At 34.0% G+C, this 57671-nt stretch carries 58 protein-coding genes and 3 tRNA genes (1 of these 61 only partly in view); 30 read left to right on the top strand and 31 right to left on the bottom strand.

The annotated features are described in order from the left end of the window. Positions 1-229 precede the first annotated feature (229 nt). The 3 genes from ACW9XA_RS02075 to ACW9XA_RS02065 all read left to right on the top strand — a co-directional run bounded on the left by ACW9XA_RS02075 (position 230) and on the right by ACW9XA_RS02065 (position 2189). Positions 230-301: transfer RNA gene (locus ACW9XA_RS02075), tRNA-His, on the top strand. Positions 302-383: 82 nt separating this feature from the next. Further along, entirely contained in the window at positions 384-1076 is a 693-nt protein-coding gene (locus ACW9XA_RS02070; protein ID WP_457762766.1) for a hypothetical protein, read from the top strand. A 207-nt stretch (positions 1077-1283) separates the two neighbouring features. Further along, complete coding sequence (locus ACW9XA_RS02065) at positions 1284-2189, top strand: TIGR00341 family protein (RefSeq protein WP_457762765.1); 906 nt, start codon at positions 1284-1286, stop codon at positions 2187-2189. 34 nt (positions 2190-2223) lie between these two features. On the opposite strand, the gene ACW9XA_RS02060 is transcribed toward ACW9XA_RS02065, so the two are convergent. Continuing rightward, positions 2224-3411, bottom strand: coding sequence for a cupredoxin domain-containing protein (locus tag ACW9XA_RS02060; protein WP_457762863.1), 1188 nt, complete (start codon positions 3409-3411; stop codon positions 2224-2226). Positions 3412-3567: 156 nt separating this feature from the next. Here ACW9XA_RS02060 and ACW9XA_RS02055 point away from each other — a divergent pair, with 156 nt between their 5' ends. Then, a complete protein-coding gene (locus ACW9XA_RS02055; protein ID WP_457762764.1) occupies positions 3568-4971 on the top strand; it encodes a rhodanese-like domain-containing protein in 1404 nt (467 codons plus the stop codon). A 108-nt stretch (positions 4972-5079) separates the two neighbouring features. Here ACW9XA_RS02055 and ACW9XA_RS02050 read toward each other — a convergent pair whose 3' ends face one another. Genes ACW9XA_RS02050 through ACW9XA_RS02035 form a run of 4 tightly spaced genes read right to left on the bottom strand, consistent with a single transcriptional unit; the run spans position 5080 to position 6869 of the window. Beyond that, the gene (locus ACW9XA_RS02050) at positions 5080-5427 is read right to left on the bottom strand and encodes a hypothetical protein (protein WP_457762763.1); all 348 of its coding nucleotides are present in this window, start codon (positions 5425-5427) and stop codon (positions 5080-5082) included. Positions 5428-5467: 40 nt separating this feature from the next. Then, the gene (locus ACW9XA_RS02045) at positions 5468-6229 is read right to left on the bottom strand and encodes a class I SAM-dependent methyltransferase (RefSeq protein ID WP_457762762.1); all 762 of its coding nucleotides are present in this window, start codon (positions 6227-6229) and stop codon (positions 5468-5470) included. 25 nt (positions 6230-6254) lie between these two features. Continuing rightward, on the bottom strand, positions 6255-6524 hold the full coding sequence (locus ACW9XA_RS02040; RefSeq protein WP_457762761.1) for a UPF0147 family protein: 270 nt from the start codon (positions 6522-6524) through the stop codon (positions 6255-6257). A 36-nt stretch (positions 6525-6560) separates the two neighbouring features. Further along, positions 6561-6869, bottom strand: a complete 309-nt coding sequence (locus ACW9XA_RS02035; protein ID WP_457762760.1) for a Rieske (2Fe-2S) protein — start codon at positions 6867-6869, stop codon at positions 6561-6563. A gap of 38 nt (positions 6870-6907) precedes the next feature. Here ACW9XA_RS02035 and ACW9XA_RS02030 point away from each other — a divergent pair, with 38 nt between their 5' ends. Next, positions 6908-7696, top strand: a complete 789-nt coding sequence (locus tag ACW9XA_RS02030) for a GNAT family N-acetyltransferase (protein WP_457762759.1) — start codon at positions 6908-6910, stop codon at positions 7694-7696. On the opposite strand, the gene ACW9XA_RS02025 is transcribed toward ACW9XA_RS02030, so the two are convergent. Genes ACW9XA_RS02025 through ACW9XA_RS01985 form a run of 9 tightly spaced genes read right to left on the bottom strand, consistent with a single transcriptional unit; the run spans position 7688 to position 15755 of the window. Further along, the gene (locus tag ACW9XA_RS02025; RefSeq protein ID WP_457762758.1) at positions 7688-8557 is read right to left on the bottom strand and encodes a fumarylacetoacetate hydrolase family protein; all 870 of its coding nucleotides are present in this window, start codon (positions 8555-8557) and stop codon (positions 7688-7690) included. The genes ACW9XA_RS02030 and ACW9XA_RS02025 overlap by 9 nt on opposite strands. Before the next feature lie 6 nt (positions 8558-8563). Continuing rightward, positions 8564-10273 carry a glutamate--tRNA ligase gene (locus tag ACW9XA_RS02020; protein WP_457762757.1) on the bottom strand — a complete coding sequence of 570 codons (1710 nt, stop codon included), beginning with the start codon at positions 10271-10273 and terminating at the stop codon, positions 8564-8566. 21 nt (positions 10274-10294) lie between these two features. Further along, positions 10295-11275, bottom strand: coding sequence for a polyprenyl synthetase family protein (locus ACW9XA_RS02015; protein ID WP_457762756.1), 981 nt, complete (start codon positions 11273-11275; stop codon positions 10295-10297). Next, a complete protein-coding gene (gene idi / locus ACW9XA_RS02010) occupies positions 11262-11912 on the bottom strand; it encodes an isopentenyl-diphosphate Delta-isomerase (protein WP_457762755.1) in 651 nt (216 codons plus the stop codon). Before idi ends, ACW9XA_RS02015 begins: the two co-directional genes overlap by 14 nt. Continuing rightward, entirely contained in the window at positions 11905-12657 is a 753-nt protein-coding gene (locus ACW9XA_RS02005) for an isopentenyl phosphate kinase (RefSeq protein WP_457762754.1), read from the bottom strand. Before ACW9XA_RS02005 ends, idi begins: the two co-directional genes overlap by 8 nt. A 23-nt stretch (positions 12658-12680) precedes the next feature. Then, positions 12681-13622 (bottom strand): mevalonate kinase, encoded by a 942-nt coding sequence (mvk, locus tag ACW9XA_RS02000; protein ID WP_457762753.1) that lies wholly within the window; start codon positions 13620-13622, stop codon positions 12681-12683. Positions 13623-13647: 25 nt separating this feature from the next. Beyond that, positions 13648-14271, bottom strand: coding sequence for a 30S ribosomal protein S2 (gene rpsB, locus ACW9XA_RS01995; RefSeq protein WP_457762752.1), 624 nt, complete (start codon positions 14269-14271; stop codon positions 13648-13650). A gap of 7 nt (positions 14272-14278) precedes the next feature. After that, positions 14279-15517: a phosphopyruvate hydratase gene (gene eno / locus ACW9XA_RS01990; RefSeq protein ID WP_457762751.1), complete on the bottom strand. Its 1239-nt coding sequence runs from the start codon at positions 15515-15517 to the stop codon at positions 14279-14281. Position 15518: 1 nt separating this feature from the next. Beyond that, positions 15519-15755 carry a DNA-directed RNA polymerase subunit N gene (locus ACW9XA_RS01985; protein ID WP_179363042.1) on the bottom strand — a complete coding sequence of 79 codons (237 nt, stop codon included), beginning with the start codon at positions 15753-15755 and terminating at the stop codon, positions 15519-15521. A gap of 50 nt (positions 15756-15805) precedes the next feature. On the opposite strand from ACW9XA_RS01985, the gene ACW9XA_RS01980 reads away from it, so the two are divergent. After that, positions 15806-15893: transfer RNA gene (locus ACW9XA_RS01980), tRNA-Leu, on the top strand. Between the two features lie 11 nt (positions 15894-15904). Here ACW9XA_RS01980 and ACW9XA_RS01975 read toward each other — a convergent pair. Together ACW9XA_RS01975 and ACW9XA_RS01970 are read right to left on the bottom strand one after the other, a co-directional pair. Further along, positions 15905-16519, bottom strand: coding sequence for an RNA-binding protein (locus tag ACW9XA_RS01975; RefSeq protein ID WP_457762750.1), 615 nt, complete (start codon positions 16517-16519; stop codon positions 15905-15907). A gap of 91 nt (positions 16520-16610) precedes the next feature. Next, on the bottom strand, positions 16611-17558 hold the full coding sequence (locus ACW9XA_RS01970; RefSeq protein WP_457762749.1) for a calcium/sodium antiporter: 948 nt from the start codon (positions 17556-17558) through the stop codon (positions 16611-16613). Positions 17559-17867: 309 nt separating this feature from the next. On the opposite strand from ACW9XA_RS01970, the gene ACW9XA_RS01965 reads away from it, so the two are divergent. Genes ACW9XA_RS01965 through cobT form a run of 3 tightly spaced genes read left to right on the top strand, consistent with a single transcriptional unit; the run spans position 17868 to position 20193 of the window. Beyond that, the gene (locus tag ACW9XA_RS01965; protein ID WP_457762748.1) at positions 17868-18515 is read left to right on the top strand and encodes an NAD(P)H-hydrate epimerase; all 648 of its coding nucleotides are present in this window, start codon (positions 17868-17870) and stop codon (positions 18513-18515) included. Then, positions 18512-19120, top strand: coding sequence for a hydroxyacylglutathione hydrolase family protein (locus ACW9XA_RS01960; RefSeq protein ID WP_457762747.1), 609 nt, complete (start codon positions 18512-18514; stop codon positions 19118-19120). Before ACW9XA_RS01965 ends, ACW9XA_RS01960 begins: the two co-directional genes overlap by 4 nt. 8 nt (positions 19121-19128) lie before the next feature. Further along, positions 19129-20193, top strand: coding sequence for a nicotinate mononucleotide-dependent phosphoribosyltransferase CobT (gene cobT, locus ACW9XA_RS01955; RefSeq protein ID WP_457762746.1), 1065 nt, complete (start codon positions 19129-19131; stop codon positions 20191-20193). Here the strand turns inward: cobT and glmS are convergent. The 4 genes from glmS to ACW9XA_RS01935 all read right to left on the bottom strand — a co-directional run bounded on the left by glmS (position 20180) and on the right by ACW9XA_RS01935 (position 23476). Continuing rightward, complete coding sequence (glmS, locus tag ACW9XA_RS01950; protein WP_457762745.1) at positions 20180-21940, bottom strand: glutamine--fructose-6-phosphate transaminase (isomerizing); 1761 nt, start codon at positions 21938-21940, stop codon at positions 20180-20182. The two genes, cobT and glmS, sit on opposite strands and share 14 nt — an antisense overlap. 51 nt (positions 21941-21991) lie before the next feature. Beyond that, positions 21992-22618 carry a 30S ribosomal protein S4 gene (locus ACW9XA_RS01945; RefSeq protein WP_457762744.1) on the bottom strand — a complete coding sequence of 209 codons (627 nt, stop codon included), beginning with the start codon at positions 22616-22618 and terminating at the stop codon, positions 21992-21994. Between the two features lie 9 nt (positions 22619-22627). Further along, on the bottom strand, positions 22628-23200 hold the full coding sequence (locus tag ACW9XA_RS01940) for a 30S ribosomal protein S13 (RefSeq protein ID WP_457762743.1): 573 nt from the start codon (positions 23198-23200) through the stop codon (positions 22628-22630). A gap of 123 nt (positions 23201-23323) precedes the next feature. Beyond that, positions 23324-23476 carry a hypothetical protein gene (locus ACW9XA_RS01935; RefSeq protein WP_457762742.1) on the bottom strand — a complete coding sequence of 51 codons (153 nt, stop codon included), beginning with the start codon at positions 23474-23476 and terminating at the stop codon, positions 23324-23326. Positions 23477-23559: 83 nt separating this feature from the next. Here ACW9XA_RS01935 and ACW9XA_RS01930 point away from each other — a divergent pair, with 83 nt between their 5' ends. Continuing rightward, positions 23560-23871, top strand: a complete 312-nt coding sequence (locus tag ACW9XA_RS01930; protein ID WP_457762741.1) for a hypothetical protein — start codon at positions 23560-23562, stop codon at positions 23869-23871. On the opposite strand, the gene ACW9XA_RS01925 is transcribed toward ACW9XA_RS01930, so the two are convergent. Continuing rightward, a complete protein-coding gene (locus tag ACW9XA_RS01925; RefSeq protein WP_457762740.1) occupies positions 23863-24369 on the bottom strand; it encodes a hypothetical protein in 507 nt (168 codons plus the stop codon). The two genes, ACW9XA_RS01930 and ACW9XA_RS01925, sit on opposite strands and share 9 nt — an antisense overlap. A gap of 158 nt (positions 24370-24527) precedes the next feature. On the opposite strand from ACW9XA_RS01925, the gene ACW9XA_RS01920 reads away from it, so the two are divergent. Together ACW9XA_RS01920 and ACW9XA_RS01915 are read left to right on the top strand one after the other, a co-directional pair. Then, positions 24528-25583, top strand: coding sequence for a multicopper oxidase domain-containing protein (locus tag ACW9XA_RS01920; protein ID WP_457762860.1), 1056 nt, complete (start codon positions 24528-24530; stop codon positions 25581-25583). Further along, entirely contained in the window at positions 25573-26754 is a 1182-nt protein-coding gene (locus ACW9XA_RS01915) for a ZIP family metal transporter (RefSeq protein ID WP_457762739.1), read from the top strand. The genes ACW9XA_RS01920 and ACW9XA_RS01915 overlap by 11 nt, the downstream gene beginning before the upstream one ends. On the opposite strand, the gene ACW9XA_RS01910 is transcribed toward ACW9XA_RS01915, so the two are convergent. Beyond that, positions 26751-28103 (bottom strand): cation diffusion facilitator family transporter, encoded by a 1353-nt coding sequence (locus ACW9XA_RS01910; protein ID WP_457762859.1) that lies wholly within the window; start codon positions 28101-28103, stop codon positions 26751-26753. The genes ACW9XA_RS01915 and ACW9XA_RS01910 overlap by 4 nt on opposite strands. A 113-nt stretch (positions 28104-28216) precedes the next feature. Between ACW9XA_RS01910 and ACW9XA_RS01905 the strand changes: the two genes are divergently transcribed. From ACW9XA_RS01905 to ACW9XA_RS01895, 3 genes are read left to right on the top strand one after another with little or no spacing between them, the layout of a single operon-like run. Further along, positions 28217-31375 (top strand): peptidase, encoded by a 3159-nt coding sequence (locus ACW9XA_RS01905; protein ID WP_457762858.1) that lies wholly within the window; start codon positions 28217-28219, stop codon positions 31373-31375. Positions 31376-31429: 54 nt separating this feature from the next. Continuing rightward, positions 31430-32404 carry a CFI-box-CTERM domain-containing protein gene (locus ACW9XA_RS01900; RefSeq protein ID WP_457762857.1) on the top strand — a complete coding sequence of 325 codons (975 nt, stop codon included), beginning with the start codon at positions 31430-31432 and terminating at the stop codon, positions 32402-32404. Between the two features lie 47 nt (positions 32405-32451). Beyond that, complete coding sequence (locus ACW9XA_RS01895) at positions 32452-32775, top strand: hypothetical protein (protein WP_457762738.1); 324 nt, start codon at positions 32452-32454, stop codon at positions 32773-32775. Here ACW9XA_RS01895 and ACW9XA_RS01890 read toward each other — a convergent pair. Genes ACW9XA_RS01890 through ACW9XA_RS01880 form a run of 3 tightly spaced genes read right to left on the bottom strand, consistent with a single transcriptional unit; the run spans position 32770 to position 36142 of the window. Continuing rightward, the gene (locus ACW9XA_RS01890; protein ID WP_457762737.1) at positions 32770-34350 is read right to left on the bottom strand and encodes a B12-binding domain-containing radical SAM protein; all 1581 of its coding nucleotides are present in this window, start codon (positions 34348-34350) and stop codon (positions 32770-32772) included. The two genes, ACW9XA_RS01895 and ACW9XA_RS01890, sit on opposite strands and share 6 nt — an antisense overlap. A gap of 46 nt (positions 34351-34396) precedes the next feature. After that, complete coding sequence (larB, locus tag ACW9XA_RS01885) at positions 34397-35194, bottom strand: nickel pincer cofactor biosynthesis protein LarB (protein ID WP_457762736.1); 798 nt, start codon at positions 35192-35194, stop codon at positions 34397-34399. Positions 35195-35227: 33 nt separating this feature from the next. Next, entirely contained in the window at positions 35228-36142 is a 915-nt protein-coding gene (locus tag ACW9XA_RS01880; protein WP_457762735.1) for a malate dehydrogenase, read from the bottom strand. A gap of 89 nt (positions 36143-36231) precedes the next feature. Between ACW9XA_RS01880 and larC the strand changes: the two genes are divergently transcribed. The 3 genes from larC to ACW9XA_RS01865 are packed head-to-tail and all read left to right on the top strand — an operon-like array spanning position 36232 to position 39417. Continuing rightward, on the top strand, positions 36232-37467 hold the full coding sequence (gene larC / locus ACW9XA_RS01875) for a nickel pincer cofactor biosynthesis protein LarC (RefSeq protein ID WP_457762734.1): 1236 nt from the start codon (positions 36232-36234) through the stop codon (positions 37465-37467). Next, positions 37454-38251 (top strand): ATP-dependent sacrificial sulfur transferase LarE, encoded by a 798-nt coding sequence (gene larE, locus ACW9XA_RS01870; protein WP_457762733.1) that lies wholly within the window; start codon positions 37454-37456, stop codon positions 38249-38251. Before larC ends, larE begins: the two co-directional genes overlap by 14 nt. Continuing rightward, positions 38248-39417 carry a cysteine desulfurase family protein gene (locus ACW9XA_RS01865; RefSeq protein ID WP_457762732.1) on the top strand — a complete coding sequence of 390 codons (1170 nt, stop codon included), beginning with the start codon at positions 38248-38250 and terminating at the stop codon, positions 39415-39417. The genes larE and ACW9XA_RS01865 overlap by 4 nt, the downstream gene beginning before the upstream one ends. Here the strand turns inward: ACW9XA_RS01865 and ACW9XA_RS01860 are convergent. The 4 genes from ACW9XA_RS01860 to ACW9XA_RS01845 all read right to left on the bottom strand — a co-directional run bounded on the left by ACW9XA_RS01860 (position 39414) and on the right by ACW9XA_RS01845 (position 43025). Continuing rightward, complete coding sequence (locus ACW9XA_RS01860; protein ID WP_457762731.1) at positions 39414-40214, bottom strand: PEFG-CTERM sorting domain-containing protein; 801 nt, start codon at positions 40212-40214, stop codon at positions 39414-39416. The two genes, ACW9XA_RS01865 and ACW9XA_RS01860, sit on opposite strands and share 4 nt — an antisense overlap. Before the next feature lie 73 nt (positions 40215-40287). Next, positions 40288-41103 carry a PEFG-CTERM sorting domain-containing protein gene (locus tag ACW9XA_RS01855; protein WP_457762856.1) on the bottom strand — a complete coding sequence of 272 codons (816 nt, stop codon included), beginning with the start codon at positions 41101-41103 and terminating at the stop codon, positions 40288-40290. Between the two features lie 122 nt (positions 41104-41225). Then, positions 41226-42089, bottom strand: coding sequence for a PEFG-CTERM sorting domain-containing protein (locus ACW9XA_RS01850; RefSeq protein WP_457762730.1), 864 nt, complete (start codon positions 42087-42089; stop codon positions 41226-41228). Positions 42090-42197: 108 nt separating this feature from the next. Continuing rightward, positions 42198-43025, bottom strand: coding sequence for a PEFG-CTERM sorting domain-containing protein (locus ACW9XA_RS01845; protein ID WP_457762729.1), 828 nt, complete (start codon positions 43023-43025; stop codon positions 42198-42200). A 177-nt stretch (positions 43026-43202) separates the two neighbouring features. Here ACW9XA_RS01845 and ACW9XA_RS01840 point away from each other — a divergent pair, with 177 nt between their 5' ends. The 10 genes from ACW9XA_RS01840 to ACW9XA_RS01795 all read left to right on the top strand — a co-directional run bounded on the left by ACW9XA_RS01840 (position 43203) and on the right by ACW9XA_RS01795 (position 55698). Further along, on the top strand, positions 43203-43454 hold the full coding sequence (locus tag ACW9XA_RS01840; protein WP_179361222.1) for a DNA-directed RNA polymerase subunit H: 252 nt from the start codon (positions 43203-43205) through the stop codon (positions 43452-43454). Continuing rightward, positions 43455-46802, top strand: a complete 3348-nt coding sequence (locus ACW9XA_RS01835) for a DNA-directed RNA polymerase subunit B (RefSeq protein WP_457762728.1) — start codon at positions 43455-43457, stop codon at positions 46800-46802. It abuts the gene before it with no gap. A 1-nt stretch (position 46803) separates the two neighbouring features. Continuing rightward, a complete protein-coding gene (locus ACW9XA_RS01830) occupies positions 46804-50595 on the top strand; it encodes a DNA-directed RNA polymerase subunit A' (RefSeq protein WP_457762727.1) in 3792 nt (1263 codons plus the stop codon). Positions 50596-50610: 15 nt separating this feature from the next. Next, a complete protein-coding gene (locus tag ACW9XA_RS01825; protein WP_457762726.1) occupies positions 50611-50841 on the top strand; it encodes an LSM domain-containing protein in 231 nt (76 codons plus the stop codon). Positions 50842-50887: 46 nt separating this feature from the next. Next, positions 50888-52060, top strand: a complete 1173-nt coding sequence (locus ACW9XA_RS01820; protein WP_457762725.1) for a hypothetical protein — start codon at positions 50888-50890, stop codon at positions 52058-52060. Between the two features lie 51 nt (positions 52061-52111). Next, positions 52112-53725 (top strand): tetratricopeptide repeat protein, encoded by a 1614-nt coding sequence (locus tag ACW9XA_RS01815; protein ID WP_457762724.1) that lies wholly within the window; start codon positions 52112-52114, stop codon positions 53723-53725. A 75-nt stretch (positions 53726-53800) separates the two neighbouring features. Continuing rightward, positions 53801-54124: a ribosomal L7Ae/L30e/S12e/Gadd45 family protein gene (locus tag ACW9XA_RS01810; protein WP_457762723.1), complete on the top strand. Its 324-nt coding sequence runs from the start codon at positions 53801-53803 to the stop codon at positions 54122-54124. Positions 54125-54188: 64 nt separating this feature from the next. Further along, positions 54189-54653: a NusA-like transcription termination signal-binding factor gene (locus ACW9XA_RS01805; RefSeq protein WP_457762722.1), complete on the top strand. Its 465-nt coding sequence runs from the start codon at positions 54189-54191 to the stop codon at positions 54651-54653. A 3-nt stretch (positions 54654-54656) separates the two neighbouring features. Further along, entirely contained in the window at positions 54657-55094 is a 438-nt protein-coding gene (locus ACW9XA_RS01800) for a 30S ribosomal protein S12 (RefSeq protein ID WP_297440785.1), read from the top strand. Positions 55095-55098: 4 nt separating this feature from the next. Further along, on the top strand, positions 55099-55698 hold the full coding sequence (locus ACW9XA_RS01795; RefSeq protein ID WP_457762721.1) for a 30S ribosomal protein S7: 600 nt from the start codon (positions 55099-55101) through the stop codon (positions 55696-55698). Positions 55699-55719: 21 nt separating this feature from the next. Here the strand turns inward: ACW9XA_RS01795 and ACW9XA_RS01790 are convergent. Both ACW9XA_RS01790 and ACW9XA_RS01785 read right to left on the bottom strand, forming a co-directional pair. Beyond that, positions 55720-55807 (bottom strand) — tRNA-Gln (locus ACW9XA_RS01790). Between the two features lie 45 nt (positions 55808-55852). Next, a complete protein-coding gene (locus tag ACW9XA_RS01785) occupies positions 55853-56173 on the bottom strand; it encodes a hypothetical protein (RefSeq protein WP_457762855.1) in 321 nt (106 codons plus the stop codon). Positions 56174-56208: 35 nt separating this feature from the next. On the opposite strand from ACW9XA_RS01785, the gene ACW9XA_RS01780 reads away from it, so the two are divergent. Further along, a complete protein-coding gene (locus ACW9XA_RS01780; protein WP_457762720.1) occupies positions 56209-56913 on the top strand; it encodes a YkgJ family cysteine cluster protein in 705 nt (234 codons plus the stop codon). Between the two features lie 207 nt (positions 56914-57120). Beyond that, positions 57121-57671, top strand: partial view of a matrixin family metalloprotease gene (locus ACW9XA_RS01775; protein ID WP_457762719.1) — the beginning only. It continues 688 nt past the right edge of the window; only the first 551 of its 1239 coding nucleotides appear in the window; its start codon is at positions 57121-57123; the stop codon falls past the right edge of the window.

Genomic DNA, 57671 nt, shown 5'->3' with positions numbered 1-57671 from the left:
TGAAATTAATTTCATCATTAAATTGAGGCTAGTATAATTTGATTAAATTATTTATTTTACCCATGGGAGAAAATAGTTAGTACTTACCCACACTAGTCCTATAGATATTGCCATTGCAATCCACCATTTTCGCATACATGGATTCTAAACTAGTCAATAATAAATCTACAGCCCAATTTTCAACAAAATCTTAAAGATTATTACTGGATAAACAAATTTCTTTTTTGTGGCCTTCGTAGTACAGTGGTTAGTATAGAGGATTGTGGATCCTCGGACAGGAGTTCGATTCCCCTCGAGGGCCCTCTCAATTTAGTTTAAGTGAGGAATATTTTGATATAAGCCAACAATTACTAATGATTGAAAAAATAGGATGATAAATTAATTTGAAGAAAAATCTAAACAAACTCTCAATATTGCTTACAATTAGTCTTGTTGGTTTCATAGGATTCGCAATTACTGCATCAGCTACCGATTCCACTATTCCTGACTGGGTAAAAAATAATGCAAAGTGGTGGTCTGAAGGAACTATCAGTGAATCAGATTATGTCAAATCATTACAATATCTTGTTAGTAATGGAATAATCCAAATTCCAATTACTGAAGTAACTGCTGCTCAAACAGCATTAACTGATGAGGAACGTGCCCAATCATTTAGAGTCACAATTTCAAACATTGTATCACCAATTGCAGTTTCATATTTTGAAAAATTTGAAATATCTACTTCTGAACCTGGTACAGCCGACGATCCTCGTGGAAGAATGTATGATTTTAGAGATATTACTCCAAAATTCTTTTTAGAATCTTTGCCAAGTGCAGATAAAAAACAATTCTATGAATTTGTTGGTGATTGGATGGATAGGGGAGATCTCCTAAACAAATTTGATGTTAACATTGATGTATTAGATGGTAAAGGCAAAACAGTTCAAACTTGGGAGTTTGTATCATGTGAAATTACCAGTTATGGTACTTATCTTCAAGATACTGTTTTCATATACCAATTTTCAGGAAATCAGGATTCTGAAATAAGGGACAGAACTAATTTTAGTTGTACTGGAATTCATTTAACAGTTCCATAATAATTTCATTCAAATGCACCCATTTTGTGGATCAATTATGATTCGAGCATTTGTTGTTAAATACCATTAAGAGGAATAATTAATACCAGCACATCCACATGTAAGGCAAGTTTGAGAAAAATTGAAATTATTTGCTATGATCAGCAAAGCCAAAGTGTAGAATTTACTTTTAAAAAATTCAAGATTCCATTTCACGTTGAATTAACCATGGCAGAAAATGAAAGGCTTTTGCGTTATACTGGAATATGTCCTGATTTATTAGCCAATTCACTAACAAACGAATTAAACAAAATTATTGATACTCGAAGAAAAGAGTTGTATGTTACTAGTTTAGCTATTGAGGCTACATTATCTGACTATCTTTCAAACTATGCAAAAGAACTTGAAACGAAACAACTCAAAGTGAAAAAGAAAAAATTAATTGAAGAATACGAATCTCTGATAGAACCTAATGTCAAATTCAACAAGAACCTTCTTTTTATGATAGTTATTGCTGCAGGAGTTGCAGTAGCTGGACTTTTTGCAAATAATGCTTCTTTGGTTATTGGTGCAATGCTGATATCACCATTACTTGGACCGATTTCTGCTTTCTCCTTTAACACTGCAGTAGGCAAGACTGACAAAATGCTCAAAGCACTAGTTTCAGGATTAATTTTACTTGTTTCAGTTATTGCAACTGGTGCTATTTTAACAGGAATTACAGTTCAATTCGTAGATTTGCCATTGACTGATGAAATATTATCTAGAACCGTTGTTTCTCCTGTATTTTTAGCAGTAGCTATAGCACTTGGATTGGCAGGAGGTATTGCAATGTCTACAAATATTCCTGGAATTTTAGTTGGTGTAGCGATAGCAGCAGCTTTGGTTCCACCTGCTGCAGTTGCAGGAATCGGGATTGCGTTATGGGATTTTGAAATATTTTCTAGTGCCTTGACTCTAACTGCTGCAAACATCATAGGACTAGTTTTGGGAATGATGGTTGTTTTTTTTATAGGCGGTGTTACCCCCAGAAAGTTTTACGAAAAAGAAAAAGCTCAACAACACATGGTAATCACAATAAGCATTTTCATTGGATTAAGCATATTATTAGGATTTTTGTCATTTAAACCATAACCAAAATAAAATCCATCTATGTAAAGAAAAATAATTAAAAGTAATCTGCCCAGCCTCTTTGCATCATTATGGTAGCAGTAGATTCACTTAGACAAACTGCCTTGCCATTTGATGTCTTCATTAGTAATTCCAATCCTTCATTACAGATTACATCGCTTGCATTGATTCCTGTTCTCATCTGTTTTAGAGGAGACTGTATCTCTTGTTGCATTATTCCGTATTCAAATTTTAAAAACAAACTTTTTGCACTCTCACCAGTAATTTTCACTTGGTATTCACCAAATTCCCGTAATACTTCAGTTGTAGTGACAGTTTCAGAAAATTTTGGAGAATCTACCAATGGAACAACTTTATGATAAATAGTCACTCCTTCTGGTGAAATTATATCCAGTGTAATCTCGTATAATTGAACAGGATTTTGTATTATGCCTGAAATTATAATTTCATCATCTTTTTCATAGAATTTTTTATCCAAAATTCCATTTACTTGATTGACTAGAATGTGTTCTTTTGGATCAGCCTTTCCAATAACCTCTGTTCCTACAATTTTTACTTGTTGCACATGGTCACCTAAAGTCATAGTAAGAATTGTTTCATCCTCGCTTTTTGTCGTTTCATAATTCATTGTTTGTTTGTCGTTAATCCAAACAGCTTGAGGATTTTTAATTAATGTCTCAGGTAAATGTGCTACAAATTTGTCATTGTTAATTTTTCCTACAAAATTAAAGGTGAGGCTCTTTCTAACAGTATCAACATCAATACTAACCAAATTTCTCTCCGCCTTGTATGCAACATCTACAGGATATTTTGAAACACTAGAACCTACATTATGAAATACTTCAAATCCTACATCAAGTTCAACAACATTGATTATTCCAATCATCCAAGGATGTATTTTGCAAAAATATTTTATTTCACCAAGATTTTCTTCACTAAACATTATAGCGTATCTGCTTCCAGGATCCATGTATCCACTATCAAAAATTCCTGTAAGACCTAAATCTAAACTTCCAGAAGTAACAGTATGATTATCAGTATCTGCATTTCCCCATTCAACTTTGTCTCCAGGTCTTATTGAAATTTCAGTAGGCAAATAATGTGCAGGGGCATTAGGATCAGATGAACCTGCAGGAATCTGAATTTTCCATGTTTCACCATAACTTGGAACAATTGTAATTGTAAAAAAGACTAGAATGGAAAGAAATACTATTTTTGAATTCATTTGTTAGGATTATTATTTTTAGTATATTAGACAGAATGATGATTTCCAAAAATGAGAAGATCAAGTCAAATAAATAATTAAATCCAATTCAATTCGTGAAATTCATTTTTGATAATTAACAAGTATCTAAATATGTAAAATTATACAAATATTACCATGAGTGGAAATGATAATCATTCTCTAGATTCTGATGAATTGTATTCTTTACTTGAAAAAAAAGAACCGATGTTATTGTTTGATCTTAGATTACTTGAATCCTACAAATCTGGACATATTGATGGTTCAGTTCATGCTGTCTGTGATGCTAAAGCAAAAGAAACCATAATGCCTCAAATTCCAAAGAATGTCAAAACTGTTCTTGTGGATGATGATGGTACAATGGCATCAGAAATTTCTGCAATGATGCGCTCTTTTGGATTAGATGCACATTATCTAAAGGGAGGAATGAAAGAATGGAATAAAGAAACTGTTCGGGGTAGTCCTTCTACTACTATTCATCCTGATGATTTATGGGAAAAAATATCTAATCATAATCTGTTCTTACTTGATGTTAGAAACAAGGATGAATTTTCTGATTTTAAAATTCCAGGCAGTGTAAATATTTCACTTCCAGATGTATTTTCTTCTGAAAATCTCTCAAAGATTCCAAAAGATAAAGAAATAGTCACTATCTGTCCTCATGGAAACAGAGCAATGATTGCAACATTTGCTCTTGCAAGAAATGGCATCCAATCACATGTTCTTGAAGGAGGACTTGCTGGATGGAGTCAAGTGTTAAACACTGTGAAAGTATCTGATAATCCAACCGTTATTCAGATTGAAAAGGTTGGCAAAGGTTGTCTTTCACATATGGTTATTTCAGAAGGGCAGGCAATTGTAATTGATCCTCTTTTTCCTGCAAAAAAATATGAAGATATTGCCAAAAAAGAAGATGCAAAGATTGTAAAAATTTTAGATACACATCAACATGCGGATCATATCTCATCAGCACAACATCTTGCAGAATTGTCAGGCGGTTCAATGTATGAAAGCGGACATGAAGAATGGGAGAGATCTGCAAATCTAGTAAAAGACGGAGATGAAGTATCCTTTGGTAAATCAAAACTCCAAGTAATTCATACTCCTGGACATACGCCTGGCAGCTTGTGTTATTTGATTGATCAAAAGTATGTGTTTACAGGGGATATTCTGTTCATTGAAAGTATTGGAAGACCAGATCTTCGCGATAAAGCAGAAGAGTTTGCACGTCACCTGTATGATTCATTACATGACAAATTGCTAAAACTTCCTTCAGAAACCATGGTTTTTCCTACTCATCATGGAATGACAGTAGTTCCAGAAAATAATGCATATTTTACAACTATTGAAAAGGCAAAACAACATGACATACTGAAATTACCAAAAGAAGAATTTGTAAAACATGTAGTCAGTATTACTGTTCCAAGACCTATGAATTATCAGAAAATTATTCAGATTAACAAAGGCACCATTCCCTTAATTCCTACTGATATTCCTGATTTGGAGATTGGTCCAAACAGATGTAGTATTGCTGGAACTTAGAATCTGATTTTATCACTAGATGAAACTCGATAAACAATATTTTAGCCACAAAAATGCCTAAAATGAGATGAACTTTAACTTGACAAGCAAATTAAAGATTTTATAATTTTAAAAAATTCCAAACTTGCTTGACTCCATCTCTTCTTTAATAGCTAATTTGAATCTGGGTGATTTAGGTTCTACATTTTTTGTCAACCATGACAGAAATTTCTTATCTGTACCTTTTCCTTTCAATTTTTCAAAATCCCCCCCCATCATCTCTGCTAATTTCTCAATCAGGGATTTGTTTACGCTTAATACAAAAAAATGCCAACCAAAAGCAAATTCTGAATCTGTCATCATAAAGTCTTCTCCCCCGTGCACCATTTCTTCTAATAGTGTTAATTGGTGAGTTAACGCTTTACTAGTTTTATCGTAATCTACGGCGGAAACATTGATGTTTAATCGACTTTCCATATTCTGTTTACATAAAAACAAAATAAAAGGATTGCACAAGTTATTCTTCTAATAAATATTCAAAATCTATATTAAAATGCATCTTCATTATGTTGATGTATGTTTTAATAGATTCTGGAATCTCTTCTCCGCATACTACTCCTAATTTCTTTGCATTAATCCAAATTACTAACGTTTGTATGATTGTTAGAAATCTATCATTTTTAATTTCAGGTGATCCAATTGCTTTGGTATATCTTTCTGCAAATTCCCATGCTGTTACAAAATCAACACATTTTACACCAAAAATTGCTAGTATCTGTTCTTGCATATTTTGTGCTTTTTTGAATGGAACTTTATTCAGAATATATGGAAAATCTACTTTGTCTGGAAGACAATCTGGAAGAGGTCCCCAAATTGTAATTATCTTTGTCTCGGGTTTTAATTTTTCAAATTTTTCTATCATTTTGGCAATTATAGTCTCATCTGTAAACCAAAATAAGATAACTGACGCATCTGAAATATCTGATTCTTCTATGTTTTGACAAACTAATCTTGCGTTAATTTTTTTCTCTTCTAAAATTTTCTTTGCATTTTCTATTTTTTTTGAGTTAATATCAATTCCAATTGCATTTTTTACTCCAAATTCATTTACAGCTATTTCAATTCCTTTTTCATCACTGCATCCTAAATGATAAAAGGTGTCTTCTTTATCCAATCCCACAAATTTGAAAATCTCCCTAAATGATTTTTCAGGTAATTGCACATCTTCACCATTAAGTAAATTGTCTGGAAGTGTTTCTAAATATTCTTCAATTTTCATTATCAGTAATACTGTAAACGAGAATTTATTCTCTTATGCTTTCTAATTTTGAAACTGCTTGCCACAATTGCGTTCTAACGTATGAAGGCATGTTTGGGTCTTGTGTGACATCATCTAGTAAACTGATTGTGTTTGCTGCTCTTACTGACAATGAATATTCTGGATTGTTAAGATCTGCAATCAAGTCTGTAATTGACTTTTTAATTGTCTTTGGAGTTGAATTGCTTGCAGTGATCTGTTCTAACGTTTCAATTGCTTCCTTCATTGATTCTTTATTTTGAGCATCGTCAGCCATTTTTTACACCTTTTCTTAAAAATTAGAGGTATATAGTTACATCTCTACAAAGACATTGTCTGATTCGACAACAACGTTGTATGATGTTAAATCTCTAATTTTTGCTGGGAATTTAACTAATTTTCCGGTTTTACAATCAAATTCTGCTGCATGCCATCCGCAAGTAATAGTGCAACCATCTAATTTCCCTTCGGACAAGCTTGAACCTGAATGTGTACATGAATCATCTGTAGCATAATAATCACCATCGATGTTTGCAACTAGAATATCTCTGCCGTCAATTGATACCTTGATCATTTTTCCTGGTGATATATCTGAAGTTTTACCAGCTATAATTTTTCCCATTGAATTTTTATCTAATTATTCTTAATAATTTTTTGGATATGGTGGAGATAAAAATTAGGAATGCTACTAATTTGGATAAAATTCCAGTTTTAAAATTCTGCAAAAATACTTTTTCCTGGGGTGATTATATTGAGCATGTTTGGGATTATTGGTTATCTGAAGGGGATTTGTTTTTAGCTCAAAAACAATATCCAATTGGAATATGCCATGCAAGCTATTCCAAAGATCAAATTTGGATTGAGGGAATTAGAATAGATCCTAAATTTCGTCGTCAGAACATTGCATCCCAATTAGTCAAACATGCTGAAATGATTGGAAGGAAAAAAAATCTCCCTTTTTCTTTCATGCTAATAGACACTGAAAATATCGAATCTTTATGCATGGCACGCTCTCTAAACTATGATGTTTTCCAAACTTGGAATTTCTATTCTTTGGAACCAAAAATTAATTTGAATCATGATATTACATTTGTAAAATCCCTTGACGCTAAACTTTATTCTCATTATGTCAAATCATGGAGGTGGCTTTCAATTGATAATGATCTATTGACATCTTTTTATGAAAAAAACTCTATAGTGAAATCTGATGTAAATGATAAAAGTTCTACTGCATTCCTTACTGATTCAGAACATTTTGATAATACATTGATCGTTACGATGTTTTCAAATTCAAATGATTCTGCGCTAGAAATTATCTCTTTTTTACAAAATTTCGGTATTGAAAAAAACTATGAGCGAATTCAAATTTTAACTAGAGATAAATTGCCAAATTTTGATTCATTAGAATACAAAATCTCATTTCGTTTAATGAAAAAAGCTTTAGTTTGATTTTATAATTTTTATTGTATTGTTTAAAATTCCTAAACTCTCAATTTCCATCTCCACTTTATCTCCATCTTTTAAAAATACTGCATTTGGTTTATTCAGCATTACTCCTGCAGGAGTTCCTGTGGAAATAATATCTCCTTTTTCCAATGTCATCACTTTGGAAATCTTTGAAACAATTTCTGGAATTTTAATGAACATATTACTTGATGAAGAATTTTGTCTTAATTCACCATTAATTTTTGTAGTCATTTTGAGATTTTGAGGATCTTGAATTTCATCCTTTGTTGTTATCCATGGCCCACACGGTGCAAAAGAATCAAAACTTTTTCCTCTTGTGAACTGTTTATCTTTGAATTGAATATCTCTTGCAGAAACATCATTGAATATCATGTAGCCAAATATCATATTGGATGCATCTTGAACACTGACATTTTTGCAATTCTCTCCTATAATCAAGGCTAATTCTATTTCATAATCTAGCTGTGTGACAAAATCTGGGCATATGATATCTGATTTTGTACTGTTTAATGCCGTACGTGGTTTGATTACGATGGCTGGATCTTCAGGCGCTTGTAATCCTTGTTCTTTTGCATGGTCTACATAGTTAAACGCTAAACAAATAATCTTGTTGGGATTTGGAATGGGGGCCAACAATTTGTATTTTGAAAGATCTTCTCCATATGGCAAATCATCAACTTTGTTTTTTATTTCATCATACCATCCATCAAAAAGAAAATCTTTTACGTTTTGAGGGATTGGTACTCCTGTCAAATAAGTAATCTCGTCTTTAGTTGATACTTTATCTCCTTTGACAAAACCATATGTTTCATTATTTCCATACGATAATCGTGCTATTTTCATTCTTGATCACTTGTGTGTAAAAATTGATTGATTTTGTGAATCTTTTCTACAATATCCAAATCTAACAAACTGAATTTCTTCTCCTTCTTTTAATTGTAGATAATGAGGTTCTGTATAAACGTCCAATTCTTCTAAACTATCTTCATTAAATTCTTCCCCGTTAAACAAAGTTTTTGGAATTACCATCTTAATTTCATGTGCAGTTTTTTGAGGAACCCATTGTATTTTTAGAATGTTATCTGTTTCGCCATTTTCTATAAATTCTCCTTCTAATTCGATTCCTGATTTTGTTATTGACACATTACCCAAACCTAAAAGACGAATTTGTGTTCCTTCTTTGATACTTTGTGCATCTTCTCCAGAAATGTAAAAATTCTCATCAATCTCAATTTTTCTTTTTCCCATATCATTAACTGGATGATTAGGAATTTCTATTGATGATATTGGTAAATTTCTTACTGTTAGTTTTTTGGCATTGCTTACCATGAATAGCCTGATACTACTTGCATCCACAAATTTTCTGTTAAATGCTTCAAGTGCATCAAATGGTGCTAGTGTGTTTGCTTTGGTTAATCCCAAAGACATTATGAATTTCCTTATTGCTTCGGGTTTAATTCCTCTTCTTCGTAGTGCCTCCAAAGTTGGCAATCTTGGGTCATCATACCATGAAACCTTGCCTTCTTCAATCAAGGGTTTGATTATTCGTTTTGAAATTGGCATTCCTTTGAATTCTAGCCTTGAGAAAAATCCCTGGAATGGCTTTCTCATGTGTAATGCATCTAAAATTGCATCAATTAGCTCTTTTCTCAATTCAAATTCTTTTGAACGAAATGCATGTGTAACTCCATCCATGCTGTCTTCTATGGCAACAGCCATATCGTAGCTTGGCCAAATTCTATATTTTTCTCCTAATGTGTAGTGTTTTCCTTCAATGATTCTAAATAATACTGGATCTCTCATAACCGCATTGTCTGCTTTCATATCTCCACGAAATCTCACGATGGCATCTCCTGGTTTAAATTTCTCATTCATTTTTTCCCAATTTTTATAATTTTTTTCAATATTTTCTGTACTGCATTTACAAGATTTTCTTTCTCTTCTATTTTTGCTAATGTCTTCTCTTTTGCATGTACAAACGTAAGCTTTACCTGAATTGATTAATTCAATTCCTTTCTCATAAAATATTTCCATATCATCTGATGTGTTTTTTACTGTATCAAATTCAATTCCTAACCACTCTAGTCCTACTTTGATGGCTGCATGATATTCCATTCTTTCTGCTTCCGGATTCGTATCGTCCATTCTTAGAATGAATTTTCCACCATACATCTTAGCATATTCTGAATTGATGATGGCTGCCTTTGCATGACCAATGTGGGGGTATCCATTAGGTTCAGGTGGAAATCTTGTAATTACTTTTCCATGTACTGCATTTTTTAGTTCTGGAAGTCCTTCTCGCTCTTCAATTTTTTCTTTGGGAATTAAAATCTCTGGAAATTTTTCTTTAATTTCTTTTTCTTGTTCGTCTAATGACATCTGATTAACTGATGAAACGATTTCAGAGATTTCTGGAGATATCTCTTTTACTTTAGTTCTAAGTTCTGCTTTTGTCCCAAGAATTTTTCCTATAATTATTTTGTCTCTGGTTTCTCCTTCATGCTCAAAAGCATTTTGAAGAGCCATTTTCCGAATTTCTTTTCTTAGTTCTTCATCCATGTTGATTTTTACCTATTGCAACTATACGCTTCTTTTAACTACAAAATCTAATAATGAAATTAGTTCCGTTTTAGCAGAACCTGAATATCCAGCTAGTGATTTTTCAGCTTTTTCAGCGTATTTTAGAGCCTGTCCTCTGACATTTTCTTCAATTCCTAAGGATCTTATGGCTTCTACAGCCTTGTTGAGATCCGTTCTTGAAACTTTTGAATTTCCAAATGCTTTCAAAATGATTTTTTTATCATTACCTTTTGCTAATTTTATTGCCATTAAAATTGGTAGTGACTTTTTACCCTCTCTTAGATCATTACCTACTGGTTTTTTTGTAATTTTAGGATCTCCCATCACTCCTATGAGATCATCTGTAATTTGAAATGCAATACCTAGATTTCTTCCAAATGATGAAAGATTTGAAATGTCTTTTGGTTTGTTTGTTGCACATATTGCCCCCATTGCACATGACACATCAAATAGTGCAGCTGTTTTTTTACCTATCATTGTAACATATTCTGCTTGTGATGGAATTTTTCTCTCCTCTGCCATTTTCACATCAAGCAATTGTCCTTCACAAATATCTACACAAGCTTTTGAAAGTCTAGAGACGAGTTGCGTTGTTGCACTAGATGATAATTTTGAATCTGTGATCACCTGAAATGCTTTTGAAAATAATACATCTCCTGCAAGAATCGCAATCGGCATTCCAAATTTCTTATGAACTGTTGGAACTCCATGACGCATCTCGTCATTATCCATTATGTCATCATGAACTAATGAAAAGTTATGTACCATTTCCACTGCACTTGCAGCTGGCATTGCGTTAGAGACTTTGCCTTTTAAAATTTGACAGCTTTTAATTACCATGTATGGTCGAAGTCTTTTTCCTCCATTTACAATTAGATGTCCTGCAGCATCATAGAGTTTCTTTGGATTTCCTTTTAATTTTGAATTCAAATACCTGTTTACTATTTTTGCATTCTGTTCAATTTGTTTAGTTTTTTTCATTTACTAATCTCCATTTGTCATCTGGCAGATGAATTTTAATTGCTTTTTGTAATTCATCATGAATTTCTCTGCTCATCCATGTAGATAAGACATTTGCATGCTTTTCAAGCATATCTTTGTTGGATTTTTCTAATAATTCTAAAGCAATGAGCATCCATGGACAATAAATTTCTGGGTTTGTCCTTAATTCAACAAGTAATTCTTTTGATGAAATCCACTTTATTTCGTCAATTTCTCCTTCAATTTCTTTTAGTTCTGTGGATTTATCAATAACTCCAATCAATGTCCCACAAATCTCATTTTCAGAACCAACTTTCTTGTATGGAACATGATACTCAAATTTGTGCAGATAATCAAGAGTGCCATTAATCCCTAATTCCTCTGGCATTCTTCTTTCTCCTGAAGAAACATATGTTTCTGATTCTCTTGGATGGCTTGCAAAAGTTCCATCCCAATCATTTGGCCATAACATTTTCTCTTTAGCTCTTCTAGTGAGAACTAATCTTCCTTCTTTATCAAACAATAGTGCTGTAAATGCTCTGTGTAATTTTCCATTAGGCAAATGGCATTTTACTTTTTCTTCAGTTCCAATCGGATTGTCGTTTTCATCTACTAAAATTACAAATTCATCAGACATTTCTTTTACCTCTAAACAACGTTCCTTCAAATGTCCTATTTTTAACCGCTTTCACAATCCTTTCAGGTTTGTTTCCGTTAACAAAAAATACATCTAACCCTGTTTTAGCAATCTTTGATGCTTCTTCTACTTTTCTTGTCATTCCACCTGTGACATCCATCTTGTTCTCTGAAATTGTTGGCTGTTCTCCTTTTAATTCATAGATCAATTTTTTTGATTTTAAATCTGCATACAATCCATCCTCATTTAATGCAAAAATACAAAGTTTAGGTTTTAGTATTTTTGCTAGATGGGTCATGATTTTGTCTCCTGATAGAATGTATGTTTTTTTCTGACCATACCATAATGCATCTCCATATGTAACTGGAATCAAGCCTGATTTTGCAATTTTTTCTATTTCTTTAATTTTTTTAATTATGGGTTTATTTCCAGACATAAAATCTGTTGGTGGAAGACAATATGGATTTAGTTTATTTTTTAGCATTGAATCTAAAATTATTTTATTTAATTCAATCATTGAATTTTTAACAATGGCTACGCCTCTTAGATCATATTTTTTCTCTTTTGTATGCATATCGTATTTTACGGACCAATAATGTCCATAGGATCCCCCTCCATGAACAATGATTATTGGCTGATTAATTTTTCTTAAACTTTTAGATAGGTTATCAATAGTTTTTTTTCTTGCTGATAGAGGTTTTTCTTTGTTTGTGATGATTGAACCTCCTAATTTTATTAGAATCATGCTGTTCAAATTTACCTGATCAATTAAAAAGTATCCAGACCCTTAAAATCAATTTTCACGGAAAAACAATCATGATTCTCATTTTTGAATTGATTCATCGTTTGTTCAAGATTTGATTCATTTGTTAGTGCAAAGATGCATCCTCCTCCACCGGCTCCTGTAATTTTTGCACCAAATGATTTGTCTTGCCCTATCTTGATCATTCTTTGCAATTTTTCATTTGAAACCCCTATTGTCTCAAGATATTCTTGATTTTCGTTTATTCTCTGTCCTATCTCCATGATGTTGTTATTTTTTAATAATTCTAAAATATCTTCTACTAATTTTGATTCTTTATCACATAAAGTAGAGAATTTTTCTTCATTTTTTTCCTTAAACTGTTTTACATTTTCTACTATCGATTTAGTCGAATGTTCTATCTTGGAATTGGCGATAACAAGATGGAAATTAGGCTCAGATTCTATTTTATTGAATCCATTCTTTTTATCATATTCTATAATCCCTCCATATGTACAAACAGTGCAATCTGCACCAGATGTGTTTTCAAAAATTGTCTTTTCAGCTTCTATTGCAAGCTCTAAAATTTCTTCTTTAGATGTTTTTTTGAATAGTCTTGAAATTGCTCCAGCTCCTGCAACACAACATGCAGATGATGAACCCAACCCTACTCCTAATGGAATGTCTGATTCTATTTTGATTCTTATTCCTGTATTTTGATTTTTTATCAATTTGTTTGCCAAATAATAAATTGGTTTTAACGGAGAATCAATTTCTGAAATTTCTTTATTGGGCTCTAATTCTAAATTACCAATGTTTGATTTAATGGAAATTTTATTTTCTTTAATTGTCTCCGCACTAACTGTAATTCTTTTATTTATTGCACATAGAATTGCTTTAACACCGTATACTACAAAATGTTCTCCAAAGAGAATTACTTTTGCAGGTGATGAAGCTTTAGATTTCAATAGAGTATACTAAAATTTTGAAAAATTATTCGATTTCTTCTTCTGTAATCTTTGTTTCAAAATCGTCGATTTCATCTTTCATTGGCTCGTCTTCTTTTAATTCTCCTCTTTCGATTAAGACTTGACGGACTAATAACCAGTAAACTGTTGCTAAGGCTTTTCTTCCTCTGTTGTTTGCTGGAATAATTACATCTAGATTTGATGTGATATTGTCTGTATTTGCAATTCCGATAATTGGAATACCTGCATTTGTTGCTTCAATGATTGCCTGTTCGTCCACTTGTGGATCTGAAACTAAAACTAATTTTGGTTCAATATAATATGGCAATGAAGGATTTGTTAAAGTTCCTGGCATGAATCTTCCCAATAGTTCCTTTGAGCCTAAACTTTCACAGAATTTCTCAATTGGGGTTTCTGCATATTGTCTTCCTGAGCACACAATAAGATTTTCAGCACCTACTCTGTTGATGAATTTAGCAGCGGTTTGGATTTTCTCTAATGTAAGATCTAAATCAAGCATGTAGAGTCCCTCAGGGCTGGCTTTGGTGATAAATGGTTTCATGAATTTTGTCTTTACTTGGGTACCTACTCTGATACCTGTAGCTAAAACCTTCTTTTTGATGTCTGTTGCTTCAGTTTGTTGACTCATGACGATTTTAAATCTCTGCCATACCGCGTATTAAATCATGCTCTGATAGTCGTAATAATTCATTGAGTTTTGCCACTCTTTCGCCCCCCACAATGCCTACTTTTAGCATTTTTGACTTTGTAGCAAGACCAATATGTGATATTTGTGAATCTGTGGATTCCCCAGATCTATGTGAAGTGATTAATTTGATATTGTTTTGAGTTGCTTCATTAGCAAATTCTAGAGCATCAAAAAGACTGCCTGCTTGATTTACTTTTAAAATTGCTGCATTACATGATTTCAAGTCAATTGCTTTTTTTAGGATATTTTTGTTGGTGACAGTCAGATCGTCTCCTGTGACCAATGTATTTGGAAATTTCTTTGTTAATTCTGACATGTCTTCAAATGCTTCTTCATGAACAGCGTCTTCAGCATAAATTAATTTGAATTTTTCAATTATATCTGCTGCAAAATCTATTTGTTCTCCAGTAGAATTTTCAAACCCTGCTCTATCATAAACATATTTTTCTTTTTTCTCATTCCATTGTGTTGATGATGCAAAATCAACTCCTAAGGATACTTCTTTTCCTAAAGTAAATCCCAAGTTCTCACAAGCTTTTGCAGAAATTTCCAATGCTTTTTGATTTTCTAATTTTGGTGCCCATCCTCCTTCGTCTCCTCTTCCATTTGTAAAGCTAGGATCTTCTTTTTCTAAAACACGACGAAGTTCTTTGTGTACTGATAGATTAGTCTCAATTGCATCTTCTATATTTTTTGAACCTGTTGCACAAATCAAAATTTCTTGAATATCTGGTGTGCCAGGTCCTGCATGTGCTCCTCCTCCTAAAATATTCCCTAAAGGAAATGGAAATCTGAATGTAGATTCTGATGACAGTGTCTTGAATAATGGCTCTCCTGATGCTTTTGATGCTGATTCCATTGAAGCAATTGTAACTGCAAAAGCTAAAGCTCCTCCTATAACTGAATAATTAGTAGAATTGTCTAGACTTTTTAGAACATCATGAATTCCTTTTAGATCTGATGATTCTAATCCGATAAATTTTTGAGAATTTTCTTTCAAGATTCTAAGACTTTCTTCAGGTTTTCCCTCTGGGAAACTTACTGCTTCGTATTTTCCTACACTTGCACCTGATGGTGCACATACTCTTCCTAAAAATTGCTTATCTGATTTGACATCTACTTCGATTGTTTTACTGCCTCTGCTATTGTATAGAATACGTCCTTCAATTGAGGAGATTTTAGCCAAGTTATTCTAACTCAGATTGAACTTCTTGTTTTCTTCTCTGAATTGCTTCGTAAAACGGAATTACTTGTTGTATTGTTTCTACAGTGGTCAAAAGCATTCTTCTGCAACAATATCTTTCAACACCTAAAGAATCAAGAGTTTTTGTAGGATCTTCTCCTGCTTTGATTTTATTTTGATAATCTTCAAATTTATCGGCAATTAATTTTCCACAAGTTAAACATCTAACAGGAATTAACACGAACGAAAAAGTAACCAAGGATTATAAAAACCATGCAAGAAAATTCCTTTGCGGACGTCGCCCAGCCTGGCCAAAGGCGCTAGCTTGAGGGGCTAGTCTCTCAGGAGTTCGTGGGTTCAAATCCCATCGTCCGCACCATGAATTTTAGATTATTTCTCTAATTTTTGTAAAATCTTGATTAATTCTGTTCTTCTTTTTTCTTCAGTTATTACCGATCTAACATCGTCAACTAGAATTCTATTTACATCAATTTTTCTTCTAGCTTCTTTTACAACTTTATCGTACATTGAAAAAGTATAAAGTTGAAGATACAAACTCTCCATTACTTCAAAAATTCTTGTTGCCTCATCAATATTGTTCATTCTAATCTTATCAAACACTTGTCTTTTTAATTCCCCTACACAATCGAGTAATCCTAGAACATATGATTCTGGCATCACTGATAATTTTTTATCTGATGGGATTTCTTTTTTTTCAACAATTGCAATTAAACAAGCTGCCTCTACAAATTCTTGTTCTGAGGTGATCAGATATCTTTCTAATCCTCCGGTTGCTTTTTTCTTGTATTTTTTTAATAGCGTCTCTGCTTGTTTCAAGTTATTTTTTCCTGTCACTAAATCTTCTTTGTGAACTGCAATGATTGATTTACTGCATAAGATGATTATTTCCCTAGTATTTTTTAGCAAAAATTCTCTGGCATCTTGTATGTCACCTAAATCTTTTGCAATTTTATTTAATGATATTTTTACATTTTTTAATGTCATGTTAACATATGTTTTAAAACTAGGATAAAGTCGTTTGCTAAGATCTTAAGAATTCCATGAAATCCTATTTAGAAAATATGAATTTTAAGAATTATTGTCTATGGAATAAAAATAACACATACGATATGTAGCCTATAACTAAAATGATTCCTTCCTTTCTAGATATGACAAACCCACTACGCATAATTGGAATTAATACAAGACTAAACGCCAGCATTATCCCAACATCAACTAATACTTGTTCACTAACTGTAATGCCTGAAATTAATGATGAAATGCCTAATATTGCTAAAATATTGAATATGTTACTGCCAATTATATTTCCAACACTAAGATCAGCATGACCTTTTCTTGCAGCAACTACTGATGTTATTAGCTCTGGGAGTGAAGTTCCTATCGCAACAACTGTCAATCCCATGAATAATTCTGATATTCCAAAATTTGCACCAATGATTACAGCATTATCTACTGTAAGAAATGATCCTCCAGTCAGGAGTAATAATCCAATCATTATTAAAATGATGGATTTGGAAAAAATATTTTTTTGGACTATTTGTGATGCCGGTATCACTTGTGTATCTGTATCTTTTTTTGAGATACGATAACTATATCCTGTAAAAACAATAATCCCAATTACAAACAATGCTCCATCAATAAAATCAATTTTACCATCCAGAATAATTCCAAGTAAAAGTATAGAAATGCCTACCATGATTGGGACTTCTTTTCGTATTGCAGATTTTGAGACAATGATTGGACTAATTATGGCAGAAATTCCTAGAATTACTCCTATATTGACAATATTACTTCCTACTACATTTCCTAAAGCAACATCCGACAATCCCTGCATTGCAGATGAAATACTTACTGCAAGTTCTGGTGTTGAAGTTCCAAAAGCAACAACAGTTAGACCAATAACTAATTGACTAACTCCAAGTTTGTTTGATATTGCTATTGATCCTCTTACTAACCACTCTGCTCCAAAGTATAGCATGGTTAATCCTACTCCTATGAACAAAAAATTGAAAATTAACTCCATAATGATTATGCAAAAATTAATTATTTGTCATTTTAAGATACTGCCAAACAATTTTTTATTGAATTTCCAACATTCTACAAAGTGAATTCAATGAAGGCAGACCTGCTTTCGAAAATGATGTAAAACAACAATTAAGAGCCAGCTGTCTTATCACGAATTCACTTACATCAAGTTGTATTTTCGAATAATTAAGATATGATCTAGTTGATTTTATGGTGATTCAAATCAACTAGTTTTGTATTTTCTATCATTTTTAGCCATATTTTGTATTTTCAAAGCTCTTATTTTGGATATAATTTTACAAATAATATGGAAATTACTGTTGATCAAATGTATAATATTGAAAATAAAGGCCATGAAATGGGATTTTTGAAAAAATTCATGATGGAAAATGCTGGAGCTGCAGCAGTAAGACGATTGCTAGAAAAAATAGGAAATGTTGAATCAAAAAATATTCTAATTTTTGTGGGATTGGGAAATAATGGGGGTGATGGCTTGGTGATGGCAAGACACTTGGCAGGTTATGGTGCCAAGGTGACAGTAATGCTTCTAGGCAGTCCTGATAAAATAAAAACTGAAGAAAGTAATTGGAATTGGTCAATTTTACAAAAAATGCCTTCTGTAAAATTAATGTCTGGAAATTCTTTGGATTTTGATTTTAAACCTGATGTAATAGTCGATGGAATTCTTGGAACGGGAATTTCTGGTGAAATTAGAGAACCATATGCGTCAGCAATAAACTACATTAACGAAACAGATTGTTTCAAATTTGCAGTTGATGTTCCATCTGGTCTAGATCCACAAACTGGAGATACTGCAAATATTTTCACAAAGTGTGATATGACTGTAACATTTCACAAAATGAAGCAAGGGATTCCTAAAAGAAAAGATCTTACAGGTGAATTGTTTGCTGAGAAAATTGGAATTCCTCCTGAAGCTGAAGAGGGCATACTATGAAAGTTCATCAAATTCAAGTAGGAAATATGCAGAATTTCTCATATATTGTTGAGGATGAAGATACTGGCGAATCCATAATCATTGATCCTTCTTGGGATTTAATTGAACTAGAAATGATAATTAAAAAAAATAATTTGAAAATAAAATACATTGTTAATACTCATCATCATTTTGATCATACGTTAGGAAATGAAGCAATGGTGGAATCCACTAAAGCTCCGATTATTCAACATGAAAATTCAGAATTAAAACACGATATTACTGTCAAAGATGGAGATTTTATTGAATTTGGAAATTCAAAATTAAAAGTATTTCATACTCCTGGCCATTCTCAAGATAGCATTTGTCTTGTTGGTGATGGGAAAATTTTTTCAGGTGATACTCTTTTTGTTGGAAATTGTGGTAGAATTGATTTGCCTGGAGGCTCTGCAAAAGATCTCTATCACAGCCTTTTTGATATTTTGTATAATCTAGATGAGAATTTAGTCATGTATTCAGGTCATAATTATGGTTCTTCTGCTATATCTACTCTTGGACAGGAAAAAATCACTAACCATGTAATGCAAAAAAGAACTGAAGAGCAGTTTCTTGATATGATGGGTTAGTGATCTTAATGGAAAATTTTGAACTGTTTGGAAACATAGAACAAGGAAAAAATTTTCTTGACTCTATAAAAAATGGACAGTTTCTTTTCTCGTTTGTGATTTCATATACTGAAACTTGTGAAATTCCAGGAATCACTTTTGCAGGGGCTGATAAAGATTCAATACAGTTTACTCCTCCTGCAGATGCAGAATATCTTCATTATGGATATTGTAAAACAATCGATAAAATCCCAATGACTCCTGATGGAAAGCCTACTCCTGGATTGCTGACAAAAACTGCTTTAGAATCTGCAAGCATTCCTCATTTTACCATCAATGCTGGTAGTAAAATTCCACCCCGGCTTCCTTTCTTTGATGCATGTATGACTTATGGTAAAAATATTTTAAATCAAGATGCTATGACTGATTCTCAAGTATCCCATGCTGTAGACTATGGAAGAATTATTGGTAGAAGTATGGCTTCGCTTACTGACTGCTTAGTAATCGGTGAAAGTATTCCTGGTGGAACTACAACTGCATTAGCAGTATTGAGAGCATTAGGTTATGACGCTAAAGTAAGTTCCAGTATTCCAAACAATCCTGTTGAATTAAAAAATCAAATAGTTTCTTCTGCACTAGAACGAGTAGATTCTGATCATCCATATAGTATTGTAGCAAAGGTCGGTGATCCTATGATTCCGTTTGTAGCTGGAATGTTGAGTTCTGCATCCAGCGTATCAAATGTAATGTTGGCTGGTGGCACACAAATGGCAGCAGTTTTGGCATTTGCATCAAAAATTGGATTTAATCCTGAGAATACTGCAATAGGAACAACTACTTACATTACAGGTGATACCAGTGCAAATTTCACTAGTCTTGTAAAACAAATTGCTGATATTCCTGCAATCGCTGTGAATCCCGGTTTGGAGAATTCCCAATATTCTGGTTTGAAAGCATTTTCCAAAGGATTTGCAAAAGAAGGAGTTGGAGCTGGAGGAAGTATAATTTCATCGATGATAAAAACTGGAAATGATTCTTCAAAATTCTTAGCAATTGCAGAAAAAGAATATCATCGATTATTTACTTCACTGTGACTGATTTTGCAAGATTTCTAGGATAATCAGGATCTGTATCTTTTTCAAGTGCCGCATAGTATGATAATAGCTGAATTGGAATGATTTCTGAAATTGGATATAACACTTCGTCAATCTTTGGCATTTCTATCCAATAATCATAAACGTCACTTTCTATGTCTGAAACTCCAATAATTTTTGCACCGCGAGCTTTAATTTCTCTTGCACTAGTTAGTGTATCTGAATATGTTGAATCATTTGGATTTATGATTATTACAAATACACTAGTATCCATCAATGCAAGAGGGCCATGTTTTAATTCTCCTCCTGCAATTCCTTCTGCATGAATGTATGTCAATTCTTTTAATTTTAATGCAGTTTCAATGGCGATTGGATAGTTTATTCCTCTGCCTAAAATGTAAATGTCTGAAACATCTTTCAGTTCTTTTGCAATTTTTTTAATTTTTATTGGATTCTCCAATATTTTTAAAACTGATTTAGAAAAATTTTCAAAATTGATTGTTATGTTATTGTCGCTTATCTTCTGAATAATTTTATACAATATTACTAGTTGTGATGTAAAACTTTTTGTTGCTGCAACTCCGATTTCAGGTCCACAATTCATACCGATTACTACGTCTGCTTCACGTGCTAGTGATGATGTCATTAAATTGACAATTGCTATGATTTTGCAATTTGCCTGTTTTCCTATTTTTACTGCTTCTAATACGTCTGCACTTTCTCCGCTTTGGGATATTGCAATAATGATGGAATTCTCTTCTATGCTGTCTGGCGCAAATTGTAATTCACTTGACATTATCGGCTCAGCCTTGATTTTGACATATTTCGACATAATTTGCTTAGCAATTAGTGCCGAATTATAACTGGTTCCGCTTCCTGTTACATAGATATTCTTTGCGTGCTTTATGTAATCTGCTGTTTTTTCAATTGCATCTCTGGTTTTTTCTCCTGCTTTTAAGATAGTTTCTGATTGTTCGTAAATTTCTTTTAATGTAAAATGTGCATAATCTCCTTTGTATGCATCTCCAAATTCTTTAGATACCTTTGTTGTTTCGTATTTTACAGATTTTCCTTGAAAATCCATGATCTGTAATTTACTTCCGTCTAAAATTACAAAATTCCCATTTTCTAAATAAACTGCATTATCTGTAAATTCAATAAATCCTAAAACATCACTGGACAAAAAGAAATCATCACGTCCTACTCCTATGATTAACGGCTCGTGAAATTTTGCTGCTGCAAGTTGCCCATTTTCAAACATTGCAACAAATGCATAATGCCCTTTAATTTCTGAAACTGTTTTCAAAATTGTTTCTTTGACATCTTTTGTTTTTTCATAATGTTTTTGCAAAAGATTTGCAATTATTTCACTATCTGTTTCACTTTTGAAATCAAATCCTTCTTCTTGCAGTTCTTTCTTTAGTTCTTCAAAGTTTTCAATAATTCCATTATGCACTATGGCAATTTTTCCTGAGTTACTTGAATGTGGGTGTGCATTAAAATCAGTGACTTTTCCATGTGTTGCCCACCTTGTATGCCCTATGCCTATTTTACCTGGAAGTGAATCTAGGTGGACATTTGAGTTCACCTCGTTTACTTTTCCAATCCCTTTCTTTAACTCAATTTGATGGTTTGACTCGGTTGCAACACCAACACTATCGTATCCACGATATTCCATTCTTTTTAAGCCCTTGACGATTATGGGCGATGCTGTCTTATTTCCATAATATCCTATGATTGAACACATTATGATTCTCTTTGATATTGGGGTTATTTACTGATAAGCTTATTTTTTCAATTATTCTGTTGAAGAAGTTTCATCTTTTGAGGTTTCAGCAGCAGTTTCAGTTGTTTTTTCTTCTACAGTTTCTTCATCACTGTCTGTTTCTTCTTCAGTGACTACTATTGTAGGCTCTTCTTTCTTTGTTTTTTCTAACATTTCTGGAATCTTTGATCCAGGGGCAAAATGAACACTATTCTCTTCATCAACTGTAACAGTATATGATGGGATGTTGACTTTTCTTTCGCCAATCATGATATGACCATGAATCACTGCTTGTCTTGCTTGATATGGTGTTTTAAATCCTAGTTTCTTTGTAACGATTGTTTGTAATCTTCGTGAAAGCAAATCTGTTGCATTTAGATTAAGTACGTCATCTAATGTTGCATCACTACTTACCAAACCTATTCTTGCAAGAGAGTTCATCAAGATTGGTTCTTTTTCTGCTCGGACTTCTTGTCTTAATGCAAGCAATGATCTAGCTTGATGTCTTACCCGTGATAATTCAGTATGTGCTTTCCATAATTCTCTTTTAGTTCTTAATCCAAATGTTCCGAGGGTTTTCAACTCATCCATTTTTAATTCATAATTGAGAGGTCTTTTTGGTTTTCTCCATACTTTACGTGGATATTTTGGATCTCCCATTCATAACACCTATTCTTTTTTCTCCGCTGCTGGTGCTGCTGCGGCTGGTGCTGCAGCAGGTGTTCCATCTGGTCCTGCTGGTGCTGCTGCGGCTGCTGGTGCGCCTGCTCCACCTTTCTTAACTGGAGCTGCCATTCCACCTTTTGCTACACCAACTGCTCCGCCTTTTCTGCCTGAGGTTCTTGTTCTTTGACCTCTGACTTTAAGACCACTTAGATGACGATACCCTCTCCAACTAGCAGTAATTCTCTCTCTCTCAATATCATTTCTTAATGTAAATGGAATATCTGATGTCAACAAATGCATGTCTTTACCTGTTTCAATGTCTTTTCTTCTGTTAAGGAACCATGATGGGAAATTGCTTGCAATTGGATCTGTAATCAATTTCTCAATTGCTTGAACATTTTCCTCAGTAAGGTTTCCAATGTTGGAATTAGGATTAATTTTTAATGTATCAAGAATTGCAGTTGCAAAATTGTAGCCAAGACCCTTAATCTGAGTCAAACCGATCACCATTTTCTTTTCACCACGGATATCGTTTCCTACAATTCTGACAATGTGTCTATATTCTTGTGCGCTCAAGTATTCAAAAATTCAAAGAATCCCCGATAAAAACCATGCTAGGCACTAAATTAGATGATTTTTGAAATATATGATAACTATAATTAATAACTCATGCCTATTTTGGCTTGTTTTTGAATTATTTTATTTAAAGTCCTCGTCACTTGTCCAGTCTTTTCCTTGTACATTCCATTGACTGCATTTACAGCATTTTTTGACTCCTCTTTGAGCATCAATGTCTACACAAAAACAATGAATTCCTTTTCCAGATGGATCCTTACTGCAGAGCTTTTGCATGTTTTTTGTCAAGCCCTTTTCCTAATTATTCTATTGGAATATTGGAATCAAAAAGTTATAACTTTCGATTTTTTTATTTTATTATGAGTAATTCATTTGATCGTGAAAAAATTGTAGATTGCATGTTTGATCCTGTAACCTCTTCCATTTTAGCAGAACTTGAGGATGGCAAAAAAGAATGTTCCTTTTTGGCAAAGCAAACATCTGTTTCCGAATCTGAAGTTCTCGAAAGATTATCCTATTTGATTGAACACGGATTTATCTCAAAAGACTCTGATGATGGAAAATGTGTCTTGATGGCAAATTCTGAGAAATTAGCAAGCATTATTGAAAATGGAGATAATTTTGATGAAGCTATAAGTGGATTAGAAAAAATGGATAGTTATCTAAACTGATTTTCTTCTATTTTTAATTCCCGAAATCCCAATTACTGCTAATCCTGCCATTCCGATTACAAGAACAGCTAAGGAAATCGTTGAAAGGATTGATTTTTTCACTGCATCAGGAAGTGGCCCAATTGCACCTGCAACATAAATCTCATCATCATTGGTACTCTCTATAATCAATTGATAAGTTCCAGATTCAAACACATCAAATTCTTCTTCATGAGTTTCATCATTTATTACATGAGAAATAATTTCAATATTTGATGGATCTAATATTTTTGCAGATATTGTATCTTCTCTAAATTCCATGATTTGAACAGCAAAAATCCCAACAGGTGTATTTTCTTTATCTAAATCTACTAAAACTGTAACTGTCTCTTTTGAATCCACTTTGCCATTTCCCTGGCTTATTCCTCCTAACGTTATTTGATTTTCAACTACTGATATTGCTAGTCCTGCCACTATCAACAATCCGAATATTACTGTGATCAATCCTGTTTTTTGCACAGTTTCAGGCTAATTTTCTTTAGTTTAAACCTAATTTTTTCTAAATTTGTAACTGGTGGATAAAAAGTTAGATTAGGCTAAAAAAGTTAGCTTATGGTAACTTTAAATAAAGAATTTGCTTTTTTGTACATGTCTTGAAAAGTAACCGTTCTACTGTAATGATTTTGTTATTATCATTGATCATTGGATTTTCTGTAATTGCACTATTTCCTACTTTCTCCAATGCCCAATCTGAATCAAAAACATTTGTGACTCATTCTGGTGCTGTAATTAAAACATCTGGCGAAATTATTGATCCTGTATACACCACAACAACTGTTCCTGAATATACAGAGTCAACTATAGAATTTGATCCGATGGAATATTTGAGAGAGTTTAACTATGGAAATGTCTCTACATTGCCTGATGGTTCTACTTTAAGAGAATTTACGATTATTGCTGATGATGATCAAATCATGGAAGTATCTCCTGGAATCTTCTTTAACGTGTGGACATTCAATGGTACTGTTCCAGGTCCAACAATCAGAGCTACTGAAGGAGATACTGTCAGAATAAACTTCATCAACAATGGTTCAAAAGAACATACTATGCATTTTCATGGAATTCATCCCGCAGAAATGGATGGCGTGTTTGAAATAGTGGGTTCCGGTGGAGGACGATTTACCTATGAATTCGAAGCTGGTCCTGTAGGAGTTCATCCATACCATTGTCATGTTATGCCCCTTGAAGAACACATTGTACGTGGTCTATATGGTGTTTTCATAGTTGATCCAAAAGAGGAACGTCCTCCAGCAGACGAAATGGTCATGGTCTTAAATGGTTTGGATATGGACTTTGATGGAGAAAATAATTTTTATGCTGCAAATACAATTCCATTTTATTATCAGCATCACCCAATTCAAATCAATACCAATGAACTAATCCGAGTTTATGTCGTGAACATGGTTGAATTTGATCCAATAAACAACCTTCACTTGCATGGTAATCTGTACAATTACTATCCAACTGGAACAGATATTGTACCTTCGGCTTATACTGATATGATAACATTATCTCAAACTGAGCGTGGAATCATGGAATTTGAATACGATTATCCTGGAAAATATCTATTCCATGCTCATAAAGTTGAATTTTCAGAAAAAGGATGGGTTGGAGTATTTCTAGTAAATGATAACCAAGATGAAAATATTCAGGACTCTGATTATGGAAGTTAATAATCATAATTCTTCAAAAGGAAAAGTAATTGCCAGTGGAATTATTCCATTTGCATTTGTAATTTTGATGATGGTCTATATTTTTGGTCCAGGTGCCGATCTATTAGATTTTGGAACTCCTTTACCTGAAGTGACAATTGAAAAAGTAGATTTTATTGGTTCTGAAATTCATGCTACCGTCCGAAATACTGGTCCGATTCCCGTTGAAGTTGCAATGGCCGATGTCAATGACAGAATTCAACCTGCGGCAGTAGAGCCTGACCGCTTTTTGGAAAGATTTGAAACTACTCTTGTTAGAATTCCTTTTGAATGGAATGAAGCAGAACCCTATATCATTGGGATAACTATTGAAGATGGGACGAGATTTGAAAAAGAAGTTGAAGCTGCTGCTCCTGCATTAGAGCCTTCTCTAGATCTTGCTATCTTTTTTGCAATTATTGGAACCTATGTTGGAATTATCCCTGTGATGATTGGATTGCTGTGGCTTCCTTTTATCAAGAAGATAAGTAAACAAAAATTCCATTTCTTTTTAGCATTAACTGCTGGATTGTTGCTTTTCTTGGCAATTGATTCTATTGAAGAAGCAATAGAAGTTTCTGATGAAAGCCTGGCAGGAAGCTTGAATGGTTCTTTACTAGTTGCTACTGTGACAATATTGTCTTTTCTTGGATTATACTATTCAGGAAACAAACTTGTTGAAAGAGCTAGTTCATCAAAACTCACAAAACCTGTTGCAATAGCATTAATGATTTCTATTGGTATAGGCCTGCATAACTTTGGTGAAGGTCTTGCAATTGGTGCAGCAATTGGATTGGGCTCTGTTGCATTTAGCACGTTTTTGATTGTAGGATTTGCCTTGCACAATACAACTGAGGGTATAGCAATTGCCGCACCAATGTCGCGAGGAAAACTAATGATTGGAAAATTGGCTGCGATGGGCATGATTGCAGGAGCACCTGCAATTTTTGGTGCATGGATTGGTGGTTTTTCATATTCTCCATTCACTTCGGTTATTTTCCTCTCAATTGGTGCTGGAGCAATATTTCAGGTAATAGTTGTAATAATGAAATGGATTCGAGATGAAGGTGATCATAATCTCTCAAGTGCTTCAGTGGCATCTGGATTTGCAGTTGGAATGCTAGTAATGTATCTGACCAGTATTCTTGTCTAAAATGGTTCAGGATGTATTGTAATTACAGAATTTTTAATTTCTGCTCTGATAATCTGCTCAATTTTAGATGTTAAATCATGAACTTTTTCAATTGACAAATCTCTGTCAAATGAACAATCGATATCTATTTTGAGAATATTTTCAAATTTTAGTGATAGTATTCTTCCAATTTTTTTGATGTCTGGATATTTTTCCAATATTTTTTTAATTCTTTCTTCAGTTTCAGTATCTTCTACGTTGAATTTCTCTGGAACAGTAACAAATGGCTCTAGATGGATTGTGGCATGAGATATTTCTGGAATTTGTTCTTGAATTTTTAGTTCAATTATCTCTGAAATCTTATGAGCTGATGATAAATTAATTTCTCTATCTACCATTACGTGCAGATTAGAATATGTTTTTCCTTTTGTTTTATGTGTGCTGACATTGTGAACTCCTCTAACCCCGTCAACACTTCTTGCAATGTCTAAAATTTTTCCATCTAGTGGAACTTTACTCCAATTGGGCTCAAAATGAATTGTAGTTGATGCATTGGGAATTTTATTTTTGATATTTTTCTCTACGCTATCACTAATTTCATGAGCTTTATCAAAACTTGTATCCCCTCTCAATGAGATGGTTACATCTGCAAAAATCGTATCACCTGATCTTCTCATGAGTATTGGACCTGCATCGATGACCCCTCCAGTTGAATTTGAAATGTCTCTGACCTTTTTTACAAGTTCTGGAGAAATAACATCAGTCAAATCTAATGCTGTTTTGTATACTAGTTTAACACTTAGTACAGCTAATAAAACTCCCAAAATTAATGCTGCAATGAAGTCTCCAAAATACATTCCATATGTAACTAAAACAATACCTCCTATTGCAACTAATGTGGAGCCTAGGTCCATAAATGCATGATAAAAATCTGCTTTGAGAGTAGCTCCCCCAATTTTTGTAATGGACTTTCTCAAAAGAATTATTCTAAAAAAATCAATTCCTATTGTATACAGTCCTCCAATTATTGCAAATAGTCCTGGCAAAATATTAGGTGGGGGGCTCTGTAATCTATTTACAGATTCATAAATGAAAAAGCATGCAATCAAAAATATTGCTATTCCTCCAATTAATCCTCCAAGTGATTCTATTTTTCCATGCCCGTAGGTATGTTCTGCATCTGGAGGTTTAATTGCCAGTCTTGCTGCTAATAATAAAACAAGTGTTACTACACTATCTAACAAAGCATGAATTCCATCTGTAATTAATGCTAAGCTGTTTGAAATTAAGCCAAAAATTAATTCTACCAAAAATGCTGAAAAAATAGCCAAAAGTGAAATTTGTAAAATTCTGGTCCTTTGAACAAATATGTCCATACTTTTTGATAATTTGAATCATGTATTACAGTTTTCTAAGGAGAATTGATGCGACAACATTATTTGTCATTAAATCCTGCCTTACGAATGTGTGGAATGCAAAATATCTGAGCCTATTTACTCTTCTTTCAATCATATCATTAATTCCAATTGTTGAGGTTGATGCATCAAGTAATCCGAATCTGTTTGTTTCTGCTGAAAATTCACAATTTGAAAATCATTTTTCTGGCTCTATGGTAATTGAAGTGGTAGTAATTGATCCTAATCTGAGTGATACTGGCGAAGGGAAAGGTGAGCCTGATGTTACTATTAATGGGAAATCATTACGAATGGTTCAAGCAACTGACGGTAGTTGGTATGCATATTTTGCCAATGTTGACAAAGCCAAGGAAGCTGATTCCACAGTAGGTAAAAATGGTGAAGGATTGGATTTTGGAGTTTTCTGTAGTAGAAATACGCCTTCCTCTGTAATTGGAATTTCTCTTTCAGAAACTGATGGATTTGCAGTTCCACGTTCTACTTCTAGTTCTACTAATGGCAATTCTCCATTTACACCATGTACTGGTTCTCCATCTGGTGCAATTTGGAATAATGTTGTTAGGCATGCAAAGTCAGTCAACACAAATTCGAATGTACCTTCTGGACAAATAGGAATAGATTCTAATGCATGGCCATTAATTCAATTATTTTCATTTGATGATGTTACAATTCAATACAATCCTGCTGGTCAATCACAGAAAGTTCTACTAGAGTACGATGATATTCCAAACGTCTCCATGAATATTGATAGATCTCTTTATCCTAAAAATGCTGAAGTTTTTTTGTCAGTAAATGATTTTCAATTAAATCAAGATCCTACTGATGAAGATTCTTGGACTTTTGACGTAGGTTCTACTCCATCTGTTTTTTATCAAGCATATGATGGTTCTGGCTCTAATTCTGCTAATGGTGGTTCTGGTTTAGTAGACTTGGTTCCATATCTATCAAAAATTGGTTTTGAGGATAATGGAAAACTCTCTATAAACAAAAACTCTGTTCTTGAATTACAGTCTAATAATGAACAACCTAATACTAGTGTATCTAATGGACTTGTGACATATTCAGAAATTATTACTCTGGTTGAAGATAATCCAAATTCTGGTATATTTGATACTGGAGATAACAGTGATCAATCTGTTTTAGGCATTCTAAATGATGCTCCGCGAGGTCAAGCAGGTTCTATAACCTATAATAAAAAATCTATTTCTGTCCTCACTGGTTCTTCATCAGCTAATGTTTCATTTGATGATCCTATTTTGACTATTGGTGATGGCTCTCAATCATTAAAACCTGGAACTAAATATCCTGTAGTTCTTGTTGATCCTGATCAAAACATAAACTCTGGCTCAAGAGATCATCTAGATGTTTATCGTGCAACTGCACTCATCCCTTCAATAACGATTGGAAATCCTGTAACTCTTGAAAATGCTCAAAATGTTCTATTTCATACATCATCTTTACCTACAGGTGATACTGCAAATTCTTCTGTACCTGATTCTAATTCTGACCGACTCCATATTGATACTTCAAATGTATCTAATGGTTCTTATGAAATCATTTCTATAAATTTGGGGATTTCTACTTCAACTTTAGCATCTTCTTTACTTGATGTTTCTAAATCTGACATTGTTGGAACAAATTGGATTAATTATGACTTAAGATCCATTGAAAATGATTTAGGCATTACTGATTTTACAGATACATCTTTTTCTCTTTATTTTGGAACTCTTACTGGATCATCTGTTACTATAGTTGACGCCGGTGATATTTCATCATCAAATGGATTTATACAAATTGATGATTCTGATGTGGCAGATATCTCGAATAAAAGCGGTACTGTGTATCTTGTAATTGATTTTGATTCTTCTAATGACGATTCTGGTGTGGTGTTTATCTCTAATGAAATAAACCAACAGCCAATCGTATTTGATCTTTTTTCTTTTGGATTAAAAAATGATAAAAGCATAAACAATGCAATTTATCGTTTTGAGTTGGAAGAAACTTTGGATAACTCTTCCACTTTTGAAGGTACTTTTGAATACGCTGTTACAAATCAACTAAACATAAAAGATCCCAATTTCATTCAAACTATACAAACCATTGATGACGAAATTAAAATCATTGTAACAAATAGATTGATTGATGAAAATGGAGTTGCAATATCTTACTCTGATTTGGATGAAGTTGGTGTATCAACTACAACTTCTACAAAATCTGATATTGCTACAAATTCTGGTGTTGTTTCAACATCGTCTACAACTTTTAGATTTGGACAACCAGTTACTCTAACTCTAAAAGACTCTGATCTTAATCTAAAAAGTGATACAATAGAAAGCTATCATGTTATCAATGATCCAAATTCTTCTAATGTGGATACAGTGGGAAAAGATGGAGAAATTTTATTAGAAATTAAACTTAAAGATATTCGCTACAAACGTTGTACAATAAATGGGATTGAGCATGGTGGTTTAGCTTCTACTGGATTCTCATTAATTGAAACTGGACCAAACACAGGAATTTTTGAAGGTGTGTTCAAAATGCCTTCTCAAATTTGTGACAAATCTGGAACCAAGTTGATTTCTACTGCAGGTGGGAGTCTTGATGCAAAATATTATGATTCAAGAGATAGTTCTGGCAATCCCAATATTTTCAGTTCATTAAGAGACAGATCAACTTCATTTCAAAGTTCTTCCAAACTTAGCGTATATGATATTGTAAAACCTATTTCCGGAAAAGTTGAAGAAATTATTCTTTCTGGAAGTATTGATAATCATAAAAGAGGAATTCCTCTTAAAGTAATCATAACCACTCCTGATGGGCATACACAAAATTTTGCTGCGACACTGTCCAATAATGGTAGCTACAAATCTATGATTTCAATCAATGAACATTCTTTGTCTGGTGTTTACAAAATTAATTTATTTTATAATGAATCCTTTGTAAAAGAAATTTCATTTACCGTCTCTAATCCTAAAATCCCTGATTGGATCAAAAATAATGCTCAATCTTGGTCTTCTGATAATGCCTCTGATTCTGAATTTATTGACGGAATTGAATACTTTATTGATAATGGATTCATCACCAAGCCAGACTCTTCTGTCTCTAATCCTAAAATCCCTGATTGGATCAAAAATAATGCAAAATGGTGGGTAAATAATCAAATCTCTGACGAAGACTATGTTAAATCAATTCAATACTTGATTAAAAAAGGTATCATAAGAATATGATCTGGTCAATTTTTGTTTCGTTGAAAATATAAATACTCTCAAATCATGAAAAAAATGAAAATGAGGCTAACTGGGTTCTTAGCATTTGCTCTATTATCAATTTCAATTTTGTCTTACGGTGTCAGTGGGGCTGCTTTTGCAACTAGTGATCCAAATCCTGCATTGCCAATATCTACTGATTTGGACATTGTTGCAAATGGCTCAACTGTAAAAATATCTGGTAATGTCAAAGATTATGATTCTTCAGATGGAAAAGGACTTACTTTTATTGTAAAATCTCCCGACAATAACATCGTAAGAATTGGACAATTAACTCCAAATTCTGATGGTACTTTTTCAAAAAGTATTGTTGTGGGTGGTCCTCTTTGGAAATTAAATGGTGATTATACTATTGAATTTAATTATGGCGCAGATAGTTCAGAAGTTTCAGTAAATTATGTTGGTGGGGAAGAAGTTATCTCTGGTCAGCCAGAACCTGACGTATCACCTGAACCAACACCTGAACCAAAACCAACACCTGAACCTGAACCAACACCAGAACCTGAACCAACACCAGAACCAACACCAGAACCAGAACCAACATGTGGGGCTGGTACTGAATTAGTAAATGGAATTTGTCAAGTAATTAAAACTGAAGAACCAGATGGTGGCGGTTGTTTAATTGCAACTGCAGCATATGGAACTGAATTAGCACCACAAGTTCAATTCCTTAGAGAAATTAGAGATAACACTGTAATGAGTACTTCATCTGGAATTGCTTTCATGACTGGATTCAACCAATTATACTATTCATTCTCACCAACCATTGCTGATATGGAAAGAGAAAATCCAATGTTCCAAGAAGCAGTACGTGCATTCATCACTCCAATGATCTCAACATTGTCTATAATGACATTAGCTGATAATGGCTCTGAAGTTGAAGTTTTAGGACTGGGAATTTCTGTAATTGCATTAAACTTGGGAATGTATATTGCAGCTCCTGCATTGATTGGATTCAAAGTTCACAAGCATATCAAATCTAGAAAGTAATCTATTTTCCACTCTAAGTTATTATATTGAAACACTTGTGATAATTCATGCATATCGAATATGAAGAATTTGAAACAATTGAAGATCTTCTAATGTATATGGCATCTGCTGCCCCTCCGATGAAAAATACAATGCCTATTAATTCTTACAAAGGGTTTGTGATGTCTTTTATTCCGCTGAGTCCTTCAACTGGAGAAACATATCTTATGCTTTATGTAAAAGGTTCACTTGAGCCAGGAATTTATGAATTTGATGTCTCATCAAAATCTTTCAAAAAAGTTGAAAGTGTTGAGAGAGCAGACAAAGTTTACTTTATCTCTATAACTCCAAAACGAAATACTATAGCTGATATTGCAATTGAAAATCTATAATTTCTTTGTTTGAATTTTAGGTGCCGATACTGATCTACTTCTGGCGTATTTACCAATAATTTCATCTGGTGTTCTTCCATTGAATAGATCTTTGCAGAGCCCTCTGAGATATCTCATAATTGCCCAAGTACCAGCTTTGAGAATTCCATACATGAATACTTTCATTGGAGGACCATATGTCTTGTTTCTAAGAATAATTGGAATGATGTCATTAATTACACGTAAGTTATTCTCCCAACATTTCCAAAATAGTGTAAATTGTGCTTCATTCAGGTTTCCAAAGTGCATAGAATTCTTTTCACTGAAGTCTTGGTAAAGCAATGGTGCAACCAAACCTCTAAAGTCCATTTCTCTAAAATCACTCATCATATCTATAGTATATTGAATATCATCAGGCGTTTCATCAGGCCATCCAATGATAATTGTTGCAGCTGGGAACCAGTGGTTCTCATTTAGAATTTTTGCACCTTCTCGTACCACGCTTCCCCACTCCTCAGGTGCAAATGGTTTTGTTTTAACACCTAGGTGTTTTTTTACCATGTCTGGCGCAACTGTTTCTATTCCTAGATTAGTTGCAAGCCATCTTCCAGTTTTATCTTGTTCGTTAACATGTGAAATCTGCTGCATCAATAATGGATCTGCTGCTACTGCAGAAAATGTCATATGTGTTGTACCGATAAAGTTTGCACCCAATCCTTTGAGTCCTTTCCATAAATCAACTATGGCGTCTCTGTTTGGAACAAAGTCTCTATTGTCACATCCATAGAGCAACATTTCATCTGAATGTAACCAAACTGAATCAAATCCATAATCTAAATTAGTCTTTGCCTCATGCTGTAATCTCTCCAGTGGAAGATCTTTTTTTGATCTTTTATTCACATCACAAAAGTCACACCCTCTTCCACAACCACGCATTGCTTCAATTAGGGAATTAATTGTAGGACCTTCAATTACTGGAATGTTCTCAAGATTTCTTACAAAACAATGCATTAGTTCTGGCGCATCATTTTTTTCTAAATCTTGAAACAAGTCTACTGCTAACTCATCAGCTTCTCCCACGACAACTGTATCAATCCCATGGATTTTCATTCTATCTGATTTAGCTAATTCCCAAGCACCGTTTCCTCCCACGACAACTTTGAAATCATATTTCTTTTTGAGTTGAATTATGCTTGCACACATTTTTTTAAATTTCATTGCAACATAGGATAATTTTTCTGGAGACATTGTTGTTGTAACTGGTGCCATACCTAATGGATCCATTACATTGATTCCAACTACTTTAGTATCTGGCCCAATTGATTTTTGAAGCATTTCTGGATGGGCCATAAACACATCTTCTCTTTTATATCCTCCCTGGATCAAAGAACTTTCAATTCTTCTTAGTCCTACTTGAGCAACTTTTACTTCACCTGTGATTGGATCAGTTTCTACAGAGGGACAAAATACTTTATCAAAAACCCATTCAGGCAGAACCTCATATGGTCCACATGCAATAAACCCATAAAGGAAATTTCCTCGATAATTTGTCATTAAACTACGATCAGCAGTAAGAACAACACGTTTGCCAGCCAACTACCAAACTTCCTTTATGTATCTTATATATGATTTACGAGATATGCTAGTCTTGAAAATTCTGTCTTGAATTATTTTTTCTAATTGCTCTGTTTGCAATGTTTGCTGCAATCCCTCCTGCAGCTATTCCGTTGTCTATATTCACAACAGATAGTCCTAATGAACAACTCTGAAGCATTGATGCAAGTGCTGCAATCCCTTTTTCACCATATCCATACCCTACTGACGTTGGAATTCCTATGATTGGAATGTCTACTAGGGTGGATACTAGAGTAGCTAAAGCACCTTCCATTCCTGCTGCAACTATGATGCAATCTACATCTTCGTTAATCATTTTTTTTAAAATTGGAAAAACTCTTTGGATTCCGGCAACTCCTACATCATAACTTGTAATGCATTTACAATTCATCGCCTCGCACATTAATCTTGATTCTTCTGCTACTCCAATATCTGAAGTACCTGCAGTCATTATTCCAACTTTTCCTCCGTGGAATTTAATTGGTTTTTTAAAGAGTAGTAATGATGATGAATTTTTTCCTGTTTTCACTTTAACTTTTAATCTCTTTACAAATGCTAAAATTTTTGGATAGTCTTCTTTCTTAATTCTAGATACTATTACTGAATTTGTTTTTTCTAGAGTTTTTTTAATAATTTTTTTAATCTCATCTAATTCCTTTGTTTCTGCAAAAACTACTTCTGGAATGCCTCTTCTTTTTCTTCTGTTGATGTCTATTTTTACAAATCCTTCTACTTCTTCAATTGAATAAAGTGACAATAATTTTTTTGCATTATTTACTGAAATTTTTCCTTCTTTTACTGATTCTAAAATTTCATGAATTTCCAATGATGGGTTTTATTTGTTAGTATAAAAAAAGGCTTAGATCTCAATACCTGAGATGGCACTTTTTACGTTATCAACTGCTTTATCAAATGCTTGTTTTTCTTCATCATTTAGATCCAACTCTATGATTTTCTCAACTCCTCTTTTGCCTATTATTGCTGGAACTCCTATTGTTACATCTGAATGACCATATTCTCCATCAAGATATGTTGCAACTGGGATGACTTGTTTTCTATCTCTTACAACAGATTCTATGATTGCAGAAATTGCATTTCCTGGAGCATGAACTGTGGCGCCTTTTAACTCGATGACCTTGGCAGCTACTTGTTTTGTATTGACAATTAATTCGTCTAGTTTTTCTTTTGGAAGAAAAGATGATAATGGAATTCCTGATACTGATGAAAATCTTGGCAATGGCAACATGTTTTCCCCATGTTCTCCAATTACTAATGCTCTGATAGAATCTCGAGAATGACCTGTTGCTTCATGAATGAATTGTCTAAATCTTGATAAATCAAGCATTCCTCCCATTCCAAACACTCTGCTTCTGTCAAATCCTGATACTTTGTAAGTAATGTAAGCCATTGGATCAAGTGGATTAGTTACTGGAATAATCATAGAGTCATCTGCATATTTTTTTACATTTTCAACCACACTTTTTACAATTGTTGCATTAATTTTCAAAAGATCCATTCTAGTCATCCCTGGTTTTCTTCCAGAACCTGCCACTACAACTACGACATTTGATCCTTTCATATCTTCAAAATTATTTGATCCTTTCACTTCAACATCGATTCCTTGCTCTGATAACATATGGTTGATATCCATTGCTTCGCCTTGAGGAAGTCCTTCTGCTACATCTAGCAATAATATTTGATCATCTAATCGTTTTAATGCTGAAAATAATGCAGCATCTCCGCCTACTTTGCCTGAACCGATAATAGTAATCATGAAAATTGATGTAAATTTTGAATAATTAAATCTAATGAAATTCTTGAAATATTAGTCGAATTTATAAGCATTTTTGATATTTTTGAATTATGGTTGTTGTAATAGATCCGCAAATTGCTGGCATATCTGGTGATATGCTTCTATGCTCATTGGTAGATTTAGGAGCTGACAAGGATAAAATCATAAATGGAATAAGAGAATCTGAAAAATTCCTCTCAGGCTCCACAATAAAAAAAATTGATTTTAAAAAAATTCAAAAACATGGAATTGAATCGTTACAACTAATTTTAGAAATTAATGAAGATGTTCATGAAAGAAAGGGTTCTGAAATTAAATCTGCAATAATAAATTCTTCAAAACAAATTCGTCTTTCTGAAAAAGCATCTTCTTTTGCTAAATCCTGCATTGATACTTTGATCTCATCAGAATCTAAAATTCATGGAATTCCTGAAGAATCAGTTCATTTTCATGAGGCATCAAGTATTGACACTTTGGTAGACATAATCGGAATCACAATTGCTTTAGAAGATTTAGGGTTATTTGATGAAAAAATTCTTTGTTTGCCTGTTTCAGTTGGTGGAGGCTCTGTATCATTTTCCCATGGAACTATGTCAAATCCTGCTAGTGCTATATTGGAGATTTTTAAAAATTCTAACTTGATAATTAAAGGAAATGACGCAAATGATGAACTCACAACCCCTACAGGGGCCTGCATTTTAGTAAATTTGGCCCATGAGTCTGTAAAATATTACCCTCCAATGAAAGTAACCTCCATTGGGTATGGAGCAGGGCAAAAAGACTTTGAAAATTTTTCAAATGCTCTAAAAATTATTAGAGGCTCTGAAAATAATCTTGAAATTGACTCTGTAAAAATACTTGAAACAAATGTAGATGATGTTTCAGGAGAAATATTGGGAAATCTAATTGAGAAAATCATGACTAAAGGAGCACTAGATGTCTCTATTTACAGTGGGATTACAAAGAAAGGAAGACCAACAAATCTGGTATCTGTAATTTGTAGTAATGACACTCTTGATGAAATAGTTGATACCCTTGTTTTGGAAACTGGAACTCTTGGAATTAGAATTTCTGATTCAAATAGATTCATAGTTCCTAGAATGAATTATGATGTTTCTTTATTTTTGAACGGCCACACTTTTCAAATAAATTATAAAAAATCTTTATTCAAGGGAAAAATTAATTTTAAAATTGAATTTGATGATCTAAAGAAAATTTCTAATATTATTGATAAGCCAATTAAAGAAACTGAAGCATTGATAAGAAAAGAAATTGAAAAATTGGAGATTAATAATGACAAATCTTGAAAATCTTGAAAATTGGTTTGGGGATAAAAATAAAGTAATGATCGCCCTCTCAGGTGGAGTTGACAGTGCATTAGTTGCATATGCTGCATTTCAAAAACTCGGAAAATCAGCAATTGCTGTGACTGCTGATTACAAAACATTATCTGCAGAAGAACTTGATACTGCCAAGCAAATTTGCTCAGAAATTGGAATACAACAACTCCTTTTGGATTACAATGAACTTGAAAATGATGATTTTATAAAAAATGATTCTAATCGATGTTTTCATTGTAGGATGGAATTAGGTGATCATTTAATCAAATTGGCAAATGAACATAATGTTGATGTGATTGTAGATGGGACAAATATTGATGATTTAGGTGATTTTAGGCCTGGAATTAAAGCATTAAAACAAAATGGAATTCGAAGTCCTCTTGTCGAGACAAATTTTACAAAATCAAACATTAGAGAAACTGCAAGGATGATAGGATTGTCTGTATTTGATAAACCATCAAATTCATGTCTGGCATCAAGAATTCCTTGGGGACAAAGAGTTACTGCAGAAAAATTAATTCGAATTGAGCTTGGAGAAACTATCGTCAAACAACTTACTGGCATAAAACAAGTTAGAGTACGTGACATAAATGGTTCTGCAAAAATTGAAGTAGAGAAACAAATGATATCTAGATTTGATGAGATCATCCTAAAACAACTAACTGAGAAATTAAAGATGATTGGGTTTGATTTTGTTGAAATTGATCAAGAAGGATATAAACCGGGAAAAATTAATGTGATTGCAGATTGATTTATCTGGACAATGCTGCATCAACTCAAATCCATGAAGATGTTTTAAATTCCATGTTGCCATATCTTAAAGAGCAATATGGTAATGCATCTTCAATTCATAGATATGGAAGAATGGCTCGTAAAGCAATTGAAAAAGCTAGAAAACAAATTGCATTGCTAATCAATGCAGATCCTTCTGAAATTTTGTTTACCTCTGGAGGCACTGAATCCAATAATGCTGTTCTAAGGGGCATATCTATGAATAATTCTTACAATCATATTGTCACATCATCAATTGAACATGATGCTATTTTGGAGCCCTGCAAGCAACTAGAAAAAAATGGATTAATTGTTGATTACCTTCCTGTTGATAAATTTGGGACAATTGATCCTTCTGAATTAAAAAATAATCTATCTGATAACACTTGCCTTGTTTCAATAATGTTTGGAAATAATGAAGTTGGTACTGTCCAAAAAATTTCCGAAATTGCTAAAATATGCCATGAAAGAAAAATCCCATTTCATTCAGATGCTGTTCAGGCAGTTGGAAAAGTCCCCATTGATGTCAAAGAATTAGGCATAGATTTACTGTCTATTTCTTCTCATAAACTTCACGGACCAAAAGGAATTGGTGCACTATACATAAAAAATGGTATAAAAATAGATCCCATAATTTTAGGTGGTGGTCAGGAACATGGATTGCGCTCTGGAACTGAAAATGTTGCAAATATTGTAGGGTTTGGCAAAGCATGTGAAATTGCAAAAAATAATTTAGATGAAAACATATTGTATGTGAAAAAACTCAGAGATTTACTAATTGATAAGGTACTACATGAAATCCCTGAAGTGACTCTCAATGGTGATCCTCACTTTAGATTGCCAACTAATGCCCATTTTACATTTCTTGGTGTTAATGGTGAAGATCTCATCATTAAACTTGACGAATATGGAATTGCGGCTTCCACTGGTTCTGCATGTTCTGTAAACACTCAAAGAGCTTCACATGTTTTACAGGCAATGGGTTTTTCACATGAACAAATCACCGGATCTCTAAGATTAACTGTTGGTATATTCAATGATGAAAAAGAAATTGAACAGACAGTAACCTCTCTGAAAAAAATTGTTCAAGAACTAAGATCATTTTCCCCCTTCAAAGAAAAATATTCTTTTGTTTCAAAAGACTAGATGTTGATTTGAAATCTGTTTCTAGCAAATAAAATAGTCATCATAATTCCTACAACTAAAATCATCATCACAACTGTTCCAAATTCTGGCACAACATAGGTTCCAATAATCTCAATATCTGAATCTCCCTGTTCAAATTCAATTGTTATCACTCTGGATTCTGAATGGACAGCTGGTTCTTGATAAGGTACTTCTATACCATCAATCAAAATAATGAAAGTATCGTCCTTGCCATCTTGTTTTTCTGCCCCTATGAATTCTCTTGGAAGATCTAATGTTATTGATCCTTCATCTGTAGCATCAATTTGTACTATTACTGCAAAAATATTTGAATCGACAACCATTTTTTTAACTGTACCTCCTTTTATGGTATATTTCACATCAAATGTTCCATGACTTCCTGCATCTACTTCATAAGGTTCTGTTATTGCAACAGCTTCTGATTTTGAAGTATATGAAAATCCAGTTTCAATTTGATGCTCTTGATATGATGCTATGATTGTATAGTCTCCAGTTTTTTTCCATAATTTTCCTTCTGCTAGGAATGTTTTTGTGAAACTTCCATCTTGTGCCACTGTAAGCTGTGCAATATCTATCAAATTGCCTTGATTAAATAATTGTAATATTATTGGTGTTTCACCAATGACTGTACTTACCTTTCCTGAAACTACAATTGCATCTCCTTCATCATAATTATTATCATCTGTTTGAATTGAAATCAATGACTCTTGTGCAAATGCTGTACCTGTAGAAATTATCAATAAAACAATTAATCCATAACAAATTCTTAAATCCACGAATTTCAAAATACTCGTTTGTATATTTCCTTTACTATTAAAAAATGAAAAAATGAAAAAAGTTGTGTGACTTTTAGTATCTTGGTATAATGCTCAGTCTTGATTTTGCAGATATTGCAATTATTGAGATAATTGCTACTGCTAGAATCATAGCTGCTATTGTACCAAATTCTGGAATCACATAGGTACCGATTATTTCAATTGTTTCAGCGCCTGCTAGGAACTTGACTGTTACTTTGTTTGCAACAATTTCAACATCATCCCATTCTTGTCCATCCACTAGTACCATGAATATACCTTTTTGGACTTCTGTTGATGGGGTTATTGTTAATGTTCCATCATTCTTGGCGTCAATTTCAATGACAATTGAATTATCATTTGTATTGATCATTGCACTTGTTACAACTCCACCTGAAATGCTAAATGGTATACATTGACCACTTGCAGATAACTGATTAACAGCACATTTCTTGTCTGTTGTTGTTGGTGTATTGTATGCAACTCCACCACTTATTTCAATCTTGGCACTATTGCTTTTTTCTGCACTGCCATAGTTTGCTTTAATGGTGTAGGTACCGTCGTATTTCCACATTGCACCTCCTGTGTTTAGTATTGTCTCAAAAGTACCATCTTCTGCTACAGTGATCTGGTCTACTGTAATAATGGAGTTTAGAGGACTAATCACAGTAATTGTGACTGGAAATCCAGATGTATTTGCTACTTGGCCTTTTACCATAATCATGTCGCTATGACCATATTCTGTTTTGTCTGTCCAAACAGATACTGGAATTGCTTTTTGCAGCATTTTGCTTGCTGTTGTTCTAGCATCTTCCATGGAACATCCTACACATGCTTCAGGAATGTCTCCTGCGGCATATGCTGTTGACATAGTTAGTGTACCGACTGCAGTCATTAAGGCTAGTAGTGCGAACGTCGTACGGTTGTTCATCTTGTTGCGATTTGGACCCGTCTCTATTTATGTATATTTAAAAAGAGAAAAAAATTGTGAACTTAGTATCTTGGTATAATGCTAAGTCTTGATTTTGCAGATATTGCAATTATTGAGATAATTGCTACTGCTAGAATCATAGCTGCTATTGTACCAAATTCTGGTACTACAACTCCATCTTTGATATCTACTTCAGTTGAAGCAGTATATTTTGGATCGTCAAATTGTTGTACTTTCACAGTGTAAAAACCATCTTGTTTCCATAATGGTCCGCCTACTGTAATTTTAGCAGCAAACTCTCCATCAAGCATTGGTGATATTTGAGTCACTTTAACCACATTTCCATTTGGTGCAATTACCTTCAATGTGATGTCTTGACTTACTCTATCTGTATTTCCTGTAACCTCAAACATTGTAGAACCATTCTCGATAATTATTTTATCAAGGAAAAGTCCTCTGTCTTTTGCAACATTTGTTGTGTTTGGTGTGAAAATCCCTGTCTCTAAATTAGATTCAGTTACAGAAGTTCTTTTAGTCATACCATCTGCTACTTCAACAAATACATTCAAAGTGTACAATGAATTTGCTCCTATGCCTTGCATTGCTTTGATCTTGTAAAATCCATTTTCAGTCCATGTTGGTCCTACTTTGAATACTTTCACAAAATTACCATTGTTGTCTGGTGATATTTGATCAATTGCAACAACGTTGCTTCCACTTGGGGATGTCACTGTAAATGTAACATCACTAATTTTTGAAACTGTTTGGCCTGTTACAGTAATTGTATCTGAGCCTTTATCGGCTGTAGCTGTAATTGACATTCCTTGAGTTTGAGCAAAAGCATCTTGCTGAATAGAGGTCATTGAAACTAATGACAGTGCCATAAGGGCTATTGCCATTGATGTTGTAGAACGTTTAAAATTCATCCTATTTCCACCCAACATTATTGCTATTTATGTATATTCAAAAATAAAATTTTGTGTTCTAACCCATATGAGTTAGCTAATTCTTTAAAAATAGAAAAAAGATGAAATTTAGTATCTTGGAATAATACTAAGTCTTGATTTTGCAGATATTGCAATTATTGAGATAATTGCTACTGCTAGAATCATAGCTGCTATTGTACCAAATTCTGGAATCACATAGGTACCGATTATTTCAATCTCTTCGGCGCCTGCTGGGAATGCTATGGTGATCGTTCTGTCTTTTGATGATGTAGTCTCTTCAAAGTCTACTTCTTCTCCGTCAATTAAGACGAAAAAGTCATCATCTTCACCATTAATTGTTGCATCCAAGACAGATCTAGGGATTGTCAAGGTAAGCGATCCGTCACTTGTAGCATCTATAGATACAATCAATGAATTTGCATCCACATCAGGCATAATACTAAGTAGTTTTCCACCTGTGATTTTATATCCAATCAAATGATCAGTGCCTTCAATTGCAACTGTTGTTGCGGTTACTTTGGAAGGTTTCTGAATTGGTGTACCTGTAGATCCTCCAAATTCAAATGATGTTGTAGCTACGCGATTTTGGGTTCCATATGTTACTTCAATTGTATAAGTTCCAGCTGTTCTCATTGTTCCTCCAGCAGTAATTTCAGTACTGAATTTTTTATCAGCACCTACAGTTAATTGAGCAAGAGCGACAATTGCATTATCATTCTTAACAATCAAACTTACTGGGGTTCCAGAATACAGATCTTTCACTTCTCCTGTTACTAGAATAGTTTCACCTTCTGAATAGGAAGATTTGTCTGTAGTAACAACAATCGAGCTTTGTATTTGTCCAAATGCTGGTGCCATGCCAATACTTGCAACCAAGATTGCAGATAAGGCAAACACTGCTAGATGAGCTTTCATAGTTTTACGCCTGAATTTGGACTATTTAAGGTTGTGAAAAAATTTGTTGACTAAATAGAAAAAAGACTGATTTTTGGCAAATTTCAAATTACATATATATTAACCCGAGCGTGAATTTTTGACAGTTTGTGTGTATTATTTACTGTTACATGTAATGTTCGTCGTGGGGGTTTCTAAATGGCAACTAAGAAAAATCAAGTACTAGTCCCTGATCATGTTTATGTTCCAAAACATGAAATCATTACCAAACAAGAAGCTGAAGAAGTTTTAAAAAAATATAATTGTAAACCAACTGAATTACCATTAATCTTTGTAAACGATCCTGCAATTTTAGGACTTGGTGTAAAACCTGGAGATATGATCAAGATAACTCGAAAAAGTCCAACTGCTGGTGAAAGTCTCTATTATCGATACGTGGTGGAAATCTAGATGGCAGATCCTTCAACCAAACGTTGGCCAGTAATTCAAGATATTTTGAAACGTGAAGGTATTGCACGTCAACATCTAAACTCATTTGATGAATTCTTAGAAAGAGGACTTCAAAGTATCATTAATGAGGTTGGACAAATCGATATTGAAAATGCTGAATATCCTTACAAGATTCAACTAGGTAAAGTAAAATTACAACAACCAAGAATGATGGAGCTTGATGGTTCAATCACACACATTACTCCAGCTGAGGCAAGATTGAGAAATGTTTCTTATTCTGCACCAGTGATGATGGAGGCAAGTGTTGTGGAAGATGGAAAAATTTTAGAATCTAGATTTGTCCATATTGGGGATGTACCAGTAATGGCAAAATCAAATGCATGTATTTTACATAATTTTTCTTCTCAAAAATTAATTGAACATGGTGAAGATCCAAATGATCCTGGTGGATACTTTATCATCAATGGTTCAGAACGTGTTATTGTTGGACTAGAAGATCTTTCTTACAACAAAATTATTGTCGATAGAGAAACTGTGGGCGGTAACATTGTTTTCAAAGCTAAAGTCTATTCTTCCATTGTTGGTTATCGTGCAAAATTAGAACTTGTCATGAAAAATGATGGATTGATAGTTGCCCGAATTCCTGGTTCTCCAGTTGATATTCCTGTTGTTACATTGATGAGGGCACTTGGATTAGAATCAGATAGAGAAATCGCATCTGTAGTTTCTCTAGTAGATGATATTCAAGATGAACTTGAAGGCTCTTTTGAAAAAGCAGGCGATGTACCTACTTCAAAAGATGCTATTGTCTATATCAGTAAAAGAATTGCCCCTGGAATGTTAGAAGAATTCCAGATAAAACGTGCTGAGACATTACTTGATTGGGGACTCTTACCACACTTGGGCAAACATCCTGAAAACAGAAAAGAAAAAGCACAATTCTTGGGTGAAGCTGCTTGTAAATTATTAGAACTAAAACTTGGTTGGATTACTCCTGATGATAAAGATCATTATGGAAACAAAGTCATCAAATTTGCAGGGCAAATGTTGGCTGATTTATTCAGAACTGCATTTAGAAATTTGGTCAGAGATATGAAATACCAACTAGAGCGTTCAGGTCAAAAACGTGGAATTAATGCAGTCGCTGCAGCAATCCGCCCTGGAATTATTACTGATAAACTTAACAATGCAATTGCTACAGGAAACTGGGGTAGAGGCAGAGTAGGTGTTACTCAACTCCTTGACAGAACAAACTATCTTTCAACAATTAGTCATCTAAGAAGAATCCAATCTCCGCTAAGTAGAACTCAACCAAACTTTGAAGCAAGAGATTTGCATGCAACTCACTTTGGAAGAATTTGCCCAAGTGAAACACCTGAAGGCTCAAACTGTGGTTTGGTCAAAAACTTAGCATTATCTGGAATCATCTCGGTAAATGTGCCATCTGAAGAAATTGTAGAAAAACTCTATGATCTTGGAACTGTTCATTTCTTTGATGCAAAAGAAGATTTGAAGAAAGATGGAACCAGAATATTTGTTGATGGTCGCTTAATTGGATATTACAAAGACGGTGAAGAATTAGCATTGTCTTTAAGAGAACTAAGAAGAAACTCAAAAATTCATCCACACGTTGGGATTTCATTTCACAAATCTGAAATCGAAGGCTCTACAAGAAGATTATATGTAAATTGTAACGCCGGTCGAGTTTTACGTCCACTAATTATTATCAAAGATAACAAGCCATTGCTAACTGCAGAGTTGTTAGATAAAATTTCAAAGAAATTACTTTCTTGGACTGACCTTTTGAGAATGGGTGTCTTGGAAATGATTGACGCAAATGAAGAAGAAAACTGCTATGTTACTTTGGATGAAAAAGATGCAAAGAAACATACTCACTTGGAAGTATTCCCACCAGCAATTCTTGGGGCAGGAGCTTCTATCATTCCATATCCTGAACATAATCAATCTCCAAGAAATACATACGAATCTGCAATGGCAAAACAAAGTTTAGGATTTTCAACACCTATGATGAATACTAGTACATACGTTAGACAACACTTTATGCTATATCCTCAAGTCCCAATTGTCAATACAAAAGCAATGAAGCTTTTAGGATTAGAAGATAGACCCGCAGGTCAGAACTGTATTGTTGCAGTATTGCCATTTGATGGTTACAACATTGAAGATGCCATTGTACTGAGCAAAGCCTCAGTTGATAGAGGTCTTGGTAGAACTTTCTTCTTTAGAATTTATGATGCTGAAGCAAAACAATATCCTGGTGGAATGCGTGATACATTTGAAATTCCAAATGCCGAAGATAATATCCGAGGATACAAAGGAGAACGTGCATACAGATTACTTGAAGATGATGGTGTAGTTGCATCCGAATCTCCAGTTAAAGGTGGCGATATTTTGATTGGAAAAACAAGTCCTCCAAGATTTATGGAAGAGTATAGAGAATTCGAATCTTCTGGTCCATACAGACGAGATACTTCAGTTGGTGTAAGACCATCAGAAGCCGGAGTAATTGACACCGTAGTTATGACTCAATCAAATGAAGGTGGAAAAATGTACAAGATTAGAGCAAGAGATATGAGAATTCCTGAAATTGGTGACAAATTTGCATCAAGACATGGACAAAAAGGTGTGTTAGGAATTTTAGCTAAAGCAGAAGATTTACCATACACTGCAAATGGAATGTCTCCCGATGTTTTGATTAATCCTCATGCATTCCCTTCAAGAATGACTGTTGGAATGATGATGGAATCTATCTGTGGTAAAGCTGCAGCATTACGTGGAAAAAGATTTGATGGTTCTGCATTTGTTGGTGAGAAAATGCCTGAAGTCAAGGAAGTAATGGATGCACATGGTTTTGAATATTCTGGTAAAGAAATAATGTATGATGGAAGAACTGGTAAATCATTCCCAGTAGAAGTTTTCATTGGAGTTGTATATTATCAAAAACTACATCACATGGTTGCAGACAAAATCCATGCAAGAGCTCGTGGACAAGTTCAGATGTTGACTAAACAACCAACTGAAGGAAGAGCAAGAGGTGGTGGTTTAAGATTTGGTGAAATGGAACGAGATTGTTTGATTGCTTATGGTGCTTCTATGATTCTTAAAGATAGATTGCTAGATGAATCTGATAAATCTGATATTTTTGTCTGTGAGAGATGTGGACTGGTTGCATATCATGATGTTAAACAAAGAAAATACGTCTGCAGAGTCTGTGGCGACAAGGCCAAAGTATCTTCTGTATCTGTAGCTTATGCATTCAAATTACTATTACAGGAAATGCAAAGTCTTAATGTTGCACCCAGATTGTTAATCAAGGAGAAAATCTAGAATGTCTGTTCAAGCAATTAAAGCAATTGATGGAATTCGTTTCTCTGTATGGTCTCCAACCGAAATCAGAAAATACTCTGTAGCTGAAATCACTGCTCCTGAAACATATGATGAAGACGGAATGCCAGTTCAAGGCGGTCTTATGGATGGAAGATTAGGAACACTTGAGCCTGGACAAAAATGTCTAACATGTGGAAATACTGCTGCAAGATGTCCTGGACACTTTGGGCATATTGAACTTGCAGAGCCAATTTTACACATTGCATTTATTGATAATATCTACAAACTATTACAATCAACATGTCGTTCTTGTGCAAGACTAAAAGTCCCTCAAGATGATCTAAATGCATTCAAAAAAATCAAAGACAAACATGCTGCTTACACTGTAGTTTCACAAAAACGCATTCCAGAACAAATTATCGAAAAAGCAAAAAAAGCAAAAGAATGTCCTCATTGTGGAAAAACACAATATGAACTAGTATTTACAAAACCAACTATCTTTGTAGAGAAAACTGAAATCGGTGAACACAGATTATTACCAATTACAATTAGAGAAAGATTTTCACAAATTATTGATGAAGATTTAGAACTATTATCTTATGATCCAATTACTGCAAGACCTGAGTGGTTTATTCTTCAAGCATTACCTGTACCACCTGTAACTGTTAGACCTTCAATCATTCTTGAAACTGGAATTAGATCTGAAGATGACTTGACACACAAAATGGTAGATATCATCAGAGTTAATCAAAGACTAAAAGAAAGTAAGGAAGCAGGAACACCTCCACTAATTGTACAAGACCTAGTTGATTTGTTACAGTATCACTCTACAACATATTTCGATAATGAGGTATCTGGAATTCCACAAGCTCATCATCGTTCTGGACGTCCTCTCAAAACATTGACTCAAAGACTTAAAGGAAAAGAGGGAAGATTCAGAGGTTCACTTTCTGGAAAGAGAGTTGACTTTTCAAGTAGAACTGTTATTTCACCAGATCCTAACCTGGATTTGTCTGAAGTTGGAGTTCCTGAACAAGTAGCCATGAAGCTAACAATTCCTGAAATTGTTACAGAGTGGAATATTGAAAGAATGAGAAAACTCGTAATTAACGGACCTGAGAAATTCCCAGGTGTAAACTATATTGTCAGACCAGACGGTGTAAAGATCAGATTAGATTTCGTAGAAGACCGTTCTACAATTGCAGAAACTCTGGAGATTGGCTATCTTATTGAAAGACATCTTGCAGATGGCGACATTGTAATGTTCAACAGACAACCATCACTTCACCAAATGTCTATTATGGCTCACTATGTTAGAGTACTTCCTGGTAAGACTTTCAGATTACATCCTTCTGTCTGTCCACCATACAACGCAGACTTTGATGGTGATGAAATGAATCTTCATGTTCCTCAAAGTGAGGAAGCAAGAGCAGAAGCAATTCTCTTGATGAGAGTTCAAGATCAATTGATTTCTCCAAGATACGGTGGTCCAATTATCGGGGCACTAAGAGACTTTGTAACTGGTGCATACCTTCTAACTAAAGATGATACCACTCTGTCTATTCAAGAATTTTCAAACTATGCAATGCTTGGAGGTTACACAGATGCACTTCCTAAACCTGCAACTAAAACAAAAGACGGACCTGCATATACAGGAAAACAACTATTCTCATTATTCCTTCCAAAAGATTTCAACTATGTTCTTACATCAAAATGGTCCAAGGGAACAAAAGGTCCAGAAAAAGATGTTGTAATTAAAAATGGTGAACTCATTAGTGGTGTAATTGACAAAACTTCAATCGGCGCTGAAGAACCAGAAAGTATCTTGCATAGAATTACCAAAGACTATGGCAATGCAGTTGGCAAGAACTTCTTAAACTCTATTCTCATTATGGTAAAACAATTCATCACTCACTATGGTTTTAGTTATGGATATGGTGATCTTGAAGTTCCTGAAAAGAATGTGACAAAAATTCTAGAAGACATTCAAGAAACATATGACATTGTAGCTGATTTGACTGATCAATACAAGAAAGGAACTCTCAAACTTACTAGAGGTATGAAGGCTGAAGAGGCACTAGAGGCTTACATTGTTAATGAACTAGGTAAAGCCAGGGTAAAAGCAGGAGATACTGCTAATGATTCCTTAGATGATAATAACGCTGGAAAAATTATGGCTACCACTGGTGCCAGAGGTTCAGCACTTAACGTAGGTCAAATGGCAGGTGCATTAGGACAACAATCAAGAAGAGGTAATAGAATGAATGACGGTTACAGTAATCGAGCTTTAACACATTATCAAGAACATGACAGCAATCCAGACGCACATGGATTTGTAAAATCAAATTATAGAACAGGTCTTACTGCATTAGAATTCTTCTTCCATGCAATGGGAGGTCGTGAAGGCCTTGTGGATACTGCAGTTAGAACACAACAGAGTGGTTACATGCAACGTAGATTGATTAACGCTTTAGAACATATCCGATTAGAATATGATGGAACAGTGAGAGATCCACATGGACATATTGTTCAATTCCTATATGGTGAGGATGGTATTGATGTCCAGAAAAGTGATCATGGTGAGGCATTTAATGCAAGTAGACTGGCTGAATCACAAACTATCGTTGATTCTGGAAAGAAAGCAACTAAAGATGAAATTGACGTTCTTGCCAAGAAATACACCAAGACATTTAATCCAAGATTAACTGAACTTGTAACTGATGCTTTACACAAATCAAATCTAAGTAAAGACGGTGTTGAAGCTGTCTGTAAAAAGGGTCTTTCATTATACAACAAAGCCAAAGTTGAACCTGGTCAAGCAGTAGGAATTGTCACTGCACAATCAATTGGTGAGCCAGGTACTCAGATGACTTTGAGAACATTCCACTTTGCAGGAATTAAAGAAAGAAACGTTACACTGGGTCTTCCAAGATTGATTGAACTTGTTGATGCAAGAAAGAAACCTGTGACTCCAACTATGGATATTTACCTTGATAATGAATCAAAGAAATCTAGAGAAAAAGCAATTGAAGTAGCCAGAAATGTGTTACAAACCAAAGTCAGTGCATTGATTGCTAATACCGAGACTGACTATTCTACAAATATCAAATTAATCTTGAGTCCAAATAGACTCCAAGAAAGAGGATGCTCTGTTGCAGAAGTGGAAGCAGCACTCTCATCAAATAAAAAATTCAAGATGGAAGTTACAGGAGAACTAATCACTTTGAATTTAGTTGATGAGGCTGATACTGCAACTGCTATTGCAATTAGAAATAAAGTTCTCAATACTACTGTTAAAGGAGTTCCTGATATTGAGCGAGTTACATTAGTTCAAAAGGATGATGATTGGGTAATCCAGACAACTGGTTCTAACATCGCCAAAGTATTGGAAGTAAAGGGAATTGATAAGAAGAATGTCCGAACAAACAATGTCTTTGAAATTGCAGGAACATTAGGTATTGAAGCTGCTCGAAATTCATTAATCGATGAACTCAATCATACTTTGGGTGACCAAGGATTAGAAGTCGATAATAGATACATCATGTTAGTATCTGATTTGATGTGTTCTAGAGGTTACATGCAACAAATTGGTAGACACGGAATTGCTGGAACTAAAGATAGTGTTCTTGCAAGAGCAGCATTTGAAATTACTGTTCCAACAATTGCACATGCTGCACTTGGTGGTGAAGTTGAACAACTCAAAGGCATCACTGAAAACGTAATTGTTGGTAGCAACATTCCAATTGGCAGTGGCACTGTTGACTTGTACATGCAAGTCAGCAAGAAAAAATAGAAACAAGTGATAGATATGGCCGATGAAATTTCTACACTCATGACTAACAGCAAAGGCAAAATTGTTTTACTTCGATTAAGAAACACCAGAACCGTTCAAGGCATACTCAGAGATTTTGATATTCACATGAATTTGACACTAGAGGGTGCTGAAGATGTAACTGAAGAAAAACATGAAAAACTAGGAAAAATTTTACTCCGTGGGGATAATATTTTGGCAGTATCTTTGCCCGAAGAAGAATCTTAGAAACTAACCAATCAAACATTAAATCCTATAAATAATAATTTTTAACATGCTACATGTTTTTCTGTTTTTAATTCTACTTGCATTTGGACAATCTGCTCCTGATTATAATGATCCGTACTCTCCAATTTTTACTGACAAGCCAGTTTACTCTTGGACTGATAAAGTGAAAATGACAATCATTGCACCTAGCTGGAATTCTGATAGACATTTGATTGATTCAATTGGGGACACTAATAGTCATCCAATCAAAATTTCTACATCTGAGCATTCACTTGAACCATATAGATTTACAGAGACTGATGTAAATTCTGGAATTTTTACTGCCGAAGTGATTCTTACAGGTTTTACTCATGATGCTGATGGCGACGGTGTTTTTGATACAAACCCTAGAACAATTGGCAATGGGCCTACAAGTGGATTTTTACAAGTAGACCGGGACTCTGCAATCACAATATCCTTTGAATTTGCAGACGGTGTCGTGCTGGTTGAATCAGTGCCTGTAAGCTGGAATCTTGGAACAATCGATTTTGTTGAGGATCTTCTTTATCTTGAAAATTCTGCAGTTATCCGTGTTGTGGATTATGACATGAATCTAAACCCTGAATCTCTAGATGATTTACCGATTCATGTTTTTTCAGATTCTGATGTTGCAGGAATCAAAGTTAACGCAATTGAAACATCTGAAAGTTCAGGTGCATTTGTTGCAACAGTCTCATTATCTCAGAACTCTCCTTCGAGTGGAAACAGACTTTATTCCCTTTCTGGTGATGCTATATTTGCAAAATACGACGATCACACTCTTCCAAAACCATATACAAAATCAGATAATTTAGAAATCAAAACTATGACAATAGTTGATTCGTCAATTCCTCCTATAGACAGGATTGAAAATTTACCCATTACTTTTTCTACTGGTCTGGGAAATCCACTGAATTCTTTTTCACAGAATACTCAGATGCAAATAGTTGGAACAATTAGAAATGATCAAGAGTTTAAACAAAAATTTGTTTATCTCTTTCAAGTAAAAAATGATCAAAACTATGTTGAATCATTATCATGGGTTCAAGGGGAAATATCTCCCAATCAAATTCTAGATGTTTCGCAATCTTGGACCCCTAGGGACTCTGGACAATATCAAGTTGAAACTTTTGTCTGGAACTCTATTGGTAATCCAACAGCTCTTGCATCATCAATGTTTACCCAAATTGATGTTAAATGAAAAGTATAATTTCTGCGTGATTATTAAATACAAAATTACGTTCTTACCTTTGTGTTAGGATATGTTTTAGGACTATCATTAGTGCTAACCGTACTGTCTCCTATGATTTTCATAGATGTCTTTGCGGATTCATTTAGCGTAAATTTTGATAAGGAACTCTATCATCTCGGTGATTCCATAACCGTTTCAGGTAAAATTCTTGAACTTGGAATGCCTGTAATTGCAATGAGCATATATGACCCAGATGGAAAAATTCTGTCTGCAAATAATTTAGAAATTTCATCAGAGCAAATATTTTCTAAAACAATACTTCTTGACTCTCCATTTTATGAAAAAACTGGCAAGTATAAGGTGAAACTAGACTATGGGCAAGCTTCACAAAGCCATTATTTTGATGTTCAAGGTGAATCCTCAGAGCCTGAAATTATAATTAATGAAAACACAAAACCTGAAATTATTCTACTTTACACCGAACAAAAACAATACACCAACAATGATGTGATAAAAATTACTGGTCAAGTTTCAGCAATGGATTCGCCAACTGCCTTGATAGGAATCTATGATCCGTTTGGAATGCCTGCTGGATTTTATTTTGGGGCAATTGACACTAACTTGGAATTTGCTACAAGCTTTCTTGTAAAAGATGGTGTAAATTTTAGAGTGGATGGAACATATTCTGTAAAAGCGCATTATGCTGAATCAGAAGCAGTATATTCTTTTGATTATTACAAAACACCGCAAACAATTGAAAATTCTTTAGATGATCAATCAAGTAATTCCAAACTCGATGACAAAACACAAACAACTGACAATACACAAACAACTGACAATACACAAACAACTGACAATACACAAACAACTAATGGATCACAAAATAATTCCAAATCCATTGATGACTCTACTATAATCAAAACACCACAAAAAACTACAAATGATAACACTCAGATTAAAACTACACAAAAAGAAATTCCTATTAAAAAAACAAATGATTCAGAAAATAAAGTAACCACAACTATCCAAGAAAAACTTCCAACACAAAATAAAATAAAAAAAGAAAATAATTTGTCTGTAGAAGATATCGAGTTGGGAAAATTACTAAATCAAATCCAATTAGAATGTGATTCTAGTACCTATGCTGATACGATTTCATACTATGATGGGATGGGCCCTGCATTGTATCGATTGTGCAAGTTTGATAGTTCGTTGAATTTTTTTAATGAATCATTGATCAATGATCCCGATAATGTTGAAATCCTTGTTAACAAAGGCTCGGCATTAGGGAAATTAGGCTATTTCTCTGAGGCTATAATATTCTATGATCATGCCCTCCGAATTGATCCAAATTTCCTTCCTGCCAAAAACAATAAAGCAAATGCTCTCGCTAACTTGGGGCAATTAGATGATGCCATTTTATTGTACAATCAAGTTTTGAACAAAAATCCAAATTATTTCACAGCTGCAAAAAATCTTCACATTGCAATGTCTATCCTTCCTGATTTGACAAATAATTCATTTGGTTCAGATATAGAGAAAATCGATTATTCTGAATCTTTTTCTGAAAATAGTAATGCTGCTGGTTCTGAAAAACAAAAACCAAATGATTTTTTTGATGAAGTAAGTATTGCATTTTCAACTTTAGGTTCATTATTTGGTTTTCTAAACTAATTTCCTAATATTACACGCTTGATTTTTCAATAAACCTATAAAGCCCTGACATGACGATCGTCTTAAGGAAAACAAATGAGTAAGATACTTGAGAAATCATTGAGAGATGCCCGTAAAGAAGATAAACTAACCATGGGTACCAAACAAGTTTTAAACTCAATAAAAAGTTCCAAGCTAATTGTATTGTCTCAATCAATGAAAAAAGAAATGTTTGAGCAAATTGAATCAGATGCAAAAAAAGAAAAAATACCTCTAGTAAACTTTCAAGGAACATCAGTCGCATTAGGAAGATTATGTGGCTTACAATTTAGAATTTCAACAATTTCATTTACATCCATAGATGATGCTAGCATCAAATCAATTTTAAAAGATACACAAGCTGAGGAAAAAAATGATTAATTGTAATTCCTTGAATGTAAGTTTAAATGAGACATTTTTTGTTCGGAGATAAATAGGAATTATAATGACACAATCAATTAAACTCACAACTGATCAAATGCGAATGATGTCACTTTTCCAAAATGTAACTGGTGCAACAGCACGTGATTGTGTTGAAGATGAAAAACAAGATAGAGTGATTTTTGTAGTTAATACTGGTAAAATGGGACTTGCAATTGGCAAGGGTGGTATCCATATCAAGTCATTACAGAATATTGTTAAAAGAAATGTCGAATTGGTAGAATTTGATGATGATCCAGCAAAATTTCTGTCTAATTTGCTTAATTCAAAACTAATTTCTGAAGTAAAAATAAATAAACGTCCTGATGGAACAAAGCAGGCAATAGTTATGGTAGACGCAAGAAAGAAAGGAATTGTAGTTGGAAGAGAGGGAAGAAACGCAGAGAAAGCAAGACTTCTTGCAAAACGATATTTTGATATTAGCAGTGTATTGATTAACAGTCCTGAACGGGCAACTCTGGAGATGTAATAGATGAGAAAATCACCACTTGGATTATTTGCTGGAAGAGTTCTAACAACTAAAAAGAAAAAACAAAGATGGGCAATCTCTACGTTCAAGAGAAGAAAACTTGGTATTGATAAAAAGGCTGATCCACTAGGAGGGGCACCTCAAGCACGTGGTATTGTTTTAGAAAAAGTAGGTATTGCTGCAAAACAGCCAAACTCTGCTATTAGAAAATGTGTTCGTGTACAATTAATTAAAAATGGAAAAACTGTTACAGCATTTTTGCCACGAGACGGAGCCATGAACTTTATTGATGAACACGATGAAGTACACATTCAAGGTATGGGTGCAACACAAGGCGGTGCAATGGGAGATATTCCTGGTGTTAGATTCAAAGTTTTCAAAGTTAACGGTACTGCATTGCACGAATTAGTTATTGGAAAGAAGGAGAAACCAAGGAGATAGAGAAATGGCACAAACTAAAAACTTGTTATTATTTAGAAAATGGGATTTATCTGATATCGAAATAAAGGATCCTGGATTAAAAACTGCAATCTCTTTGAGAAAGCAAATTCTTCCTTACACTTATGGTCGTTCTGCATTAAAGAGATTCAACAAAGCAGATGTTAACATTGTTGAAAGATTAATCAATAAAACAATGCACTTTGGAAAGAAATATGCAAAGAACACCGGTAGAATGACTGGAAAGAAAACTAAACTACTCAATACTGTAAAAACAGCTTTTGATATCATTGCACTAAAAACTGGCCAAAATCCAGTTGAAGTTCTAGTTCGAGCAATTGAATTTTCTGCTCCAAATGAAGATACTACAAGAATCGTATATGGTGGTACTGTTTATCATGTATCCGTAGATGTTGCTCCAATCAGAAGGGTAGATTTGGCTCTAAAGTTTATCGCAGATGCTATCAAAGAATCAACATTCTCTAATCCAAAACCTATTGAAGAGCACATGGCAGAACAACTCATGCTTGCAGCAGCAAATGATCCTGCAGCACCTTCTGTAAAAAAGAAACACGAGTTAGAAAGAATAGCACAAGCATCAAGATAGTCTTTTTAGAAGTTTTCCCAGTAGCCCGAGGCAGATTCGAACTGCCGTCTCCGCCTATCCACTCTTGAGATCCAGAGGGCAGAATCCTTGACCACTAGACTATCGGGCTACTAAAATAAACCCGAATGATTTAGCATATAATCATTTGTTGTAATTACTTTAGTCTGACTTCATGAATTACAGTTGCGTAATCACAGTCTGCTTTTAATCGCATGTAAGGAATTAACTTGTAATGAATTGAATAGATATTGTCTTCTTTTAACAGAATTCCTTTTTGCAATAATGATGCTAATCCTCTTGATGGAATTGTAATCGAAATGTTCTTTTCTCTACATACTTTTTCTCTTTTTTCTTGAAATTGTTTTAGAGAAAATGAAACGTCATTGATTTCTAAAATTAACGGCCAAACAATTTCTGCCCAAACAAATCTTCTGTTCTCTGTTGCAGAAGCATATTTTCCTTTTTCACTCAACATTAATAACATCTGCAACATATGTTATAATTTATCAGTTGTCTCAAAAAGAAATTGAAGAATCACTAGATTTACTACAAAAAGATTGGGATGTTGACCCGATATTACGCAATTTTATGTTAGGGAAAATTACTGATGTCTCTGACTATTCAATCAAAATCAAAGATGTCATTTTTCATGTCCCTTATCTTAACTCAGAAAAAAAATACATCTTGTGGAAGTGCTACTGGCCTGACTGTCACAACTGCTGTGATAGACAAGGCAGATTGCCTTTATCCTCTGATGATCTAATCACAATCGGCAAGGGACTCAAATACAAAAAAACTTCAGATTTTATAAAAAATGAAACTCTAACTGTGACATATCAGGAACCTGGTCCGTCAGGGCAATTGACAACAATGACTACAATTAATCTTAAAAGAAAAACAGATGAGACAGAATCTGATGATGGCACTCATATCTCTTGTAGATTCCTAGACGATGAGGGGGGATGCTCTATGCATCCTGACCGACCTGGAGTGTGTTATCTGTATCCTTTTTCTAGCTGGCTTGAAAACGAGCAGGGTAAAGCCAGAGTCCATGCAACGTATCAGTTCACAGGTGACTGTCCTGGTTTTTACTTGGCTGATTCTCTTGATCCGATGAAAGACGAATTCAAGAACTATTCTAAAACCATATACGATTACAACATGGCATCAAACAGAACAAATCGTCAAGGATTTGGTTCTGTTAGTTTCTCTTAGACGTTTCATTTGTGAGTAACGGTTAAATGCTAATTTTTTAATAAATTGCCAGTGCAATATTCTAAACTACTATCATTTCTAGTTATTTTCACAATTACAGCTACATTATAATTAACTCCAGCATTATCATCTGCATTTGCACAAGGTCCTGATAATACTGGCAAGCCTGATGTAATTGCAGTTTCTGGAATAGTTCCTGGAAAGAATTTGATTGTTCATATTCTATTAGAAGTTCCTCCTGGAGCCGATAGAAATGAGGCAGCATTTGCAGCACTTGCAAATCAAGGTGCACGAGCATTTACTGCTGAAGAATATTCTTTGACTGGACTAGTCTGGGACCAATTCTCCGATTCTGATCCTGGAAATGATTCTGTAATTCAGAGATACAACCCACAAAATGATCCTACTGGCGGTAACGGACTAACTGCTTTACTTAACACTCACACTACTTGGAATAATGTTGCAACATCTAGTTTTACTTTTGAATATGGTGGAGAAACAGGAAAATGTCCTTCACTAGTTCAAGAATGTAAAGGCCGTCAAACATTTGATGGTAATAATGATGTTGCATGGCTCGCATTAAGGGATCCTGGAGTACTTGTAGTTACATGGTCTGGAACCAGTATCGATGAATCTGATATGGCTTTGAACACCAATTTCAATTGGTCAACTGATGGTGTAAGTCATTATGATGTTGAAACTGTATTTTTGCATGAAAATGGTCATGCTGTTGGAATTGGACACTCTGAAGATATTTC

Source organism: Candidatus Nitrosopumilus sp. bin_6a, assembly GCF_054095695.1.
The sequence above is the reverse complement of the archived record's forward strand: the minus strand, read 5'-3'. Positions and strand labels throughout refer to the sequence as shown.

What these genes read in the sequence shown, in the direction of transcription:
- ACW9XA_RS02065 (WP_457762765.1), top strand. Translation starts at nt 1,284, where the DNA reads ATGGCAGAAAATGAAAGGCTTTTGCGTTATACTGGAATATGTCCTGAT.
- ACW9XA_RS02060 (WP_457762863.1), bottom strand. Translation starts at nt 3,411, where the DNA reads ATGAATTCAAAAATAGTATTTCTTTCCATTCTAGTCTTTTTTACAATT.
- ACW9XA_RS02055 (WP_457762764.1), top strand. Translation starts at nt 3,568, where the DNA reads ATGAGTGGAAATGATAATCATTCTCTAGATTCTGATGAATTGTATTCT.
- ACW9XA_RS02050 (WP_457762763.1), bottom strand. Translation starts at nt 5,427, where the DNA reads ATGGAAAGTCGATTAAACATCAATGTTTCCGCCGTAGATTACGATAAA.
- ACW9XA_RS02045 (WP_457762762.1), bottom strand. Translation starts at nt 6,229, where the DNA reads ATGAAAATTGAAGAATATTTAGAAACACTTCCAGACAATTTACTTAAT.
- ACW9XA_RS02040 (WP_457762761.1), bottom strand. Translation starts at nt 6,524, where the DNA reads ATGGCTGACGATGCTCAAAATAAAGAATCAATGAAGGAAGCAATTGAA.
- ACW9XA_RS02035 (WP_457762760.1), bottom strand. Translation starts at nt 6,869, where the DNA reads ATGGGAAAAATTATAGCTGGTAAAACTTCAGATATATCACCAGGAAAA.
- ACW9XA_RS02030 (WP_457762759.1), top strand. Translation starts at nt 6,908, where the DNA reads ATGGTGGAGATAAAAATTAGGAATGCTACTAATTTGGATAAAATTCCA.
- ACW9XA_RS02025 (WP_457762758.1), bottom strand. Translation starts at nt 8,557, where the DNA reads ATGAAAATAGCACGATTATCGTATGGAAATAATGAAACATATGGTTTT.
- ACW9XA_RS02020 (WP_457762757.1), bottom strand. Translation starts at nt 10,273, where the DNA reads ATGGATGAAGAACTAAGAAAAGAAATTCGGAAAATGGCTCTTCAAAAT.
- ACW9XA_RS02015 (WP_457762756.1), bottom strand. Translation starts at nt 11,275, where the DNA reads ATGAAAAAAACTAAACAAATTGAACAGAATGCAAAAATAGTAAACAGG.
- idi (WP_457762755.1), bottom strand. Translation starts at nt 11,912, where the DNA reads ATGTCTGATGAATTTGTAATTTTAGTAGATGAAAACGACAATCCGATT.
- ACW9XA_RS02005 (WP_457762754.1), bottom strand. Translation starts at nt 12,657, where the DNA reads ATGATTCTAATAAAATTAGGAGGTTCAATCATCACAAACAAAGAAAAA.
- rpsB (WP_457762752.1), bottom strand. Translation starts at nt 14,271, where the DNA reads ATGAGTCAACAAACTGAAGCAACAGACATCAAAAAGAAGGTTTTAGCT.
- ACW9XA_RS01975 (WP_457762750.1), bottom strand. Translation starts at nt 16,519, where the DNA reads ATGACATTAAAAAATGTAAAAATATCATTAAATAAAATTGCAAAAGAT.
- ACW9XA_RS01970 (WP_457762749.1), bottom strand. Translation starts at nt 17,558, where the DNA reads ATGGAGTTAATTTTCAATTTTTTGTTCATAGGAGTAGGATTAACCATG.
- ACW9XA_RS01965 (WP_457762748.1), top strand. Translation starts at nt 17,868, where the DNA reads ATGGAAATTACTGTTGATCAAATGTATAATATTGAAAATAAAGGCCAT.
- ACW9XA_RS01960 (WP_457762747.1), top strand. Translation starts at nt 18,512, where the DNA reads ATGAAAGTTCATCAAATTCAAGTAGGAAATATGCAGAATTTCTCATAT.
- cobT (WP_457762746.1), top strand. Translation starts at nt 19,129, where the DNA reads ATGGAAAATTTTGAACTGTTTGGAAACATAGAACAAGGAAAAAATTTT.
- glmS (WP_457762745.1), bottom strand. Translation starts at nt 21,940, where the DNA reads ATGTGTTCAATCATAGGATATTATGGAAATAAGACAGCATCGCCCATA.
- ACW9XA_RS01945 (WP_457762744.1), bottom strand. Translation starts at nt 22,618, where the DNA reads ATGGGAGATCCAAAATATCCACGTAAAGTATGGAGAAAACCAAAAAGA.
- ACW9XA_RS01935 (WP_457762742.1), bottom strand. Translation starts at nt 23,476, where the DNA reads ATGCAAAAGCTCTGCAGTAAGGATCCATCTGGAAAAGGAATTCATTGT.
- ACW9XA_RS01930 (WP_457762741.1), top strand. Translation starts at nt 23,560, where the DNA reads ATGAGTAATTCATTTGATCGTGAAAAAATTGTAGATTGCATGTTTGAT.
- ACW9XA_RS01920 (WP_457762860.1), top strand. Translation starts at nt 24,528, where the DNA reads ATGATTTTGTTATTATCATTGATCATTGGATTTTCTGTAATTGCACTA.
- ACW9XA_RS01915 (WP_457762739.1), top strand. Translation starts at nt 25,573, where the DNA reads ATGGAAGTTAATAATCATAATTCTTCAAAAGGAAAAGTAATTGCCAGT.
- ACW9XA_RS01900 (WP_457762857.1), top strand. Translation starts at nt 31,430, where the DNA reads ATGAAAATGAGGCTAACTGGGTTCTTAGCATTTGCTCTATTATCAATT.
- ACW9XA_RS01895 (WP_457762738.1), top strand. Translation starts at nt 32,452, where the DNA reads ATGCATATCGAATATGAAGAATTTGAAACAATTGAAGATCTTCTAATG.
- ACW9XA_RS01880 (WP_457762735.1), bottom strand. Translation starts at nt 36,142, where the DNA reads ATGATTACTATTATCGGTTCAGGCAAAGTAGGCGGAGATGCTGCATTA.
- larC (WP_457762734.1), top strand. Translation starts at nt 36,232, where the DNA reads ATGGTTGTTGTAATAGATCCGCAAATTGCTGGCATATCTGGTGATATG.
- larE (WP_457762733.1), top strand. Translation starts at nt 37,454, where the DNA reads ATGACAAATCTTGAAAATCTTGAAAATTGGTTTGGGGATAAAAATAAA.
- ACW9XA_RS01855 (WP_457762856.1), bottom strand. Translation starts at nt 41,103, where the DNA reads ATGTCAACAGCATATGCCGCAGGAGACATTCCTGAAGCATGTGTAGGA.
- ACW9XA_RS01850 (WP_457762730.1), bottom strand. Translation starts at nt 42,089, where the DNA reads ATGAATTTTAAACGTTCTACAACATCAATGGCAATAGCCCTTATGGCA.
- ACW9XA_RS01845 (WP_457762729.1), bottom strand. Translation starts at nt 43,025, where the DNA reads ATGAAAGCTCATCTAGCAGTGTTTGCCTTATCTGCAATCTTGGTTGCA.
- ACW9XA_RS01840 (WP_179361222.1), top strand. Translation starts at nt 43,203, where the DNA reads ATGGCAACTAAGAAAAATCAAGTACTAGTCCCTGATCATGTTTATGTT.
- ACW9XA_RS01835 (WP_457762728.1), top strand. Translation starts at nt 43,455, where the DNA reads ATGGCAGATCCTTCAACCAAACGTTGGCCAGTAATTCAAGATATTTTG.
- ACW9XA_RS01830 (WP_457762727.1), top strand. Translation starts at nt 46,804, where the DNA reads ATGTCTGTTCAAGCAATTAAAGCAATTGATGGAATTCGTTTCTCTGTA.
- ACW9XA_RS01825 (WP_457762726.1), top strand. Translation starts at nt 50,611, where the DNA reads ATGGCCGATGAAATTTCTACACTCATGACTAACAGCAAAGGCAAAATT.
- ACW9XA_RS01820 (WP_457762725.1), top strand. Translation starts at nt 50,888, where the DNA reads ATGCTACATGTTTTTCTGTTTTTAATTCTACTTGCATTTGGACAATCT.
- ACW9XA_RS01810 (WP_457762723.1), top strand. Translation starts at nt 53,801, where the DNA reads ATGAGTAAGATACTTGAGAAATCATTGAGAGATGCCCGTAAAGAAGAT.
- ACW9XA_RS01805 (WP_457762722.1), top strand. Translation starts at nt 54,189, where the DNA reads ATGACACAATCAATTAAACTCACAACTGATCAAATGCGAATGATGTCA.
- ACW9XA_RS01800 (WP_297440785.1), top strand. Translation starts at nt 54,657, where the DNA reads ATGAGAAAATCACCACTTGGATTATTTGCTGGAAGAGTTCTAACAACT.
- ACW9XA_RS01795 (WP_457762721.1), top strand. Translation starts at nt 55,099, where the DNA reads ATGGCACAAACTAAAAACTTGTTATTATTTAGAAAATGGGATTTATCT.
- ACW9XA_RS01785 (WP_457762855.1), bottom strand. Translation starts at nt 56,173, where the DNA reads ATGTTGAGTGAAAAAGGAAAATATGCTTCTGCAACAGAGAACAGAAGA.